The organism is Leucobacter sp. VD1 (genome assembly GCF_037150695.1).
Classification (GTDB): domain Bacteria; phylum Actinomycetota; class Actinomycetes; order Actinomycetales; family Microbacteriaceae; genus Leucobacter.
This window is the reverse complement of record NZ_JBBCPO010000002.1, coordinates 451971-508185: the sequence shown is the minus strand read 5'-3', so window position 1 is coordinate 508185 and position 56215 is coordinate 451971. Positions and strand designations below refer to the sequence as shown.

The 56215-nt window shown below is 65.6% G+C and carries 57 protein-coding genes and 1 tRNA gene (2 of these 58 only partly in view); 28 read left to right on the top strand and 30 right to left on the bottom strand.

Annotated features, from left to right (window positions below):
• The 6 genes in view from WFL22_RS07755 to idi are tightly spaced (each overlapping or abutting the next) and all read right to left on the bottom strand, a layout consistent with a single transcriptional unit that may run on beyond the window.
• Positions 1-1045 carry the 5' portion of a prenyltransferase gene (locus tag WFL22_RS07755; protein ID WP_336992147.1) on the bottom strand. 134 nt of this gene lie to the left of the window's left edge, so only the first 1045 of its 1179 coding nucleotides appear in the window; its start codon is at positions 1043-1045; its stop codon lies off the left edge, out of view.
• Complete coding sequence (locus WFL22_RS07750) at positions 1042-1377, bottom strand: lycopene cyclase domain-containing protein (protein ID WP_442918544.1); 336 nt, start codon at positions 1375-1377, stop codon at positions 1042-1044. The genes WFL22_RS07755 and WFL22_RS07750 overlap by 4 nt, the downstream gene beginning before the upstream one ends.
• Positions 1374-2978 (bottom strand): phytoene desaturase family protein, encoded by a 1605-nt coding sequence (crtI, locus tag WFL22_RS07745; RefSeq protein ID WP_336652473.1) that lies wholly within the window; start codon positions 2976-2978, stop codon positions 1374-1376. Before crtI ends, WFL22_RS07750 begins: the two co-directional genes overlap by 4 nt.
• Positions 2975-3952, bottom strand: coding sequence for a phytoene/squalene synthase family protein (locus tag WFL22_RS07740; protein WP_336652474.1), 978 nt, complete (start codon positions 3950-3952; stop codon positions 2975-2977). Before WFL22_RS07740 ends, crtI begins: the two co-directional genes overlap by 4 nt.
• On the bottom strand, positions 3952-5058 hold the full coding sequence (locus tag WFL22_RS07735) for a polyprenyl synthetase family protein (protein ID WP_336992145.1): 1107 nt from the start codon (positions 5056-5058) through the stop codon (positions 3952-3954). The genes WFL22_RS07740 and WFL22_RS07735 overlap by 1 nt, the downstream gene beginning before the upstream one ends.
• Entirely contained in the window at positions 5051-5602 is a 552-nt protein-coding gene (gene idi / locus WFL22_RS07730; RefSeq protein WP_336992144.1) for an isopentenyl-diphosphate Delta-isomerase, read from the bottom strand. The genes WFL22_RS07735 and idi overlap by 8 nt, the downstream gene beginning before the upstream one ends.
• A 114-nt stretch (positions 5603-5716) precedes the next feature.
• On the opposite strand from idi, the gene WFL22_RS07725 reads away from it, so the two are divergent.
• A complete protein-coding gene (locus WFL22_RS07725; protein ID WP_336992143.1) occupies positions 5717-6370 on the top strand; it encodes a MarR family winged helix-turn-helix transcriptional regulator in 654 nt (217 codons plus the stop codon).
• Between the two features lie 102 nt (positions 6371-6472).
• Here WFL22_RS07725 and WFL22_RS07720 read toward each other — a convergent pair whose 3' ends face one another.
• From WFL22_RS07720 to dnaA, 10 genes are all read right to left on the bottom strand, one after another.
• A complete protein-coding gene (locus tag WFL22_RS07720; protein WP_336992141.1) occupies positions 6473-6928 on the bottom strand; it encodes a DUF4234 domain-containing protein in 456 nt (151 codons plus the stop codon).
• Between the two features lie 424 nt (positions 6929-7352).
• Complete coding sequence (locus tag WFL22_RS07715) at positions 7353-7502, bottom strand: addiction module protein (RefSeq protein ID WP_336992140.1); 150 nt, start codon at positions 7500-7502, stop codon at positions 7353-7355.
• Positions 7503-7829: 327 nt separating this feature from the next.
• Positions 7830-7906, bottom strand: a tRNA-Ile gene (locus WFL22_RS07710).
• A gap of 97 nt (positions 7907-8003) precedes the next feature.
• The gene (locus WFL22_RS07705; protein ID WP_336652479.1) at positions 8004-8411 is read right to left on the bottom strand and encodes a DUF3566 domain-containing protein; all 408 of its coding nucleotides are present in this window, start codon (positions 8409-8411) and stop codon (positions 8004-8006) included.
• Entirely contained in the window at positions 8404-10968 is a 2565-nt protein-coding gene (gyrA, locus tag WFL22_RS07700; protein WP_336992139.1) for a DNA gyrase subunit A, read from the bottom strand. The genes WFL22_RS07705 and gyrA overlap by 8 nt, the downstream gene beginning before the upstream one ends.
• Positions 10958-12955, bottom strand: a complete 1998-nt coding sequence (gene gyrB, locus WFL22_RS07695) for a DNA topoisomerase (ATP-hydrolyzing) subunit B (protein WP_336652481.1) — start codon at positions 12953-12955, stop codon at positions 10958-10960. The genes gyrA and gyrB overlap by 11 nt, the downstream gene beginning before the upstream one ends.
• Before the next feature lie 346 nt (positions 12956-13301).
• A complete protein-coding gene (locus tag WFL22_RS07690; RefSeq protein WP_336992396.1) occupies positions 13302-13631 on the bottom strand; it encodes a DUF721 domain-containing protein in 330 nt (109 codons plus the stop codon).
• 161 nt (positions 13632-13792) lie between these two features.
• Positions 13793-14953 (bottom strand): DNA replication/repair protein RecF, encoded by a 1161-nt coding sequence (gene recF, locus WFL22_RS07685; protein ID WP_336652483.1) that lies wholly within the window; start codon positions 14951-14953, stop codon positions 13793-13795.
• A 12-nt stretch (positions 14954-14965) separates the two neighbouring features.
• The gene (dnaN, locus tag WFL22_RS07680) at positions 14966-16108 is read right to left on the bottom strand and encodes a DNA polymerase III subunit beta (protein WP_336652484.1); all 1143 of its coding nucleotides are present in this window, start codon (positions 16106-16108) and stop codon (positions 14966-14968) included.
• Positions 16109-16526: 418 nt separating this feature from the next.
• Complete coding sequence (dnaA, locus tag WFL22_RS07675; protein WP_442918565.1) at positions 16527-17996, bottom strand: chromosomal replication initiator protein DnaA; 1470 nt, start codon at positions 17994-17996, stop codon at positions 16527-16529.
• A gap of 325 nt (positions 17997-18321) precedes the next feature.
• On the opposite strand from dnaA, the gene rpmH reads away from it, so the two are divergent.
• From rpmH to WFL22_RS07630, 9 genes are all read left to right on the top strand, one after another.
• A complete protein-coding gene (rpmH, locus tag WFL22_RS07670; protein WP_010155609.1) occupies positions 18322-18459 on the top strand; it encodes a 50S ribosomal protein L34 in 138 nt (45 codons plus the stop codon).
• A gap of 24 nt (positions 18460-18483) precedes the next feature.
• Entirely contained in the window at positions 18484-18942 is a 459-nt protein-coding gene (gene rnpA, locus WFL22_RS07665; protein ID WP_336992137.1) for a ribonuclease P protein component, read from the top strand.
• Positions 18939-19247, top strand: a complete 309-nt coding sequence (yidD, locus tag WFL22_RS07660) for a membrane protein insertion efficiency factor YidD (protein ID WP_336652486.1) — start codon at positions 18939-18941, stop codon at positions 19245-19247. Before rnpA ends, yidD begins: the two co-directional genes overlap by 4 nt.
• Before the next feature lie 5 nt (positions 19248-19252).
• Positions 19253-20200, top strand: a complete 948-nt coding sequence (gene yidC, locus WFL22_RS07655) for a membrane protein insertase YidC (RefSeq protein ID WP_336652487.1) — start codon at positions 19253-19255, stop codon at positions 20198-20200.
• Between the two features lie 7 nt (positions 20201-20207).
• Positions 20208-20711: a Jag family protein gene (locus WFL22_RS07650; protein WP_336992136.1), complete on the top strand. Its 504-nt coding sequence runs from the start codon at positions 20208-20210 to the stop codon at positions 20709-20711.
• Between the two features lie 85 nt (positions 20712-20796).
• Positions 20797-21441 (top strand): 16S rRNA (guanine(527)-N(7))-methyltransferase RsmG, encoded by a 645-nt coding sequence (gene rsmG / locus WFL22_RS07645; RefSeq protein ID WP_336992135.1) that lies wholly within the window; start codon positions 20797-20799, stop codon positions 21439-21441.
• On the top strand, positions 21434-22351 hold the full coding sequence (locus WFL22_RS07640) for a ParA family protein (RefSeq protein ID WP_336652490.1): 918 nt from the start codon (positions 21434-21436) through the stop codon (positions 22349-22351). The genes rsmG and WFL22_RS07640 overlap by 8 nt, the downstream gene beginning before the upstream one ends.
• A 2-nt stretch (positions 22352-22353) precedes the next feature.
• Positions 22354-23364 carry a ParB/RepB/Spo0J family partition protein gene (locus WFL22_RS07635; protein WP_336992133.1) on the top strand — a complete coding sequence of 337 codons (1011 nt, stop codon included), beginning with the start codon at positions 22354-22356 and terminating at the stop codon, positions 23362-23364.
• Positions 23365-23430: 66 nt separating this feature from the next.
• Positions 23431-23874 carry an SRPBCC family protein gene (locus WFL22_RS07630; protein WP_336992132.1) on the top strand — a complete coding sequence of 148 codons (444 nt, stop codon included), beginning with the start codon at positions 23431-23433 and terminating at the stop codon, positions 23872-23874.
• A gap of 403 nt (positions 23875-24277) precedes the next feature.
• On the opposite strand, the gene trxA is transcribed toward WFL22_RS07630, so the two are convergent.
• From trxA to WFL22_RS07615, 3 genes are all read right to left on the bottom strand, one after another.
• The gene (gene trxA, locus WFL22_RS07625) at positions 24278-24601 is read right to left on the bottom strand and encodes a thioredoxin (RefSeq protein WP_336652493.1); all 324 of its coding nucleotides are present in this window, start codon (positions 24599-24601) and stop codon (positions 24278-24280) included.
• A gap of 30 nt (positions 24602-24631) precedes the next feature.
• On the bottom strand, positions 24632-25558 hold the full coding sequence (gene trxB, locus WFL22_RS07620; RefSeq protein WP_336652494.1) for a thioredoxin-disulfide reductase: 927 nt from the start codon (positions 25556-25558) through the stop codon (positions 24632-24634).
• Positions 25559-25660: 102 nt separating this feature from the next.
• Positions 25661-28000 carry a DUF6049 family protein gene (locus WFL22_RS07615; protein ID WP_336992130.1) on the bottom strand — a complete coding sequence of 780 codons (2340 nt, stop codon included), beginning with the start codon at positions 27998-28000 and terminating at the stop codon, positions 25661-25663.
• 53 nt (positions 28001-28053) lie between these two features.
• Between WFL22_RS07615 and WFL22_RS07610 the strand changes: the two genes are divergently transcribed.
• The 9 genes from WFL22_RS07610 to WFL22_RS07570 all read left to right on the top strand — a co-directional run bounded on the left by WFL22_RS07610 (position 28054) and on the right by WFL22_RS07570 (position 35321).
• Positions 28054-29478 (top strand): CCA tRNA nucleotidyltransferase, encoded by a 1425-nt coding sequence (locus WFL22_RS07610; protein WP_336992129.1) that lies wholly within the window; start codon positions 28054-28056, stop codon positions 29476-29478.
• An 87-nt stretch (positions 29479-29565) separates the two neighbouring features.
• On the top strand, positions 29566-30324 hold the full coding sequence (locus WFL22_RS07605; RefSeq protein ID WP_336992128.1) for a PIG-L deacetylase family protein: 759 nt from the start codon (positions 29566-29568) through the stop codon (positions 30322-30324).
• 147 nt (positions 30325-30471) lie between these two features.
• The gene (gene rpsF, locus WFL22_RS07600) at positions 30472-30831 is read left to right on the top strand and encodes a 30S ribosomal protein S6 (protein ID WP_336652498.1); all 360 of its coding nucleotides are present in this window, start codon (positions 30472-30474) and stop codon (positions 30829-30831) included.
• Between the two features lie 3 nt (positions 30832-30834).
• Positions 30835-31377, top strand: a complete 543-nt coding sequence (ssb, locus tag WFL22_RS07595) for a single-stranded DNA-binding protein (protein ID WP_336652499.1) — start codon at positions 30835-30837, stop codon at positions 31375-31377.
• Between the two features lie 54 nt (positions 31378-31431).
• Positions 31432-31692, top strand: coding sequence for a 30S ribosomal protein S18 (gene rpsR / locus WFL22_RS07590; RefSeq protein ID WP_017884085.1), 261 nt, complete (start codon positions 31432-31434; stop codon positions 31690-31692).
• A 19-nt stretch (positions 31693-31711) separates the two neighbouring features.
• Positions 31712-32161 carry a 50S ribosomal protein L9 gene (gene rplI, locus WFL22_RS07585; RefSeq protein WP_336992127.1) on the top strand — a complete coding sequence of 150 codons (450 nt, stop codon included), beginning with the start codon at positions 31712-31714 and terminating at the stop codon, positions 32159-32161.
• A gap of 589 nt (positions 32162-32750) precedes the next feature.
• Positions 32751-34127 carry a replicative DNA helicase gene (gene dnaB, locus WFL22_RS07580; RefSeq protein ID WP_336652501.1) on the top strand — a complete coding sequence of 459 codons (1377 nt, stop codon included), beginning with the start codon at positions 32751-32753 and terminating at the stop codon, positions 34125-34127.
• A 295-nt stretch (positions 34128-34422) separates the two neighbouring features.
• On the top strand, positions 34423-35004 hold the full coding sequence (locus WFL22_RS07575) for a hypothetical protein (RefSeq protein ID WP_336992126.1): 582 nt from the start codon (positions 34423-34425) through the stop codon (positions 35002-35004).
• Positions 35005-35033: 29 nt separating this feature from the next.
• Positions 35034-35321, top strand: coding sequence for an ABC transporter ATP-binding protein (locus WFL22_RS07570; RefSeq protein WP_336992125.1), 288 nt, complete (start codon positions 35034-35036; stop codon positions 35319-35321).
• Positions 35322-35387: 66 nt separating this feature from the next.
• Here the strand turns inward: WFL22_RS07570 and WFL22_RS07565 are convergent, their stop codons facing one another.
• The 5 genes from WFL22_RS07565 to WFL22_RS07545 all read right to left on the bottom strand — a co-directional run bounded on the left by WFL22_RS07565 (position 35388) and on the right by WFL22_RS07545 (position 40007).
• Complete coding sequence (locus WFL22_RS07565; RefSeq protein WP_336992123.1) at positions 35388-35882, bottom strand: hypothetical protein; 495 nt, start codon at positions 35880-35882, stop codon at positions 35388-35390.
• Positions 35879-36715 (bottom strand): LssY C-terminal domain-containing protein, encoded by an 837-nt coding sequence (locus WFL22_RS07560; protein ID WP_336992121.1) that lies wholly within the window; start codon positions 36713-36715, stop codon positions 35879-35881. Before WFL22_RS07560 ends, WFL22_RS07565 begins: the two co-directional genes overlap by 4 nt.
• Positions 36716-36972: 257 nt before the next feature.
• A complete protein-coding gene (locus WFL22_RS07555) occupies positions 36973-37827 on the bottom strand; it encodes a siderophore-interacting protein (protein WP_336992120.1) in 855 nt (284 codons plus the stop codon).
• Between the two features lie 232 nt (positions 37828-38059).
• A complete protein-coding gene (purB, locus tag WFL22_RS07550) occupies positions 38060-39445 on the bottom strand; it encodes an adenylosuccinate lyase (protein WP_336992119.1) in 1386 nt (461 codons plus the stop codon).
• A 151-nt stretch (positions 39446-39596) separates the two neighbouring features.
• On the bottom strand, positions 39597-40007 hold the full coding sequence (locus WFL22_RS07545; RefSeq protein ID WP_336652508.1) for a phage holin family protein: 411 nt from the start codon (positions 40005-40007) through the stop codon (positions 39597-39599).
• Between the two features lie 98 nt (positions 40008-40105).
• On the opposite strand from WFL22_RS07545, the gene WFL22_RS07540 reads away from it, so the two are divergent.
• From WFL22_RS07540 to WFL22_RS07520, 5 genes are all read left to right on the top strand, one after another.
• Complete coding sequence (locus WFL22_RS07540) at positions 40106-41209, top strand: histidinol-phosphate transaminase (RefSeq protein ID WP_336992118.1); 1104 nt, start codon at positions 40106-40108, stop codon at positions 41207-41209.
• Positions 41210-41291: 82 nt separating this feature from the next.
• Positions 41292-42479, top strand: coding sequence for a thiamine pyrophosphate-dependent enzyme (locus WFL22_RS07535; protein WP_336992117.1), 1188 nt, complete (start codon positions 41292-41294; stop codon positions 42477-42479).
• Positions 42476-43477, top strand: coding sequence for an alpha-ketoacid dehydrogenase subunit beta (locus WFL22_RS07530; RefSeq protein ID WP_336992116.1), 1002 nt, complete (start codon positions 42476-42478; stop codon positions 43475-43477). Before WFL22_RS07535 ends, WFL22_RS07530 begins: the two co-directional genes overlap by 4 nt.
• Before the next feature lie 28 nt (positions 43478-43505).
• Positions 43506-44843: a dihydrolipoamide acetyltransferase family protein gene (locus WFL22_RS07525; protein WP_336652513.1), complete on the top strand. Its 1338-nt coding sequence runs from the start codon at positions 43506-43508 to the stop codon at positions 44841-44843.
• A gap of 16 nt (positions 44844-44859) precedes the next feature.
• Positions 44860-45483: a GNAT family N-acetyltransferase gene (locus WFL22_RS07520; protein ID WP_336652514.1), complete on the top strand. Its 624-nt coding sequence runs from the start codon at positions 44860-44862 to the stop codon at positions 45481-45483.
• Positions 45484-45616: 133 nt separating this feature from the next.
• On the opposite strand, the gene WFL22_RS07515 is transcribed toward WFL22_RS07520, so the two are convergent.
• The 4 genes from WFL22_RS07515 to WFL22_RS07500 form a co-directional block, all read right to left on the bottom strand.
• Positions 45617-46264, bottom strand: a complete 648-nt coding sequence (locus tag WFL22_RS07515; RefSeq protein WP_336652515.1) for an MIP/aquaporin family protein — start codon at positions 46262-46264, stop codon at positions 45617-45619.
• Between the two features lie 94 nt (positions 46265-46358).
• On the bottom strand, positions 46359-47384 hold the full coding sequence (locus tag WFL22_RS07510) for a cation diffusion facilitator family transporter (RefSeq protein WP_336992115.1): 1026 nt from the start codon (positions 47382-47384) through the stop codon (positions 46359-46361).
• Positions 47385-47417: 33 nt separating this feature from the next.
• The gene (locus WFL22_RS07505) at positions 47418-49664 is read right to left on the bottom strand and encodes a heavy metal translocating P-type ATPase (RefSeq protein ID WP_336652517.1); all 2247 of its coding nucleotides are present in this window, start codon (positions 49662-49664) and stop codon (positions 47418-47420) included.
• A 4-nt stretch (positions 49665-49668) separates the two neighbouring features.
• Positions 49669-49890 carry a heavy-metal-associated domain-containing protein gene (locus WFL22_RS07500; RefSeq protein WP_336652518.1) on the bottom strand — a complete coding sequence of 74 codons (222 nt, stop codon included), beginning with the start codon at positions 49888-49890 and terminating at the stop codon, positions 49669-49671.
• Positions 49891-50013: 123 nt separating this feature from the next.
• Between WFL22_RS07500 and WFL22_RS07495 the strand changes: the two genes are divergently transcribed.
• Positions 50014-51306 carry a glycosyltransferase gene (locus tag WFL22_RS07495; RefSeq protein WP_336992114.1) on the top strand — a complete coding sequence of 431 codons (1293 nt, stop codon included), beginning with the start codon at positions 50014-50016 and terminating at the stop codon, positions 51304-51306.
• Positions 51307-51390: 84 nt separating this feature from the next.
• On the opposite strand, the gene WFL22_RS07490 is transcribed toward WFL22_RS07495, so the two are convergent.
• Complete coding sequence (locus WFL22_RS07490; RefSeq protein WP_336992113.1) at positions 51391-52458, bottom strand: inositol-3-phosphate synthase; 1068 nt, start codon at positions 52456-52458, stop codon at positions 51391-51393.
• Positions 52459-52652: 194 nt separating this feature from the next.
• Here WFL22_RS07490 and WFL22_RS07485 point away from each other — a divergent pair, with 194 nt between their 5' ends.
• Positions 52653-53525 carry an inositol monophosphatase family protein gene (locus WFL22_RS07485; RefSeq protein WP_336992112.1) on the top strand — a complete coding sequence of 291 codons (873 nt, stop codon included), beginning with the start codon at positions 52653-52655 and terminating at the stop codon, positions 53523-53525.
• Between the two features lie 54 nt (positions 53526-53579).
• Here the strand turns inward: WFL22_RS07485 and WFL22_RS07480 are convergent, their stop codons facing one another.
• Positions 53580-54986 (bottom strand): amidase, encoded by a 1407-nt coding sequence (locus WFL22_RS07480; protein ID WP_336992111.1) that lies wholly within the window; start codon positions 54984-54986, stop codon positions 53580-53582.
• Positions 54987-55115: 129 nt separating this feature from the next.
• On the opposite strand from WFL22_RS07480, the gene WFL22_RS07475 reads away from it, so the two are divergent.
• On the top strand, positions 55116-56207 hold the full coding sequence (locus WFL22_RS07475) for a metal ABC transporter substrate-binding protein (protein ID WP_336992110.1): 1092 nt from the start codon (positions 55116-55118) through the stop codon (positions 56205-56207).
• Positions 56207-56215, top strand: partial view of a metal ABC transporter ATP-binding protein gene (locus WFL22_RS07470; protein WP_336652524.1) — the 5' portion only. 789 nt of this gene lie beyond the right edge of the window; 9 of the gene's 798 nt are visible here — the first part of the coding sequence; its start codon is at positions 56207-56209; the stop codon falls past the right edge of the window. The genes WFL22_RS07475 and WFL22_RS07470 overlap by 1 nt, the downstream gene beginning before the upstream one ends.

Below are 56215 nucleotides of genomic sequence, written 5' to 3'. Positions count from 1 at the left end.
CACAATTCAGAAGGTAAAGGAGCGCGATCACCGCGGCCAGAGGGCCGGGCCACGGCACCGCCAGCATGAGCAATCCCGCGACGAGCCACATCACCAGGGCGAGCCTCACCGTGCGCGCCGCACCGAAGGCCGTGGCGATGGAGCCGATACCGGCCTCACGATCCGGCACAATATCCTGCACCGCACCGAAGGCGTGCGCCGCGACCCCCCAAATGAAGAACGCTGCCAGGGTGAGCACCAGGCCGGCATCGACGCGCGCGCCAGCGAGCGCAAGCCCCACCACAGCCGGTGTCACGAAGTGCGCGCTCGAGGTGAGCGAGTCGAGCACCGGGCGCTCCTTGAACCGTAAACGCGGAGCCGAGTAGGCCACCAGCGCGAAGGTGCTCACCGCGATCGCAAGCGCAGAAGCTGGGGTGCCTGCGGCGAGGAGCACGATCAGGAACGGCACATTGCTCGCGAGCGCAAGCCACAGCAGCGGCCTGTGGAACTCTGGCGGTAGCAACGCGCCTTCGATGCCGCCCTTGCGAGGGTTCTGCACGTCTGAGGCGTAGTCGAAGACATCATTGATGCCGTACATCGCCAGGTTGTAGGGCACCAGGTAGTAGAGCGTTCCCACAACAAGCAGCCAGTCGATTTCGCGTGTGGTCAGCAGCATTGCCGCCGCGAACGGAAACGCGGTGTTGACCCAACTGACCGGCCGGGAAGCCACCCACGCGTGCCGCAGCAGAGCGCCGGCCGACACGGCCTGTCGCCGAGTCAGCAACACCCACAGCGCCGGCAGCGCAACCGCCACAGCGAGGGGGTACGCAAAATCCTCCACCGGCGCGAGCCCCACGCGCACCCCAGACACCAGCCCATCCTCGTAGGTGAACAGCCCGGCAGCAATCATCAGCGTGTCGAACACCGCGGTGAGCACCAACAGCGCAACCCCCGCAATCGCCACCGCACCCCACACCGGACGGGCCGGCCCCGCGGCACGCGCAAACAGCACCCCGCCGAGCACCGCCACCGCAAGAAAACCGGCTGAGAGCAGCGCGTACGTCATGACGCCCTCCGCTCAGCTCGATGCGCGATCAGCCGCGCAGCCCCCGTGTACAGCACCATGGTGCAGAGCACTAGGAAGACCAAGAACACGGGCTCCTCAAGCGGCAACTCGGGTGCGAGCACGACACCGGAGGCGATCCCGGATCCGCCCCGCAAGAAAATGCCCGCCGCAATGCCCGCCGCATCCCAGAGCAGCAGAAACGCGGTGCCCGCGAGCGTCACAAGAGTGGCCGCCGCCGCATCACGCCAGAAGAACAGCCGAAAGCGGTAATCGATGAGCAGCATGCACCCAATGCCGGCGAGCAGGCAGGCGAGGTAGACGAACGAGATCATCGCGCGGCCTCAGAGCGCAGCGGCGCAGCCGCCATGCGCGGCACCGTCGGACCCGCCGAGTGATCGCCCCTGATGCGCTTCAGCACCAACTCGGCGCTGATCAGGCACATCGGCACCCCCACCCCAGGAGCCGTTGTGGCGCCGGCGTAGAACAAGCCCTGCACCCGCTTCGACGCATTCTGGGCGCGGAACATCGCACTCTGACGCAGCACATGAGCCGGGCCGAGCATGCCGCCCTGCCAGGAGTGATACTGCTCGGCAAAATCGGCGGGGCCGATCGTGCGCCGCACCACGATCCGCTCCCGCAGATCAGGGATCCCAGCCCACTCCTCGATCTGGCGGATCGCGGCATCCGCAGCACGTTCCACCAGCGGATCGCCTGCGCCGTCTGCTCCCCCAGCACCGATCTGCTCATCGGCGGGCACGGGAATCAGCACGAACAGATTCTCGTACCCCTCCGGCGCTACTTCGCTGTCGGTCGCACTCGGCCGGCACACATAGATCGATGCGGGATCGGGCACACTCGGCTGCTCACCGAAAATAGCCCGGAAATTGGCCTGCCAGTCACGCGTGAAGAACAACGAGTGATGCTCCAGCTGCGGCAGCTCGCCACGCACCCCGAGCAGCACGAGCACAGCGCCCGGCCCGCTCTCCAGACGGTCCCACCACGGCTCCGGGTAGCTGCGCAGCTCGGGCGGCAGCAACGCCGTCTCGGTATGGTGCAGATCCGCACCGGACACCACGAAATTGGCGTGCTCGACATGTTCGACACCGGCAGCATCGACCCAGCGCACCCCGCTCGCCACCGCGCCCTCTCGAGAGCTGCGCGTCAGAATCTCAGTGGCTTGCGCCTCCGTCACGATCTCCACACCCGCGTCGCGCGCCAACTGCTCGATGCACTCGACCAGCCGCCAGAATCCGCCCATCGGATACTGCACACCCTCATCAAGATCGAGTGCGCTCATCAGGTGGTACATCGCGGGAGCGCGGTCAGGATCAGTGCCGAGAAACACCGCCGGATAGCCGAGCACCTGGCGCAGCATGGGGTCGGCGAAACGCTTCCCTGCGAATCGTGCGAGCGAGGTGCCCAGCAGGCTGACCAGCCGCGGTGCAGCTCGCAGCACCTCGGGGGCGAACAGCGAACGCCACCGAGTGAACGGGTTGTACAGAAAATATCGCTCCGCCATCTCCGAGGCGTGAGCTGCGGAGTCGAGGTACCGGCTCAGGCGGCGGCCGCTCCCCGGCTCGCGCTCTTCGAAGACCGCCTCCACGCGATCGCGCCCATACGGTACCGTCATCTCCGGCACCGAACCGTCGACAGCGGGCTCGCCGAACACCCGGTATCCGGGGTCGAGGGTGCGCAGATCAAGCTGCTCCTCCGCGCTCGTTCCGAGCAGTTCGAAGAAGTGCTCGAAGACGCGCGGCATGAGATACCAAGACGGCCCCGTATCGAAACGGAAGCCATCGATCTCCATGCTTCCGGCGCGGCCACCGATGTCTGCCCGCTGCTCCAGCAAGCGCACCCGATGCCCCTCTCGGGCGAGCAGCGCAGCGGTCGCCAAACCGGCGACACCGCCCCCAATAACAATCGTGCGTGTCATGCGAGACCCACCCTCCGTGCCGACACCAACGCCCGCAATGCGAGCCACACCTTCACAGGATTCGACACCCGAGCGCGTCGCTCGCGGAGCCCATCAGCAGGAGTACGCTCCAACTGGTCGGTCAGCTTCGCAAAGAACCGCAGAGCGCACCCTACAGCGCCCCGCGCGTCACCGGGCAACAACGGGAGCACTGCTTCGGCGTCGGTGAGTTGACGGCGGATCGTGAGGATCCACCGCTGCTGCTGTTCGGGAGTCAGCTCAACTTCGGCACCCAAATAGCCTCGCCCCAGGCGCTCGGTGTCGTCGCCCAGATCTCGCAGGAAGTTGACGTTCTGGAACGCAGCACCCAACTGCCGTGCCCCATAATCCAGGCGGCGCAGCTGATCCTCGCTGCGCGCCTCCCCACGCATGAACACCCGCAGGCACATCAGGCCCACCACCTCTGCCGAGCCGTGCACATACACGGCGTGTTCCGCCTGGTCGAAGGCTCGAATACCGGCGGGGCTCGCGGTGGCATGTGCGCCCGCTACGGGCTCGGCCGCGACTTCGGATGCGGGCTCTGAGGCTGGCTCTGATGCACCGTCTGCGGGCAGATCCATCCGCATCGAAGCGAAGAAGGGTCGTGTGAGTTCGGGGCCGATATCGGCCTCGCGGGCCGTGCGAGCAAAGGCGTGCACCACCGGGTTGCTGCTGTAGCCGGAACGCATCGCCGCCTCGGTCTCCTGTTCCAGAGCGTCCAACTGTTGGCGCTGCTCAGCAGCCCCCATGCCCACCTGCGCGGCCACCCCGTCGACGAGTTCATCGGCTACCCGCACCAGGGCGTACAAATTGCGCACGTGACGCCTGTGTCGCGCACCGAGCAGCGCCGTCGCCGTGCCGAACGATGTCGAGTACGCCGAGATGATCCGCCCCGCCGCATCTTCGCAGGCGATGCTGTAGCGCTCAAGCGAGCTGAGTGTGTCCGTGCTGGCCATTACACCCGCCTTCCGTCCAGGGAATCGATGATGCCGATCAGGAAACCGCGCAGTGCCGCGGGCATCGCTGTGGCCTCGCGCGAGGTGATCTCGACTGCGGCGCGAATGCGTTCGTCGACGATCGAACGCACGAATCCTTCCGCCCCGCACTCCACGAGGAGCGTGCGGATGGCCTCGGCGTCTGCCTCGCAGAAGTCTGGTGACCCCAGCAGTGGTTCGATGTTGGGCCACGCCCCTGTCATGCGCGCATAGGCGATGATCGCCGTTTCCTTGCCCTCGCGGAAGTCGGAGAACACGTCTTTGCCGTGCTCTCGGCTGTCTCCGAACGCGCAGAGCAAATCGTCCTGCAGTTGGAACGCCACACCAAGGTGCCGGGCGACCTCCCCCAGCGCATCTTCCAGCCGCGGAGGCGCACCGGCGAGCACGGCTGCGGCGCGCAGCGGGAATTCGAAGGTGTAGGTCGCTGTCTTCAGGCGGCTCATCTCGAGCACCGTGTTGAGATCGGAGGGGATGATGCGATCGCCGAGCCCGATATCAGAGTGCTCTCCGACAACCGACTCGGTCGTCGTGCGCCGCAGCAGATCGAGGAGCCTGCGACGCGTGCTATCTGCGAGGGGTTCCCTCGCGAACACCTGGTGCACCTCGGAGAGCATGAGGTCGCCGAGGAGGATGCCGCTGCTACGCGCCCAGTGGAGGGCGCGCGCGTCTGCAACCTCTTCGCCGCGTGCGAGATCCGCTTCGTGCAGCAGCCGTCCGATGACATTGGGTGCGCCGCGGCGCGTGAGATCTTCGTCGATCACGTCGTCGTGGAGCAGGAAGGCGAAGTGCAGGAGTTCGATGGCGGCGGCGATGCGGAGTGCGGCACGGCGGTCGGCCACGTTGTCGGAGGGCGGATCGGTGATTGCGGCGTAGGCACCCATGAGCAGTCTGGGCCGCAGCATCTTGCCACCGAGCAGGCACTCGGAGCCAAGGTCCCAGAGGTGGCCGAAGTGGGGGCCGAGCGACGCGGTGCTGGCTTTGCCGATGTCGAGCAGTTCTCGGAGTTGCTGTTCGATTTCAGCGGTGACAAGGTCGGCGCTGCGTTGTTCTTGCACGGTGTCAGCCATGGCTCTGCGCTCCGGAGAATTCAGCGACGCTTGCGAGCGCGGGGAGTTGCTCCCTGAGCCAGGGGCTGAAGATGAACGGTGTGCTCTGCAGGGAGCGGATCGCGTCGTCGGGTTCGACCCACGCCCACTCTGCAACCTCATCGGGTTCGGGGAGCACTGGGCCGTGTGCCACAGCCGTGTAGACGGGGCAGATCTCATTTTCGACAATGCCATTGGCGTCTACGGCGCGGTAGCGGAAGTCGGGCAGCTGCAGTTCGACGCGCTCGACCTCAACATTGAGTTCTTGGAAGGCGCGTCGGTGCAGGGCGCTTTCGATATCTTCGCCCGGGCCGGGGTGCCCGCAGAAGCTGTTGGTCCAGACACCGGGCCAGGTGCGCTTGGTGAGTGCCCGTCGTGTGAGGAGCAGGCGGCCGCTGTCGTCGAGGAGATAGCAGGAGAACGCCAGGTGCAGTGGTGTCTCTGCTGTGTGCACCTCGCTCTTGGGTGCGGATCCTGTGGCGGATCCGTCTTCTCCCATCAGCACAACGAGTTCGATCTGACTCATGCGATTCTCCTCTTGAGCGAGTAAAGTATCTCGAAGATCATTATTGCTCGTTAGAGATATTACACACAAGGATACTTTCTCAGAGAGATGGTTAACAAACTCTAGGATTACGGTATGGAACATTCCTCCGACGAGACCGGCGATCGGATCTCGGAGAATCTCTACCGGGTCGGCCTGAAAGCTGGCAGCAGCGACCTCGTAGATGTGTCGAACGTGACCCCTGCGGCAATGGACGAGATCGCAGAGCTGATGAAAGCTCTCGTGCGTTTGCGGGAGGCCGAGACCAAGCTCTCTGAGGCGTCTCGCAAGTACATGAAGCTGAGCGAGCAGGAGATGCGCGCACTCCACTACCTGATCGTCGCGAAGCGTCAGGGCGATATCGTCACGCCTGGGATGCTCGCAGCGCACCTGCGTATCTCCCCCGCATCGACAACGAAGCTTCTGAACCGGCTCGAACGAGACGCGCACATCGTGCGCAGCATGCACCCAAGCGACAGGCGCGCCTTCATGATCGACATCACCCCAGAAACTGAATCATCTGCGAAGCAGACCGTGGGGCGCCAGCAGGCGCGACGCTTCTACGCCGCGGCCCGCCTCAGCAGCGAGGAACGCGCCATCGTCACCCGCTTCCTCAACGACATGGCCGACGAGATCTCACTCACTCGCGCCGACTGGGCCAGCCCCTCCGACACTCCCTGGATCGCTGCCGCAGACACACCTGGTGCCACTCCTCCCGGACCTCCCGCCGGCGGCCCCGCAACGGAGTAGCCCGCATACAACAAAGGGCGGTCGATTTCTCGACCGCCCTTGCGTATGTTGGTGGGATCACCAGGGTGAGCGCCCTGTGCTGTTCAATCCCTTCGCAGCTGATTATCCGCGCTCGTTGAAGTCGCGCGACAGCTGGTTCGCTGCGTTCAACCACTTGTAGGTGAAGATGAACGGCCCGACAATGATCAAGCTGCCGAGGATGTTCCAGAGCCAGAAATCCGAGCCCCCCACGCTTGCGCTCTGACCGCGACGCTGCTGCTCGCGAGCCATGCGGTCGCTGGTCTTGTACCACCACACCAGGGTGACAATGCCCAGCGTAATCGGCCCGAGGAGCAGCGCGACAAGCCAGAAGTTCATCGAGCGGCGACCGTCGTATCGACCGGCGATGGTGTTGAGGTCTTCGCCGGTGCGGGCGGTCAGGTAAACCCCGTAGATCCCGAGGGTGATGATGCTCAACAGAATCATCTTTACGAGCGAACGGTTCGTTGAGAGGTTCGCGTAGGGGCGAGAGGCCTGCGCCTGCTGCGGGGCATCGATCTGGGTATCGACCTGAGTCATGGCATCCTTCAATGTGAGGTGATGAGGCTGAGAAAGGTTCACATTGTCACTGCACTATCTCTGTGAAACAGTTGATTATACTAGGTATTGACTGTGCAAACAGCACAGGCCTCCGCTACGCCGCCATCGCGGAGCGGCCTCGCCGCAGCAGAGTAGCCCGGGTGCGACAAGGGGCGGATGTCGACCGCCCTCGCGCACGTTGGTGGGGCTACCAAGAGTTGAACCTGGGACCTCATCTTCATGAGTGAGGTTTGTCCGACTGTGCACGACTTTGTCTGCATCGATTCTGCGGTGCACAACATGCATCAGTCAGGCGAGGCTCGGACAAAGGTTAGGTGCCTGACGGGGCCTGTTCTCATCTACGCCACTCACGCTAGAAGCGATTGACGCATCTTGTCTTCCGGGTGAATGCGGCTCCTCAGCCTCACGTGCGACGGGCGGCGAGGTCCGCACAAATACTCGCGAAAACATCGTCAGTGTCGAGCAGTTCGATCTTGCCGTTCTCAATGTCGTCGATACGCTGCCGAAGATCGCTGCGCCATGCTGCGTTCCACCTCGGCTTGATCGTTCTCAACCCCGTTTCCATCTTCGAGGCTCTACAGGCCATGTGCGGATGACGGCGGCGCACTCATGGTGGTCGAGCGCGAGCAAAGTCCGTTCAACCTCAAGCACATGCGCGTTCATATAGATCAGTGTTGCCCTGATAGCTCCAAGCACGGTAGCAGCCGCCGCAGTTGTGCCGATGCCCTCTGGCACTTCGGAGCGCCCAAAATACAGCGCATGGCATGACTCCGGGGGATCCCGTCACAAGGAGGACAAGTGCGCCACTTCTGTTTCAAACTTCTGGGCGAGCACCGGAACGACGAAGGGCGGTCGATTTCTCGACCGCCCTTGCATATGTTGGTGGGGCTACCAGGACTTGAACCTGGGACCTCTTCATTATCAGTGAAGCGCTCTAACCACCTGAGCTATAGCCCCTTGACCAAGCAACAACATTATCCGATTCGGGCCGAAATCAAAAATCGAAACCGAACACCGGGCGAGTTGCCGTGGTCGCGCACGCGAAGTGCGCCGCTTAGTTGCTGGTGAAGCCCAGCTGGAAACCACCCAGCACGCGCACCAACAGGTTGTAGATGAGCGAGCCGATGGCACCGAGCGCGGTGCCCACGATGGTGTTCAAGATTCCGACAACCACCGAGAAACCCAGCACCTGCGAGAAGCCGATGAACTTCATCAGGCTGTTGTCCTCACCCACGATGTCCATGAACAAGGCGTCGACCTGCGAGAACACTCCGGTCTGCAGCAGCACCGTGTAGATGAGAATCGCAGAGACCACGCTCACGATGCCCACGCACAGCGACACCAGGAACGAGAATTTCACCGCAGACCAGAAGTCAACGTAGACGAGCTTCAGGCGAACCTGCTTCGCGGGGGCCTTCTTGCGGGTCTTCTTTGCCAGCTTGTCGGCGACAGTGTTACTCATTCACGTCTTCCTTGTTCTCTGCGTTCTCGGTGCCCAGGGACTCGGACTCTTCGTCGTCGAGCCCGCGCTCCGTGTTTCGCGCGATGCCAATGATACGGTCCCGCTCTGGGAATCGCGCAAAGACGACACCCATAGTGTTGCGCCCCTTGGCCGGCACTTCGGCCACCGCAGACCGCACAACCTTGCCGCTTGCGAGCACCGCAAGCACCTCATCAGTCTCGTCAACGATGAGCGCCCCGACCAGATCGCCGCGGTTCTCATCGAGCTTCGCGACCTTGATGCCATATCCGCCGCGGTTCTGCACACGGTACTCATCGACGGCGGTGCGCTTCGCGTAACCGCCCTCGGTGACCACGAACACGTAGCCCTCAAGGCCATCGATCCGCGAGGCCGACAGCAGCGAGTCTCCGTCACGGAAGTTCATGCCGCGCACACCGCTCGTCGAGCGACCCATCGGTCGAAGCGCCTGATCAGACGCTGTAAATCGCACTGACATGCCGTGCTTCGACACGAGCAGCACATCGTCGCTCGACTCCGCGATCAGCGCAGACACCAGTTCGTCGCCCTCACGCAGCTTGATGGCGATGATGCCACCGGTGCGATTGGTGTCGTACTCGGTGAGCGCCGTCTTCTTCACCAGGCCGTCTCGGGTGGCGAGCACCAGGAACCAGCCGTCGGTGAAATCGCGCACATCGAGGATCTGCGTCACGGTCTCGTCGGGTGCGAGCGCCAGCAGATTCGCCAGGTGCTGGCCCTTGGAATCCCGCCCACCCTCGGGCACCTCGTAGGTCTTCGTGCGGTAGACGCGGCCCGTGTTCGTGAAGAACAACAGCCAGTGGTGCGTGGTGGTGACGAAGAAGTGCTCGACGATATCGTCGGCGCGCAGCTGCGCCCCCTTCACTCCCTTGCCGCCACGGTGCTGCGAGCGGTAGTTGTCGATGCGCGTGCGCTTGACGTAGCCACCGCGTGTGACGGTCACCACCATCTCCTCTTCGGGGATGAGGTCTTCCATCGACATATCGCCGTCGAAGCCGTGCAGAATCGTGGTGCGGCGCTCATCGCCGTACTTGTGAACGAGTTCGCTGAGCTCCTCGATCACGATCGCACGCTGCTCGGTGGGCGAGGCCAGAACGCCCTCGTACTCCTTGATCTGCGCTTCGAGCTTCGCGGCGAGATCGAGAATCTTCTGTCGCTCCATCGCGGCGAGGCGACGCAGCTGCAGGCCGAGGATCGCATCTGCCTGGATCTGATCCACATCGAGCAGGCTCATCAGACCTTCGCGGGCCTCCTCCACAGTGGGAGAGCGGCGGATCAGCGCGATAACTTCGTCGAGAGCGTCGAGCGCCTTCAGGTAGCCGCGCTGGATGTGCGCCTCTGCCTCTGCCTTCCGCAACCGGTACTCGGTGCGGCGCACAATGACCTCGATCTGGTGCTTCGCCCAGGCCGTAATGAAGCCGTCGAGCGCGAGTGTGCGGGGCACACCATCGACGATGGCGAGCATATTCGCGCCGAAGTTCTCCTGCAGCTGCGTGTGCTTGTACAGGTTGTTCAGCACGACCTTCGCAATGGCGTCGCGCTTCAGCACGACGACGAGGCGCTGGCCGGTGCGGCCGCTGGTCTCGTCGCGGATATCCGCAATGCCCTGAACCTTGTTGTCTTTCACAAGATCGGCGATCTTGACCGCAAGGTTGTCGGGGTTCACCTGGTACGGCAGCTCGGTGACGACAAGGCAGGTACGACCCTGGATCTCCTCGATGTTCACCACGGCGCGCATGGTGATCGAACCGCGCCCGGTGCGGTAAGCCTCGCGGATCCCCTTGGTGCCGAGAATCTGCGCGCCCGTTGGGAAGTCGGGGCCCTTGACCCGCTCCATGAGTGCTTCGAGCAGCTCTTCGCGGCTTGCGTCGGGGTGTTCGAGGTGCCAGATTGCGGCTTCCGAAACCTCGCGCAGGTTGTGCGGTGGGATGTTCGTTGCCATACCGACAGCGATACCCACGGAGCCGTTGACGAGCAGGTTCGGGAAGCGCGCAGTGAGCACTGTGGGCTCCTGCGTACGGCCGTCGTAGTTGTCCTGGAAGTCGACGGTCTCTTCGTCGATGTCGCGCACCATCTCCATGGCGAGCTGCGACATCTTCGTCTCGGTGTAACGGTGCGCGGCCGCGCCATCGTTGCCGGGAGAGCCGAAGTTGCCCTGTCCGAGCGCGAGGGGGTAGCGCATAGCCCACGGCTGCACGAGTCGCACCAGCGAGTCGTAAACCGCGCTGTCGCCGTGCGGATGGAACTGTCCCATCACGTCACCGATGACACGGGTGCACTTCGAGAATGCCTTATCGGGGCGGTATCCGCCGTCGTACATCGTGTAGATCACACGACGGTGCACGGGCTTCAAGCCGTCGCGCACATCGGGAAGGGCGCGCCCCACGATCACGCTCATGGCGTAGTCGAGGTAGGACCGCTGCATCTCGAGCTGTAGATCGACCTGGTCGATCCGACCGTGGTTCGCCTCTTCGGCGGTCTCCTGCTCGAGGTTGTCGGGGGTGGTGTTCTCAGATGTCAAGGAAACGCACGTCCTTCGCGTTCTGCTGAATGAAGCCACGGCGTGCCTCGACATCTTCACCCATCAGAGTGGCGAAGATCTCGTCGGCGGCTACCGCGTCGTCCATGGTGATCTGCCGCAGCGTTCGAGTCTCGGGGCTCATCGTGGTCTCCCACAGCTCCTCGTAGTTCATCTCGCCAAGACCCTTGTAGCGCTGCACGCCGCTCTCCTTCTGCAGGCGCTTGCCGTTTTCGGCGCCGAGGGCAAGCAGGGCGTCGCGCTCCGAGTCGCTGTAGGCGTACTCGTGTTCGGCGTTGACCCACTTGATGCGGTAGAGCGGCGGCTGCGCAAGGTAGACGTAGCCGAGATCGATGAGCGGGCGCATGTAGCGGAAGAGCAGCGTCAGCAGCAGCGTGGTGATGTGCTGGCCGTCGACGTCAGCATCGGCCATGAGCACGATCTTGTGGTAGCGGGCTTTCTCGGGATCGAACTCTTCGCCAATGCCGGCACCGAAGGCTGTGATCATCGCCTGCACCTCGGCATTGCCGAGGGCACGGTCGAGCCGGGCCTTTTCCACGTTCAGGATCTTGCCGCGCAGCGGCAAGATGGCCTGCGTTGCGGGGTTGCGACCCTGCACAGCAGAGCCGCCTGCGGAGTCGCCCTCCACGATGAAGATCTCGGAGATCGACGGATCCTTCGAGGAGCAGTCCTTGAGCTTGCCGGGCATACCACCTGACTCGAGGAGGCCCTTGCGGCGGGCGGTCTCGCGGGCCTTTCGCGCGGCAAGTCGCGCGGTGGCTGCCTGGATCGCCTTGCGGATGATGTCTTTCGCCGCACCGGGATTGCGCTCGAACCAATCGCCCAGCTGATCGCCCACGACCTTCTGCACGAAGGCCTTGGCCTCGGTGTTGCCGAGCTTTGTTTTGGTCTGGCCCTCGAACTGCGGCTCGCCGAGCTTGACCGAGATCACGGCAGTCAGACCCTCGCGCACGTCGTCGCCGGAAAGATTGTCATCCTTGTCGCGCAGGATGTTCTTCTCGCGGGCGTATTTGTTGACGAGCGTAGTGAGCGCTGCTCGGAAACCCTCCTCGTGCGTGCCGCCCTCGTGTGTGTTGATGGTGTTCGCGTAGGTGTGCACACTCTCGGTGTAGGCCGTCGTCCACTGCATCGCGATCTCTGCCGAGATCTTGCGCTCGGTGTCTTCAAGCTCAAACGAGATGATGTCGTCGTGCACGAGCTCGGCGCGCTTGGCCGAATTGAGGTAGTGCACGTAGTCTTCGATGCCTTTTTCGTACAAGAATTCGTCGCGCGGAGCCGGCGGCGCAACAAGCTCGCCCTCCTCGTTCTCGACGAGCTCTTGCGGGCGAAGATCGGTGACAATGATCTTGAGGCCCTTGTTCAAGAAGGCCATCTGCTGGAAACGTGTGCGCAGCGTCTGATAATCGAACTCAATGGTCTCGAAGATTTCAGCGCTCGGCCAGAAGGTGATGGTGGTGCCGGTCTCCTCACTCGGTTCTCCTTGCGCGAGGGGCGCATCGGGAACGCTGCCGGTGAACGACATGTTCCACGTGAAACCTTGGCGCTTCACCTCCACTTCGAAACGGCTCGACAGCGCATTCACCACGGAGGAACCGACGCCGTGCAGACCACCGGAAACCGCGTAGCCGCCTCCGCCGAACTTGCCTCCGGCGTGGAGCACCGTGAGCACAACCTCGACCGACGACTTCGAGGGGTCGGACGAGTGGGGATCGACTGGAATACCACGGCCATTGTCGATGACACGCACTCCCCCGTCTTCGAGGATGGTGACATCGATGGTGTCGCAGTGACCGGCCAGTGCTTCATCGACAGAGTTGTCGACGATCTCATAAACGAGGTGGTGCAAGCCACGGGGGCCCGTGGAACCGATGTACATGCCAGGACGCTTGCGCACTGCCTCAAGGCCCTCAAGCACCTGGATCGCTCCGGCGCCGTAGTCTTCCGCAGATGCGGCCTGTTCTGAACTCATGCCTTCAATGATCCTTTTCCGGCCCTCTCAGCGTGCTTTTACGCTCAGGACACTTCCGCACACCAGTCTATCAAGGACAGGCCGAGAAAAGCCCTGCGGCGGGCCGCTGGAGGCCACATTCAAAGGCGGATCGACCCCTATTCGCACCGCAAAGCTCGCGATGCACCGCGTCTCGCGCACGACGCGGCCCATGGATCGAACGCTTCTCGCTCCGAGTTGCGGGGTGTGGTGCCACTGATATAGCAGAATGTTTGCGCGCGCAGTGGTGTTCGGAAGATGCTTTGGTGCCTGAACGCCGACATCAGCCCATCGCGCACTGGCATCACCCTGGCGACACGATATCTCGTTACCCGTAGGTATCGCGCGGGCCGCGGCCCTTGACCGTACGTGGGCCGTGGCGCCAAGTGGGGGCACCTGGAGCAAGAAATCGCAGATCACGCACCTCTGCGTCGGGATAGTCGCGTAGGAGTCGCGTCAGCATCTCGGCTCGGAGGCGACGCAGCTCAGTCGCCCAGGTCGTTGAGTCGCACTGAATTTGCAGCACACCGTTGCTAATCCCGATCACCTTGGTATGTTCCGCGGTCGCCTCTCCGGCGAACTCAGGCCATTCCGCCAACAGGCGCGCCTGTTCGAGCTCGGCACTCCACCCCATGTCACTCGCCATGACCGTGAGCACTTCTCCGAGAGCGCGCGGATCACGTCCACCGCCGAACGGCCGCCCCCCGGGCAATTCATCATCAGTGCGGCGGCGATTTTTGCGCCGCAACGGAGCCCCGCGCCAGATTGATTTGGCACGCAGATATGCCTCGGTGGTGAATCCGTTCCCCGCTGAAGACGTCACGCACCCTCCTCGACGATTCTGCCCGCCTCGATTCGAACTCGATGCCAGGCTACGCCGTCAGGCACATCATCTTCCACGGCAGCGGTCACAATCACCTGCTCGAAGCCACTCACCGCCGACATCAATCGCTCCCGTCTCCGCGAATCAAGTTCCGCAAAAACGTCGTCGAGAATAATCACCGGATCCCCCGCAGGAGATTCGGCCCGCAGCACCTCTGCCAGCGCCATCTTCAACGAAAGCGCGAACGACCACGACTCACCATGGCTGGCGTAGCCCTTGACTGGCAGTTCGTTCAAACTCAGGAGGAGATCGTCACGGTGCGGGCCCACCAGCGTCACTCCCCGCTCGATCTCGCGCCCCCGCACCGCACGCAATGCAGCGCGAAACTCTTCTGCGAGTGTTTCACGTGAAACGTCAGCGAGTTCCTCCGTGCTGCGCGTTTCACGTGAAACATCGGAGGTCGCACCACTCACAGACTCATTCAGCGCCAATGTTGGTGCGTGATCCTCGTCGACCAGTGCTCGATAGCCGGCTCGGAGGGGGGCACCCAGATCGCGCACGAGTTCTCGACGCGCCAGCATGATCTGCACCCCATACTCGATGAGCTGCTCATCCCAAATACTTAGCGTGGATTCGAGTGCGTCCGCGCCCCGGCGCGCCGATTTTAACAACGAAGTGCGCTGTCGAACGGCACGTTCGTAGTCGCTGAGAGCCCCTGCAGCCACCGGATGCCGCGAAACCAGCGCATCATCGAGAAAGCGCCGCCGTCCTGAGGGCTCTCCACGAACGATTCCGAGATCTTCTGGCATAAATGAGACCGCAGAAAACCATCTCGTCACCTCTCGGGGACGCACCACATTGCGATTCACCTGCGCACGATTCGCGCGATCACGGTTCAGTTGGAGTTCGAGCAGCACGTCTCGCTGTGCCGCCTCAACCCTCATGCGTGCAATCGCGGACTCGGCGCCCGCTCGGATCATCGGTACGTCACCGCTCGCGCGGTGCGAACGAAGGATCGCGAAATACGCGATGGCTTCGACGAGATTCGTTTTGCCCTGACCGTTACGGCCCACCAGAAGGTTCGGGCCGGCCTGCAGTTCGAGCTCGGCGGTGGCGTAGTTGCGGAAGTCTCCGAGCGAGAGGTGCGCGACCCGCATCGCTCCCCTCCCCTATCGCAGCAGCAGGTTAGGCTGCAGCAGGTAGCGGAAGCTCTCTTCGTCAGCGTCGTCTTTGCTGCGCTGGCTCGTGATCAGCACTGGGCCGGGCTTACCGGGGTTGTCGGTGCGCGTAAACGCGATACGAGCGAACTCGGAGTGCGTTGAACGCAGGCCGTCAAGCAGGAACTGAGGCTTCAGTGAAACCACCATATCGTCGCCGACGAGGTGCGCGTCGACGGTTTCAACCGCTTGCGCCGACTCGGTACCAGCAGCCTCAAGAGTCACGGTGCCCTCGGCGAAGGAGAAACGAAGCGCGGCTTCGCGCTCAAGCACGAGCCCGACACGACCAACCGACTCGACAAGCTCAGCCGTGTTCACCACTGAGTAGTTGTCGACGGTGGTGGGGAACAGCCTGCCCACCGGGGGGTAGTTGCCCTTGATCAGCAACGAAGTCACCGTCTTCGATCCGCCCGTGAAGGCGATGAGTTCACGCTCATCATCCTTGATGATCGAAACCTGCACCTGGCCGTCGCCGGAGAAGGTCTTACCCACTTCAGTGACGATCTTCGACGGCACGAGTGCGCTGAGATCGTTCTGGCCGCTCTGATTCTCCCAGTCGATGCTCCGGGTTGCCACGCGGTAGCGGTCAGTAGCGGTGAGGGTGAGCGAGTTTTCAGTGACCTCGAACTGCACGCCGGTAATCACCGGGGTGACATCGTCCTTCGATGCAGCCAGTGAGACCTGCGCAATCGCATCAGCGAACAGATCAGCGGGAACCGAGCCGGAAATGGAGTCGATCTGAGGAAGCTGCGGGTACTCTTCGACAGGCATTGCGGGCAGACGGAATGACGCCGATCCGCACCGCACCTCAACACGGTTCTCAACGAGCGACAATTCCACATCGGCGTGCGGAAGGCGCTGGGCGATCTCGCTGAGGAGGCGACCTGAGACGAGTGCTCGACCTGCCTCAGAAACATCTGCGGTGACGCTCGTGCGTGCAGAGACTTCGTAGTCGAACGAAGATACTGTGAGTTTGTCGCCCTCAGCCTCGATGAGAGCACCACTGAGCAGGGGCTGGGTGGGGCGCTGCGGAAGCAGCTTCACTGCGAACGACACAGCGTCGCTGAACACGTCACGGTTGACGGTGAATCGCATTTGGCTTCCCTCCCATGCGCAAGCGCGCATGAATCTCATCGGTTCACAATCTTTGCATACTCGGAGGCGAGGGGCATCCGTCACCTTCTTGTGAGGCGGATCTCGGGGCTCGGTCCCCAGCCGGTCTGCGTGATGGAGTGCCCGTTAACAAGAATTGAGATGTTAACAGTGTTAACAGCTGTGGATACTGTGGATAACTCGCGACATCCCAGTGTTCCGTAGAGAACTACAACTCTGTGAGATGTTGGCGAATGGTGGATGAGTGGGGATCGGCGGAATGACGCGGAAATCTTGTCATTCATGAGTTTCCACAGGCCGCCGGTTTCCCTCCACAGATTTGTGTGACTTGTCCCCATTTATTCACAGGGCGGTGGATAACTGTGGATAATTTCGCCCGCCGCAAGCGGCGGGCGGCCCCTCAGCGAGAACCCTGCTTGATGCGCGTCGTGAGCTCGGTGACCTGGTTGTAGATCGAGCGACGTTCGGCGATGAGCTGCGAAATCTTCTTGTGGGCGTACATCACCGTCGTGTGGTCGCGCCCACCGAAAAGCTGACCGATCTTCGGCAGTGACAGCGGAGTCAACTCCCTGCAGAGGTACATCGCGATCTGTCGTGCAGTGGCGATCTGCTGCGCACGCGTGGGGCCGTACAGATCGTCAACTGAAAGATCGAAGTATTCGGCCGTCCGGCTGATGATGTCGGAGGGCTGCACCTCATTGTCGGCGTCGAGCGTAATGAGATCTTTCAACACGGTGTGCACGAGCGGCATATCGATCCGCTGCTGATTCAGACTCGCGTAAGCGGTGACGCGAATCAGCGTGCCTTCGAGCTCTCGAATGTTCGAGGAGAACTTGCTGGCGATGAACTCGAGGATGTTGTGATCGATCTCGAGATTCTCTCGCTGCGCCTTCTTGCGAAGGATTGCAATACGCGTTTCGAGGTCTGGCGCCTGGATATCTGTCAACAGACCCCACTCGAAGCGCGACAGCATGCGTTCCTCGAAGCCCCGCAGCTGTTTCGGCTGCACATCGCTCGTGATCACCACCTGCTTGTTGTGATCGTGCAGCGTATTGAACGTGTGGAAGAACGCTTCCTGCGTTTCGACCTTGTCTTCGAGGAACTGGATGTCGTCAACAAGCAGGATGTCCACGCTGCGGTAGCGGGCGTGGAAGGCTGCTCCCTGATTGTTCGCGATGGAGTTGATGAAGTCGTTCGTGAAATCTTCCGAACTGACGTAGCGCACGCGCACGCTGGGAAAGAGCTCTCTTGCGTAGTGCCCAATAGCGTGCAGCAGGTGAGTTTTGCCCAGGCCGGAGTCGCCGTAAATGAAGAGCGGGTTGTAGGCGCGGGCGGGCGCCTCAGCCACAGCCACGGCTGCGGCGTGCGCGAAGCGGTTGGACTGGCCGATCACGAAGCTGTCAAATCGGTATTTCTCATTGAGCCGGCTGTCGAGTTGCTCATCTACCCCATGGCGGCTGCGCGGCTCTGAAACGGGGCGGTGGGTGTCGTGCCGCGGTTGGGATGCGGCGTGCAGCCCCGGATCTGTGTCGACGGCGTGCAGCGGCACTGACACAGGCGGGGGCACGGGCTCCGGCTCGGGATCAAGCGCGGGGTGGGCGTCTTCGTCGACGATCACCACGAAGCTCTCGATCTCCTGCGCGTCGGCGATTCCGGAGATGGCGTTCATGATGGCGGGGCGCAGCCGGTTCTCAAGCAGCTTGAGGGTGAACTCGAGCTGCACGGCGAGGTAGAGCGTTCCGGCGGCGATGCCGCGGGGCACTGCGAGGGCCAACTGTGCGCCAACAGCCGGGCCGACTGCGGGATCGGCCATTACGGCCTGGGTGACTCTGCCCCAGACTTCTTGCAGTTCGTCGTCTGTCACGCGGATACTCGGTTCGGTTTCGTAGCTGGAAAGAGATATGTTATGCCCAGCTTTATCCACAACTTGAAGAGCGTGAACCCCCGGGATTACTGGGGAGTTCGGGCCGGACGAACACCTGCGCCCACGTTAGTCACAGATTTGTCCACAGGCAAGTCTGGAATTGGACGGGCGGTGCGCGGGCGGGAATGACAGGAATCCGCTTTGACTGTGGCCCGATTTGGGCGTAAAGTAATGACCTTGTATGGGCGGTAGCCACTGCTGCCCTGCCCAATTCCGACTTCCTCGACGCTCCGAGCTGCGGGGATCTGTTCCATAAGTCACGGAGTCTTTCATGAGCAAGCGTACGTTCCAGCCCAACAACCGTCGTCGCGCCAAGGTGCACGGCTTCCGCGCCCGCATGCGCACCCGTGCCGGTCGCGCCATCGTCGCGGCTCGTCGCGGCAAGGGCCGCTCGAAGCTCACCGCGTAGTCGCTTCTTCTTCCCTGGATCATCGTGCCTGCCAAGCGGCATCGCGTTACCCGGGGTGAGGATTACCGGTTCGTCGTGCGAACCGGCCGCCGCGTGGGTGGTGCGTTCTGCATCACCCACGCGGTTTTGCGTTCTCAGGAGGGCGCCGGCGGTGTCGGCTCAGCCCAGACCATCACCGAGAGCACGTCTGAAACTGCCGGTGCGATCCGCGAAAGCGACCCGGCCCTTGCCGCAATGCAGGCCCCGGCCCGGTTCGGGTTCATCATTTCCAAGGCTGTGGGCAATGCGGTCACCCGCAATCTGGTGCGTCGCCGCATGAAGTCGGTGGTTGAGCGCCGCATTGCCAGTGGCATGCAGGGTGTGGATGTGGTCTTTCGCGCGTTGCCCGCTGCGGCGGATGCATCGTTCGAGGCGTTGGAGCGTGAGATGAACCGCGCGCTTGACAGGGTCGAGCGTGAGGTGCACGGAGGAGAGCGGAAATGAGGCGTCTGGCGTATGACCTCTGGTTCCTCCCCCGGAATCTGATGATCGGTGTCATGCACCTCTATCGCCGCTTCATCTCACCGCTCTACGGCCAGGTGTGCAGGTACTACCCATCCTGTTCCCGATACGCTGTGGAGGCGTATCAACTGCGCGGATTCATCGTCGGATCGCTTGTGACGATCTGGCGTTTGCTGCGCTGCAACCCGTTCAGCCCCGGCGGCATCGATGATGTCACGCCCGGGCGGCGCCAGAACTTTGTGATTAATCAGCGCGGCTTCGTCCGCCCCATCGAGCGAAAGGCCTGATCCCGGTGGACTTCTTCGAAACGATACTTTGGCCGTTGCGCTGGCTCGTTGAGCTGGTGCTGTGGGCTTGGCACTGGCTGTTCACCGCGCTCGGCCTGGATCCGGCATCGGGTGTGACCTGGGTGCTGTCGATTATCGGCCTGGTGGTCGTGGTGCGTTCGGCCCTGATTCCGGTGATGGTGCGCCAGATCAAGTCGCAGCGCCGCATGATGGAGATCGCTCCTGAGCTGAAGAAGGTTCAGGACAAGTACAAGGGCAAGAAGGATCAGTTCTCGCGTGAGGCCATGAGCCGCGAGACGATGGCGCTGTACAAGAAGCACGGCACCAACCCCTTCGCGTCGTGCCTGCCGATCCTGATTCAGATGCCGATCTTCTTCTCGCTGTTCTACGTGCTGCGGCACGCGGCTGAGAACAAGACCGGTATCGGCTTCATGACACAGGATCTCACCGAGAGCTTCAATGCGGCGTCGATTTTCGGTGCCCCGCTGAAGATGACGTTCACCCAGGGCTGGGAGAGCGGCAACTGGATGGTCGTCGCGCTGCTCGGCACCATCATGGTGCTGATGATCGCGTCGCAGTTCTTCACGCAGCTGCAGATCATGTCGAAGAACGTCTCTGACGAGACGAAGAACTCGCCGATGTACCGTCAGCAGCGCGTGCTGCTGTACATCATTCCGTTCGCCTTCCTGTTTTCGGGTGTTGCGTTCCCACTCGCGCTCAACATCTACTGGTTCTCCTCGAACCTGTGGACCATGGGGCAGCAGTTCATCGTGATCCGCAACATGCCCACCCCGGGCAGCGATGCGTGGCGTGCACGTCAGGCCCGTCTCAAGGCGAAGGGTAAGCTGACCGACGAAGAGGCGAAGGCTCTTGAGGTTGCCGAGCAGCCGAAGCAACTGGGCCAGCGCCAGCAGCCTGTCAGCGCGAAGCGCGCCAAGAAGAAGAAAAAGTGAGGTCACTGTGAGCATTGACGAGGCAATCGCCGACCGCACGCACGTGGAGCCGGCTGTCGAAGAACTCGAATCCGACGGCGATCTCGCTGCCGATTACATTGAGGGTCTGCTCGACATCGCTGATCTCGGTGGCGACATCGACATCGATGTTGCGAACGGGCGTGCCTATGTTGCCGTTAACGGTGGCGGCTCCGATCTTGATCGGCTTGCCACGCCTGACGTGGTGCAGGCCCTGCAGGATCTGACGCGCCTTGCGGTGCAGGCGAAGACGGGGCGCTTCTCGCGGCTCATCATCGATGTGGGTGGGTCGCGCAATGCGCGCGCGGCTGAGCTCAAGGGCATGGTTGACGCCGCGATCGCTCAGATCGCTGCCGGCCTGGACCGGGTCGAGCTGGAGCCGATGTCGTCGTACGAGCGCAAGCTGGTGCACGATGATGTGGCTGAACGCGGCTACTTCTCGGAGTCGCGCGGCGAGGGCAAGGATCGCCGGCTCGTCATCAGCCGCGGTTGAGGGGCCGCACGCGCGTTTCACGTGAAACGCCGCTGCAGGCCTGCTGCCTGAGCATGACCGGACACACGAACGCGAAGGGGGCGCAGTGAGCGAGAGCGAGCTTGAGGTCGAACCGTCGGCCGCGGCGGAGATTGCGGGCGACCGCATCGAGGTGCTGCGTGAGTTCGCGCGGGATCTCGGCGAACGCGGTGAAGAGCTCGGTCTGATCGGGCCGCTCGAACCGCCGCGTCTTTGGACGCGTCACCTGCTGAACAGCGCGATTCTCGCGCCGCTCATCACTGCGGGTGCCAAGGTCGCCGATATCGGCACGGGTGGCGGAATGCCGGGCTTGGTGCTGGCGATTGTGCGCCCCGACGCGGAGTTTCGGCTCATCGAGCCAATGGAGCGCCGTTGCAACTGGCTGAACGAGCAGATCGAGCGCTTGCAGCTCGACAATGTCGAGGTGCTGCGGGGGCGTGCCGAGGAGTATCACGGCGCCTTTGAGGTGGATCAGGTTACTGCGCGCGCGGTGACTGCGCTGCGCAAGTTGGTGCCGCTGACCGCTCCCCTGCTGCGCGACGGCGGTGAGATGCTGTTCCTCAAGGGCGCTTCGGTGCAGGGCGAGATCGATGCTGCCGAGAAGGTGCTACGCAAGCACCGGGTGCGGGAGATCTCGGTGGAGGAGCTCGGCGCGGGGCAGCTGGCCGAGACGACGCGCGTGTTTCGGGCTAAAATCGGTTCTCATGGCTGAGGCGGAGAAGACGCTCGTCGGCGATCACCTCGTCGACAAAATTAGGCGACGCCGCAAACTCGCTGAGACGGTGTCCCCGCTTCCTTCGGCACCGCGCATCATCACGGTTTCAAACCAGAAGGGCGGCGTCGGCAAGACCACCACCACGGTGAACTTGGCTTCGGCGCTGGCTCGCCGGGGCGCGCGGGTGCTGGTGATCGATCTTGATCCGCAGGGTAATGCGTCGACGGCGCTCGGTGTGCCGCATCGCCCTGAGGTGACGAGTGTGTACGACGTGTTGTTGGGTGACAGCAGCCTCGAAGATGCGCTGCAGCCGACCACCGATCACGAGAATCTGTTCTGTGTGCCGTCGACGATCAACCTCGCGGGTGCTGAGATCGAGCTGGTGTCGTTGGTGGCCCGTGAGCAGCGTCTGCGCACGGCGCTGCAGAGTTTCCTCGCGCAGGCAGAGCACGCCTACCACTACGTGTTTATCGACTGCCCGCCGTCGCTGGGACTGCTCACGGTCAACGCTTTCGTCGCCGCTGACGAGGTGCTGATCCCGATTCAGTGCGAGTATTACGCGCTGGAGGGCCTGAGCCAGCTACTGGGCAACATCCAACTGATCCAGAAGCATCTCAATCCGGGGCTCGCGATCTCCACGATTTTGCTCACCATGTACGACGCGCGCACGAATCTTGCGCAGGAGGTTGCCGGTGAGGTGCGGTCGCATTTCCCTGAGCAGGTGCTTGCTGCGGTGATTCCACGGTCGGTGCGCATTTCTGAGGCACCGAGCTACGGGCAGACGGTGCACGCGTATGACGGCGGTTCGATCGGTGCGCTTGCGTATCTTGAGGCGGCTGCTGAGATGGCGGATCGCGGCGCTGGCGCACCGCAGGGGGCAGACTCACACGAAGACGGAGAGGCGTAGGCATGGCGACCAAGAAGCGAGGCGGGCTCGGCCGCGGGATTGGCGCGCTCATTCCGCAGGCGCCATCGACCGGGGAGCGCCCGGTCGATGTGTTCTTCCCCGCGAACAATGGAGCGGCAGCTGTTGCCGCCGCCGAGAGTGAAGAGGCGACGGGCGCGGCGTCGGAGACTGCCGATGCCCCGCGTTTGCAGGAGGTGCCCGGCGCGCAGTTGACGCGTTTGGCGGTTGCTGAGATCGTACCGAACCGTTCGCAGCCTCGCACCGAGTTCGATGAGGAAGCGCTTGATGAACTGACGCACAGTGTGCGTGAGTTCGGCGTTTTCCAGCCGATCGTGGTGCGTGCCATCGAGCCGGCGCCCGCGGAGGGCGAGCCCCGGTACGAGCTGATCATGGGTGAGCGTCGTCTGCGTGCTTCGAAGCGTGCGGGCTTGGAGACGATCCCCGCGATCGTTCGCAGCACCGCCGATGAGCACATGCTGCGCGACGCGCTGCTTGAGAATCTGCACCGTGCGCAGCTGAATCCTCTGGAGGAGGCGTCGGCGTATCAGCAGCTGCTCGCCGATTTCGGCATCACGCAGGAGCAGCTGGCTGAGCGGATCGGGCGTTCGCGCCCGCAGATTTCGAACACGATCCGTTTGTTGCGCCTGCCTGAGCAGGTACAGGCGCGGGTGGCTGCGGGTGTGTTGTCGGCGGGTCACGCGCGGGCGATTTTGTCGCTTGATGGTGACGGCGAGTCGATGCAGCGTCTGGCCGACAAGATTGTGAATGAGGGTCTGTCGGTGCGTGCGGCTGAGGCTGCGGCATCTGAGGAGCCGAAGCGTCGGGTGCCGAAGCCGCGGGCGGGCGGCGTGCAGGCGCAGCTCGGTGAGATCGCGGATCGTCTGGGCGACCGTTTCGATACGCGGGTGGCGGTGAAGCTGGGCGCGAAGAAGGGGCAGATCATCATCGACTTCGCGACGATCGCCGACCTGAAGCGCATTCTGTCGGAGCTCGGAGACCCCGGCTTCAGCTGAGCCTCTCTTGATACTGCCGAAGGCAGGTGAATGGTGGCGGCTCCCCCGCTGTGGTTGACTGGCGGCATGACTGAGCAAAGCCGCATTGTGACCGCTGAACGGGTGATCGCCGCTGATGCGGCCGCCATATTCGAGCTGATCGCCGATCCGGCGCAGCAGCCTCGCTGGGATGGCAACGACAATCTGGTGGAGGCTCCCAGAGGGCAGCGTGTGCACGGCGTGGGCGAAGTGTTCGTGATGCGCATTCACAACGGCGAGGGCCGCGAGAATCACGTCATCGAGTTCGCGGAGGGGCGGCGGATCGCGTGGAAGCCGGCTCCGGTGGGCGAAGAACCGCGGGGGCACGTGTGGCGCTGGGAGCTGGAGCCGACAGATGGCGGCACCTTGGTGCGCCATGTGTACGACTGGTCGCAGCTCACCGATGAGTCGCGGTTTGCGCGGGCTCGGGCGACGACGGCTGAGTCGTTGCGGGGGTCGATCGATCGTTTGGCGGCGCTCATCGAGGGGTAATCGCGGGGCGTTGTGCTGTGGGAAGTTCCAGGGGGATCCCGGGTGGTGACCGAGGAAAAGCGGAAGCTCCGGCGAAGATAGCAGCACTGGCGATGGTAAGTGTGGCCCCGGCGGTCACAGTGCCGACGGCACCTGGAAGCTGCAGACCGGTCTTGCGAAGACCGGCCTCGGTGAGGCGCCCGTGAGCTGGGGCGTCGTTGCCGGTGCGGCAGCGGTGCTCGGCGCGGCTCTGCTCGCCGCGCAGGCCCTGGTGCGCCGCCGCCTCAGGTAGCGCCTTCGCGGCCCCCGCACACAACGAATCCCGCCCCGGGCCAGAGCCCGAGGCGGGATTCGTTGTTCATTCCCTTCGCAACCGACCGCGATCAGTGCAAACGTAAGCCGCACCGCCGCGAGGAGAAAGGGCTTAGATGATCCCGTTCAGGTGCTCCTCGATCATCGGCTTCGGCATGGCGCCGATGATCTCGCGCACCTCCTCGCCGTTCTTGAACACCTTCATCGCGGGGATGGAGGTGATGCGGTACTGCGCCGCGAGGTTGGGGTTCTCGTCGACGTTCAGCTTGACGATGCGCAGCTTGCCATCCTGTTCGGCCGCGATCTTGTCGAGCACGGGAGCGACAGCACGGCAGGGGCCGCACCACGCAGCCCAGAAATCGACAAGCACGGGGATGTCGCTCTGCAGCACAACCTTTTCGAAGGTCTGCTCGTCAACGTTGATGGGTTCTGACATTGTTCTTCTCCTTGTGTGAGCGGGTGGGGCTCAGCCGTCGAGGGCGGCCAGGTAGTGCTCGGCGTCGAGCGCTGCGACCGTGCCCGAACCTGCGGCCGTGATGGCCTGCCGGTAGGTAGGGTCGACAACGTCGCCTGCTGCGAAGACACCGGCGACGGAGGTGCGCGAGCTGCGGCCTTCGACGGCGATGGTGCCCTCTTCGGTGAGATCCAGCTTGCCGTGCACCAGGTGGGTGCGCGGATCGTTGCCGATCGCAATGAAGAGGCCCTGCAGCGCAAGCTCGCGCTCGGTGCCGTCGACGGTGCTGCGCAGCGTGAGGCCGGTGACCTCGTCTGCGCCGTGGATCGCGGCGACCTCGGAGTTCCAGATGAACTCGATCTTCTCGTTGTCGAAGGCACGCTGCTGCATGATCTTCGACGCCTTCAGCTCCTCTCGCCGGTGGATCACGTAGACCTTGTCGGCGAAGCGGGTGAGGAAGGTGGCCTCCTCCATGGCAGAGTCGCCGCCGCCGACCACCGCGATCGTCTTCTCGCGGAAGAAGAAGCCGTCGCAGGTGGCGCACCAGGAGACCCCGTGACCGGAGAGGCGATCCTCGTCAGGCAGCCCCAGCTTGCGGTAGGCCGAGCCCGTCGCGTAGATCACGGTGCGGGCCTCGTGCACGCTGCCATCGCCGGCGGTGACGCGCTTGACGTCACCCGAGAAATCGACGTCGACGATGTCGTCGTAGACGATTTCGGTGCCGAAGCGCTCGGCCTGCTCCTGCATGCGCTGCATGAGGTCGGGGCCCTGGATACCCTCGGGGAAGCCGGGGAAGTTTTCCACATCGGTGGTGTTCATCAGCTCGCCGCCGATGCCGATCGAGCTCGCGAAGAGCACCGGCTTCAGGCCTGCGCGTGCGGCGTAGATGGCCGAGGTGAAACCGGCCGGGCCGGAACCGATGATGATGATCTGGTGCATGGAGCTCCTCGCGCACGATGCTGGTGGGAGGCGGGCCGTCGGCCGCCGCGGGTAGTACAACCAATCCTAGGCGTGGGCTATTCCGCGGGTGCCGGGGCGCGCTCAGGCAGGGTCAGTGTCGTTGCCGAGCCGAGTGTTGTTGCCACTATCAACGCCGCTATCGCTGACACCGGCAGTGCCACTGTCAGCGTGGGTTGCGACAGCAGCATCGTCGGCGTCGGCACTGGCACCAGCGTCGGCACTGGCACCAGCGTCGGCACCTGCACCGGCAGTGCGGCGGCGACGCAGGCGACGCACACTGCGCCAAATGCCGAAGCCGAGCAGCAGCGATGCCAGCGCACCCAACACGCTGAGCGCTACGGTTTCCACCCCGCTGCGAATCGAGATGGGCAGCGTGCCCGTAAACACCGTGAGATCGCCTGAGGTTGCCGCAATCGTCACCACTAGGCCCGACTCCCCCGAAGAAACACGGCTGTTCACCGGCACCAGCACGCGCTCATTGCCCTCCGGCGGCACCACCACATCTGCGAAGCGGGGCTCTTCGACGGTGAGCCCAGCAGAGGCCGGAACAGCCTGCACATCGACGATCGCCTCAAACGGAAGAGAGTTGTGCAACTGCACTGGAACCCGAGTGGAAGCCCCCACCAGTTGCATGCGTTCAGTGGTGATCGCGTGCACGCCCTGCAGCAGTTCTGCATCGCGCTCGCGATACTGCCCCGCGACCTTCGTGAAGTCGGTGCCTGGCTGTGCATAGCGCGTGGCGAACAGGTCGAGCAGGCGGGTGCGCTGGTAGCCGCTCAGATACTCGGGATTCACGAGCACCGCCCCGAGCTCGTTGACCGTCGACTCGCGCCCCACAGCCGCCCGCAGCAGCTCGCGCCGCTCTTCCAGCGTGTCGGCCCCCCGCAACAGCGCCGTGCCTTCGTCGAGCCCCGAGATCGGAGTCGACGCCACCCAATCGAGCGCCCGCAACTGCTCGATGAGCGCTGCAGGATCTTCGGTGTCTGCGACCGCGCCCCTGTCGAGGCCGAGCACGAGATCACCGGATCCGCTCTGAGCGGCCAGCAGCAGCTGCGCCGCCAAGCGGGAGACACCCGCGGCGCGCTCTACCTCGCTCGAAGCCCCGAGTGCCGTGCGCGCAGAGGCCGCAAGCATCGTGTCGGTGATCACCGCGGTGCCCTGCTCGAGGGCGACGCGGGGACCGCCGCTCGAACGGTCGACGTTCTCAGAGTCGAGCACGACAGTGTTGATATTCGACGCACGCAGCAGATCGAGCGTGGCCTGATCTACCGACCCCTCAGCGGGCCAGGCAGTGGGCTGCACGGTATCCCACTCCAGCAACTGCGCGAGTGAGGGCGTCAGTGCGGTGTCGCCCTCAGGGTTCGAGGGATCTGCGCTGCCGCCATCGCCGGAACCCCCCGCAGTGCCAGAACTATCAGCAGCAGCGCTATCCGAGGCGCCACCAGCGCCTGACTCGCCCTTCGCGGCATCTCCCGCCGTGCCATCTCCGCCGACCGCTGCTCCCGGCTCAGCGCCGCCCGGAAGCTGCCCGCCAGCGCCCTGCTTCGTATCAGCCGAGAAACTGCCGAATCGTGTCACAAAATCGAGATTGCTCGGCTGCATCAGTGCGGAGAACCCGAGGTCGGCCTGGGCTGAGGGATCCGCATCGGCGAACTGCAGCAGAAAATTCGGCAGCGTGCTCGCCTCAAGCCGAGCCAAGAACTGCCTGGCCGACTCAGGCGCCTCATCACCGTACGCACGAATGCCAGCAACCACCCGCGGATCGATCGCGAGCGTCGCCTGAGCGGTGCGCGCCTCATCGAGCAACCGCGACCAACCCGACTCCAGCTCTTCGAGCTGCGAACGCGTGGGCAGCGTATGAATATCGCTCGGCAGCACGATCGGCACGATCATGCCAAGACGCACCGCGCTCCCCGCGCCGCCCTTCCCCGGCCAGCTCGCACCCTGCCACACCAGCGGCACCGTCACGCTGAGGTCTGGAGCAGCTGACACCCGCAGCAGATACACCCCCGAAGGAGTATCCGAAGTGAAGGGCAACTTGTTGCGCGGCACCGTCAGCGTGGTGGTCTGCTCGGCATCGGGCGCAACCGCGCTGAGCTGCCCCTCGGCGAGATCGAGCGGATGCTGCGGGAACACCCCATCGAGATCGTCAGTCGACGCAATCGGACGCGGATCGAGCGCGAGCTCAACCGTGGTCTCGGCCAGCGGCTGCGCACCACGATTGCCCACAAGCACATCGATTTGCAGCTCGCTCGCATCGTTGCGGAGCACCGGATCACGCGGTGACGCCACGATCGTCGCATCGACAGCGTCAGCAGCAGGAAGCTCGGCGGCTGAAGCCGCCGCCGGGCCACCCAACAGGGCCAACGCGAGCGCCGCCACGATGAGCGTGCGCTTGCGAGACCCGGCAGAAAACGACATGGCAACCAGTCTAGGGAGCACCCCCGATACGCACGCCCAGGTACCCTTATTGGATGCCCTCTCTCGCCGAATCCATGCTGGCGCTGCGCTCCATCGCAGCCTCCGCTCCGGTCGCAAGCCTCGCAGAGGCCTTCGCTGACCGCGGCCACGAGTTCGCCCTCGTCGGCGGCCCCGTGCGCGACGCGCTGTTGGGCAGAGCGGTCACCGACCTCGACTTCACCACCTCGGCCCGCCCCGACGAGACCCGCGCGATTCTCGACTCGCTCACCAAGAACGTGTGGGATGTCGGCCGCGACTTCGGCACCATCGCGGCCCGTCTGCACGGCGAAACCGTAGAAATCACCACCTATCGCGCCGAAACCTACCGCGACGACTCCCGCAAACCCGACGTCAGCTTCGGCGACACCATCGAAGGCGACCTCGTACGCCGCGACTTCACCATCAACGCGCTCGCGCTCATGCTGCCCGAGATGCGACTCGTCGACGTGTCGGACGGCATCGAGGATCTGCTCGCCGGGCGGATCCGCACCCCGGGCTCTCCCGAAGCATCGTTCACCGATGATCCGCTGCGAATGTTGCGCGCCGCACGCTTCGCATCGCAGCTCGGCTTCGAAGTGGTGCCAGAGACCCAGGCGTCGATGTGGGAACTCGCCGAACGCCTCGACATCATCTCCGCCGAGCGGGTGCGCGACGAATTGGTGAAACTGCTGTCGACCGCCGACCCGGTGCCCGGCATCCGGCTGCTCGTCGAAACCGGCCTCGCCGACCGCTTCCTGCCGGAACTCACCGCTCTCACCTCCACCCAAGACGACCACGGCCGCCACAAAGACGTCTACGAGCACAGCCTCACCGTGCTGCGGCAGGCGATCGAGCTCGAGGCTGAACGCGGGCACGACCCCTCCCCCGATGTGGTGCTCAGGATCGCGGCGCTGCTGCACGACATCGGCAAGCCCGCCACCCGACGCTTCGAACACGGCGGCGTCACCTTCCACCACCACGACGTGGTGGGCGCGAAGCTCGCCAAGAAACGCCTGCGCGAGCTGCGCTTCGACAACGACACCATCAAGCGCGCCGCGCGCCTCATCGAGCTGCACCTGCGGTTCTTCGGTTACAGCGACCAGCAGTGGACCGACTCCGCAGTGCGCCGCTACGTGCGCGACGCCGGCGACGAACTCGACCGCCTGCACATCCTCACCCGCGCCGACGTCACCACCCGCAACCGGCGCAAGGCCGAACGCCTCGCCCACGCCTACGACGACATCGAGCGCCGGATCGGCGAACTCGCTGAAGCCGAAGAGCTCGCCGCCGTGCGCCCCGAACTCGACGGCGAACAGATCATGGCGCTGCTCGATATTCCGCCGGGGCCGTTCGTGGGTCGCGCCTACAAATACCTGCTCGAAGTGCGCCTCGACGAGGGGCCCATCGGCGAGGCCGCAGCCGAGGAGCGACTGCGCACCTGGTACGCGCAGCAAGCCTGAACCGGCACTGATCGCTCGGAATCTCTCGAGCGACGTGAAGCGCAAGACCTGCGAGACCCGAAGAATACAACGAAGATGGAGAACGCGATGAGTGAGCAAGCAGCGGATCCGAACACTTGGTTCGATGGCCGCTCGCGCGCAATGTTCGTGCACGCGCACCCCGACGACGAAACCATCTGCACCGGCGGCACCCTCGCGGCGCTCGCCGAGGCCGGGCTCGAACCGCTGCTCGTCACCCTGACCCGGGGTGAGCAGGGCGAAGTGACGCCCGGGCCGCTGCAGGCGCTCGCAGGCACGCACGGCCTCGCTGTCGTGCGGCAGAACGAACTGAAGACAGCGCTCGGCATGCTCGGAGTGGAGCGCCACACCTTCCTCGGCGTCGAACCCGCGCGCGCCGAAGGGCTGCCCCCCACCATTTACGAGGATTCGGGCATGGCCTGGGGATCCGACGGTCGCGCAACGGCCGCACCCGAGGCGAGCCGCGACGCCCTCACCAGCGCTCCGGCCGTCGAGGCCTTGAACGATCTGCTCGCCGCCGCCTACCTGGCGGGAGCGCAGGCGATCGTGAGCTATGACGACGGGGGCGGCTACGGCCACCCAGACCACCGCTTCGCACACCGGCTGTCGCGGGCCGTCGCGCAGGCGCTTGAACTGCCCTTCTGGGAGATCGTGCCCGATGCCGACGAAACCGGCGAAAGCTACGACGTCTCCCCCTGGTTCGAGCGCAAGGTCGCCGCGCTGCGGGCGCACGGCACGCAGCTGACCGTCGACGGCGAAGAGATCGTGCACGTCGGCGGGCAGCGTGAGCCGATCCGCCGTGTGGAGCGGTTCCGTCGCCTCTCATAACTGGCCGGGCGGCCGCAGCACGAAGGTGCTAAGCTGTTCGAGTTGTCTGCGTGCAGAGCGATCCGCTCAGTGCACGGGCACATCGCATAAACACCCTCCTGCCACAGAAATCCTGTGGCCGTGAAGTCCGAAGGAGGTGGGTCAGTAATGCATCCGTACGAACTCATGGTGATCCTCGATCCGGGTATCGACGAGCGCACCGTGGCCCCCAGCATGGACAAGTTCCTCGGCGTCATCCGCAATGCGGGCGGCGAAATCGAGAACGTCGACATCTGGGGCAAGCGCCGTCTCGCATACGAGATCAAGAAGCAGGCCGAAGGCATCTACGTAGTGGTGAATTTCTCCGCGACCCCCGAAGCCACTGCCGAGCTCGACCGTCAGCTGGGTCTCTCCGAGGCCGTGCTGCGCACCAAGGTGCTCCGCGCAGACGAGCTCATCGCTCAGCGTGCCGCCCAGGCCAAGCGCGATCAGGCCAAGGCCGCTCGTGCCGCGAAGGTGGGCGCGTAGCTCATGGCCGGCGAGCCGCTGATCACTGTTGTCGGTAACCTCGTTGCCGACCCCGAGCCTCGCGTGAGCCAGGCCGGCAAGTCGTGGGTGACCTTCCGGATCGCCTCGACGCCGCGCGTGCGTGACCGTCAGTCGGGCGATTGGTCTGACGGCGAACCGCTGTGGCTCGGATGTCGCGCGTACGGCGAATACGCCGATAACATCGCGGCATCGCTCACGAAGGGCATGCGCGTCATCGTGCAGGGTCGCCTCACGCAGCGCAGCTACACCGACAACCAGGGGCAGCAGCGCACCTCGCTCGACCTTGAGGTCGAAGAGGTCGGCCCGTCGCTGCGTTTCGCCACCGCTCAGGTCAGCCGCGGTCAGTCGCGCGGCCAGGTCGGCGGCTTTGGCGGCGGCAGCCAGCAGCCCCAGGGTCAGAGCAGCTGGGGTCGCCCCGCTGCGCAGCAGCAGGAAGGCAACCCCTGGACCAACTCCGGTCAGGGCGGCGCTCCCAGCGGCGGCAACGACTTCGGTGGCGGCTTCGACGACGAGCAGCCCTTCTAGGCAGATAACTTCTTGATCCGGCCAGCCGGATCGCATCACGAAAAGAGACCAAATATGGCAGGCAAGTCCAGCGGCGCAGGCCGCAAGCCGGGTCGGGGTAAGAACGCCAAGACCCTCGCACCCGCGAAGAAGCAGACCGTCGGCGTCATCGACTACAAGGATGTCGCGACGCTGCGCAAGTTCATCTCTGAGCGCGGCAAGATCCGCGCCCGCCGCATCACCGGCGTGTCCGTTCAGGAGCAGCGACTGATCGCGAAGGCCGTGAAGAACGCCCGCGAGATGGCGCTCCTCCCCTACGCCGGCTCCGGCCGCTGAGCCGCGAAGGAAGCACATCATGGCGAAGGTAATTCTCACGAACGAGGTCCAGGGCCTCGGTTCCGCCGGTGACGTCGTCGACGTCAAGAACGGCTACGCACGCAACTACCTCGTGCCGCAGGGCTACGCGGTGCACTGGACTCGCGGTGGCGAGGCCCAGGTTGCACAGCTCCGCGCTGCGCGCGACGCTCGTGCGCTCGCTTCAGTCGAGGACGCTCAGGCGCTCAAGGCCAAGCTGCAGGAGGGCAAGATCCGCCTGTTCGCAAAGACCGGTGCTGAGGGCCGTCTGTTCGGCTCGGTGAAGCCCGCGGCCGTGGCCGCTGCGGTTTCGGAGGCTGGTCTGGGCGAGATCGACAAGCGCAAGATCACCGTTCCGACCATCAAGACGACCGGCGAGTACGCCGCCATCGTGCACCTGCACGAGGGCGTCGATGCCAAGGTGACCCTCCAGGTCATCGCGCAGCGCTAATCTCTGCGTTTCGAGCGGGGCGGGCATCCTTCGGGATCCCGCCCCGCTTTCGTGCGTGCGGGGTGATCGGGCGCTAGCTGCGAGAGTGTCTCCGGTTGCTGCGGGCTCGTGTGGGCCCGCAACATCCGTCCGCGTGCCTCTGGGGCCAGACGGTCGCCTATCGGCACCTGGCGGGGCTCAGGTCGGCTCTGAGCGCGGATTTCCGCGGGATGGCCGCTGGGTGAACGGCGCAGCGCGCGCGGGCTGCGGAAAACCTTTGACAGCGGCGGGTTTTCCCGCTAGTTGTCCACATGTGGGTGCGCCGCAGAAGCCTCAAGTTCTACCTGAAACTTGAATAACTTTTCCCCTGTGGAAAGTTTAAATACCTGATCAAGCGGTAGTATTTCACCCCATCCCAAATCTTCTCCACAAGTTGTCCCCAGCGGTGTGGAAAACATGTGGCTTAAATCGGCAAGTTATTCACCTAGTTATCCACAGGCAGGATTTGCGGTCACTTGAGTCGCCCATGCGGCGCTCGTACCGTGAATGTCGGGGGTCTGGTGTCTCATCAGTTGGTAACAGACCCGCACAACACAAAAGGAGTCGTCGAGTGTCGATCGCACACCTGGGCATCTCAGATCCATTCGAGGCTGACGAGCCGCGCGGCCACGAGCGCACCCCGCCCTACGACCTGCTCGCAGAGCAGAGCGCCCTCGGCGGCATGCTGCTCTCCAAAGACGCCGTCGCCGACGTCACCGGCATGCTCAAAGGCAGCGACCTCTACGTGCCCAAGCACGAGGTCATCTACGAGGCCGTGCTCTCGCTGTACTCACGCGGCGAGCCCACCGACGTCATCACCGTTACTGACGAACTCACCAAGGCGGGCGAGCTGCAGCGCGCCGGCGGTGCCGAATATCTGCACACGCTCACCAGCATCGTCCCCACCGCAGCGAACGCCGGCTTCTACGCCGAGATCGTCGCCGAAAAGGCGCTGCTGCGCCGCCTAGTCGAAGCCGGCACCCGGATCGTGCAAATGGGATACGCCGGCGAGGGCGAAGCGATCGACCTCGTCAATGTCGCCCAGTCTGAGATCTACGGTGTCACCGGTGAGGCGCAGGGCGAAGACTACGTGCCGCTGCACCTCGCCGTCGACGCCGCCCTCGAAGAGATCAACAAAGCGAACAGTGCCACCGGCGGCATGCTGGGCGTGCCCACCGGCTTCAGCGAACTCGACGCGATGACCAATGGCTTTGCCGGCGGGCAGATGATCATCATCGCGGCACGACCCGCCATGGGTAAATCGACGCTCGCGATGGACGTGGCACGCAACGCCTCAGTGCACGCGGGCGCCCCCACCGTCTTCTTCTCGCTCGAAATGGGGCGCGCCGAGATCGCCATGCGACTGCTCGCCGCCGAAGCCTCGATCCCGATGCAGACCCTCCGCAAGGGTGCGCTCGACAACCGAGACTTCCAAAAGCTCGCGGCAACGCAAGCCAGGGTTGCCGAAGCGCCCCTCTTCATCGACGACAGCCCCAACCTCACCCTCGTCGAGATTCGTGCGAAATGCCGCCGCCTCAAACAGCAGCACGGTCTGCGCATGGTGGTCATCGACTACCTGCAGCTGCTGTCGAGCGGCAAGAAGTCGGAGAGCCGCCAGCAAGAGGTCAGCGAGTTCTCGCGAGCGCTCAAGCTACTCTCCAAAGAGCTCGACGTGCCCGTGATCGCGCTGTCGCAGCTCAACCGTGCCTCCGAGCAGCGCGCCGACAAAATGCCTGCCATCAGCGACCTGCGAGAATCGGGTTCGCTCGAGCAAGACGCCGACATGGTCATCCTGCTGCACCGTGAAGCCGTGGGCGACCGCGACAGCCCGCGCGCCGGCGAGGCCGACTTCATCCTCGCCAAGCAGCGCAACGGGCCCACGGGCACCGTCACTGTTGCCTTCCAAGGCCACTACTCGCGCTTCCAAGACATGCCGCAGGGCGTCTGAATTGATGGCGCATCCCGCAAGCGTAGATACGCTGCGGTAGGGCCGATCACTTCGTGTCGAGGGGCGGGTTCCGTTCACCGGGGGCGCATCCCGCGAGCGGTGGAGCGCTGCGGTAGGGCCGAACACCTCGCGTCGGGGGGGCGGGTTCTGTTCACCGTGAGGCATCCCGCAAGCGGTGAAGCGCGGCCGTAGGCGCGTCTGGTCTGCGGAGCTGGCACTTGTCGCGGTGGCGGGGCGGCTCCTCAGCGAGCTCGCGGCAGGACGCGATAGACTGCCAGACGAAGAAAGGGGTGTCATGTCCGCTGCTGTTCCGAGCGCTGCGGAGCCGACGACCCCGCACGTCGCGGTCTCCCGCTCCGTGCGACTGGTGCGTGTGGCTGTGCTGATCATTGCCGGCCTCGCGATCGCGTTCAGCGCGACCATGCACGAGCGTCTGGGCTTCGACCTGGGCCTCACCGCGGCGAGCCTCGGGGGCATCGGCATCGCGCACCTCATCGAATGGTTCGCCCGTCGTGCGACGAGCCCCAGCTCGCTGCCCCTCATGCTCGGCCTCACCGCCGTTGCCGCCGCGATCGCGGTGCCGTTCATAGCCTCCGCTGTCGGCTTCGCGGTGCTGATCGCCGCCTGGTCGCTCATCAGCGCTCTGCTCGAGTTCATCGGCGGAGTAGTGCAGCCCGGCAGCCGGCAAGATGCCACCCTGCTCGGTGCCACCGGTGTGCTGCTCGCCCTGCTGACACTGCTCGTGCGCGAAGACCCCGTGGCCGTGCTCGGCTTCTTCGGCGCCTACGCCGTGCTCAACGGCGTCTTCCTCGGCATCTCAGCCTTCGATACCCGCCGCGCGAACACCGCCACGCAGACCGCCGTCAACGCGGGCTGACCCACACGCTCCCTACCTGAAAGCAGACGATGACTCAGCCCAACGAGCCCGCACCGCAGGATCCCGTGACCCCGTCGCGCCGTGACCGCCTTCGGCCGCTCGAGCTCGTCGGCTTCTCTGCAGTGCTCGGCATCTTCGCCGGCGCTGTGGTCTTCTTGACCACCCGTGACTGGGTGCTCGCGCTTATCTTCCTGGGCGTGGGATTCATCGTCTCCGTGATGATGGTGGCGCTCGTCGGCCTCGGTGGCAAGCCGAGCCGGGAAGATCTCGAAGCTCGAAAAGATCTGCAACGCCCCCAGGGCGACGACTGGCACTGACCGGGCATCTGCCCCGATCCGCACCGGCCTCATTGCGGCCCCGAAGCCGTAAAGCTGACTCCCGAGTCAGTCGCGCCGTCTGCGCGTCCAGGCGCGCGCATCTCTGCTTGAAAGTGCCAGCAGAATCAGAATGTCGAGTGCGAGCGTGAGTAGCGTGGTGCGCACTGTGATCTCCTCGCCCGTCGCGAAATAGGCCACCGCTGACGCCGTAATACTCGCGGTCGCCCCAAACATCACGAGCAGCCGCGCCCGGTTGCCACCCCGCCATACCATCCAGGCGAGCATGAGCAGCAGCAGCATCCACAGCCCTTGCACGCCCAGCAGCACGCCCAGCACCACTCCTGACTCGCCAGGCTCAAGGTCGAGATCGCCCTGCAGCGATCCCCACTCACGCAGCAGAGACACGCTCCACAGCGCAGTGCCGGCTGCGCGCGCCACAACCAAGGCGGTGCCACCCGAAACCGAGAACGGCCGGCGACTCGGCGGTGCCAGCTCCGCCTCGCGTTCAAAGAGGCTCACCGCGGGTTCGAGCGCCGCGCGCTTCCGGTGTCGATCGGTCACGAGGCCGCTCCAATCTCGGTCGTGTCGATATCGCTCAGATCGATTACGGGCAAGTCACCATCGGTGCGAATCGTGTCGCCCCCGCCATTGCGGGAGTGATAGCCGGTCGAAAAGTCGGCGAGGATCTCGACGCGCGCCGCCGCATTCGCGGCCAGCACCGTCGAAACGACATGGTCCCGTTCCACATCGATATCGGCGTCGATCTTGTGGGTGATCTGCAGTGTGAACAGCGAAAACCCCACAGCCCGATCGAAAGTGCCGGCACCCAGCCAGTCCACCCTGGCCCCGCCTGGCAGCAGCCACCCATCCGGGGTGCGCCAAAAACGCACGTGGTGGCGCTTCGCGGGATTGCCCGCCACCTCCTGCTGATAGGCGACATCCTGCATGCGCCCGAACAAAAACAGCGGGCTCACCGGTGCACGATCGTAGCTGCGGCGTGTGACCGTCGACACCACGATGTTCCACGAGGAGCGCAGCGTCACAGGATCGGCGCGAGTCCAACCCGCACGCTCCATCGCCTCGTGCAACTGCTGTTCGCTGCCGCGCAGCGACAGATTGATGGGGTCGCCCAGCAGGCCATCGCTGGTGCGGGTGCGAGCAATGAAGTAATTGGGCACGTAGATCGTGGTGAGAATGCGGTGCACGCGGGGGAGCGCCAGATAGGCGAGCAGCACCCAGAAAGCGATCACCGACAGCACACCGAACCAGCCGAAGCTGAAGCTCTCGGTGAGAGTCAACCACGCCAACCAGACGGCCGCGATCCCGGCGTACACGAAGAAGAACTCATCGAGCACGGCCGTGAGTGAGATGCGCGAGCGCTGCACGGAGCCCATGGCACCATGCTAGGGCGTGTCTCGCGGATCCTCGCCTACTGCGCGCGCCTGTTCTGGGCGTCTCGCTGCGTTGTCGTCGTCAGATTTACAACCAGCAAACCGTCCTCCTCCGCCTTGCGAGGCACCCCGCCCAGGCGCTGCTCGCAACGGCAACGACCCACGAGACACGCCCTAGTCACGCGGGGCGGATCCGCGCCGTCGAACGGCCCCGCCGATCCGCACCGCAGACCACCGGCACCGCCTACCAGCGCCGCCGCTCAGTCTTCGGGATCGTCAGGGTCGATGGGGGCGTGGTGATCGAAGTTAACCATGCCGCGCTTCCAGTAGCCGCTGAGGGCGAACTGCTCGCGGGGGAGACCGTACTCGTACTTTACGAGGCGGCGCAGCGGGATGAGTCTGGTGGCCTCGCCAGCTGCGAAGAGGAAGGTGCCGTCATCGATGCCGGCGTCCGTCGCCGCGTCGGCGAGGGAGCCGAAAGCCTCGGTGACGGTCACGGCGCGACCGCCGTGCTCGTGCAGGTAGGGCTCGATCCAATCCAGATCGGCGGGGGAGGCGTCGACGACAACCTCGACCTCGGTGCGCGCGGGCACCGAGGCGATCCAGCGGGTAGCTGCGGGCAGTGCGGAGGGGTCGACGATGAGCAGCAGACTGTCGGCACCCTGCGGCGCCGTCGCCGACCCGCGGGGCCCCACCACGACGAGCTTGTCGCCCGCCTCGGCGGCTGCCGCCCACGCTGATGCGGGGCCGGGCTCGGGGTGTTGCAGGAAGTCGACGTCGAAGGCGCGCAGGCCGGTATCGGGGTCGGTGCGCATGTTCAGGGGCGTGAAATCGCGGGGGAACATCGGTGCTTCGGGCCGCACGATGCCGTCGGCGTCTGGCCCGACCGGGGCCGGGGCGACCAGTTCGCCGGTCAGAGGATGCGGGAAGAACAGCCGCGCGTGATCCGCGGGGCCATCTGAAACGAAGTCGTGCAGCTCGGGGCCTGAAAGGGTGACGCGGATGAACGGCCCGCCCGGCGAGGTCACCGCCGTCACGACGGCCTCGCGTGCGGTGAAGCGGTGACGCACCCGCTGGCGGGCGAAGCGAGTGGCGGCCGGCAGATTCTCTGTCACAGCGGTCCTTTCATCGGATGTTTCCACTCTGGCATAGTTCGGCGCGAAGCGGCAAGAGAACGCAGGCCATCCCGATGAGCCCCAAAGTTGCTATCGCGTCTGCTGCGTTCAGAATGGATAGCTCACCGCACACGAGGGCGAAACGACGAGTGCCCCCGCCACAAGACGGAGGCACTCACGCGCGCGGCGCGCGGATCAGTCGGAGCCGGAGGATCGCACGGATCCGCCCCGACTACCGCTGCAGGTAATCGAGCAGTCGCGCCGCATCACCCACATAGGTGGCGGGGGTCAACGCAAGCAGGCGCTGCTTGGCTGCCTCGCCGATCTCCAGACCCTGCACGAACTCGACAAGCTCAGCCTGGCCGATCCGGCGGCCGCGGGTGAGCTCCTTGAGTGCCGCGTACGGATCCTTGATCGTCGACCGACCCGCCGTCACCTCAGCGCGAATCACGGTCTGGATCGCCTCACCCAGCACCTCCCAGTTCGCGTCGAGATCCGCCGCGAGCACCTCGGGGGCGGCATCGATCTGGCCGAGCCCCTTGAGGATGTTGTCGAGCGCCAACACCGAATGGCCGAGACCGACACCAATATTGCGCTGCGCCGACGAATCGGTGAGGTCGCGCTGCCAGCGGCTGGTCACCAGCGTCGCAGCCAGCGAATCGAGAATCGCGTTCGACAGTTCGAGATTCGCCTCAGCATTCTCGAAGCGGATCGGATTGACCTTGTGCGGCATCGTCGACGAGCCCGTCGCGCCGGCCACCGGGATCTGACGGAAGTAGCCGATGGAGATGTAGCTCCAAATATCGGTGGCGAGATTGTGCAGAATACGGTTGGCGTGCGCGATGCGCGTGTACAGCTCGGCCTGCCAATCGTGCGACTCGATCTGGGTGGTGAGCGGGTTCCAATCGAGCCCCAGACCCTCCACGAACTCCTGCGACACCTGCGCCCAATCAGTGTCGGGATCCGCCGCGAGATGCGCCGCGAACGTGCCAGTAGCACCCGAGAACTTGCCGAGATACTCGACATCGTCGATCTGATTGAGCTGCCGCTCCAGACGGTGCACAAACACCGCAAGCTCCTTGCCGAGCGTCGTGGGCGTTGCCGGCTGACCGTGAGTGCGACTCATCATGGGCAGCTCGCGGTACTGCTCGGCCTGGCGCGCGATCTCAACGATGACCGACTCGAACTTCGGGCGCCACACATCGGCGATCGCCTGCTTCACGGTGAGGGCGTACGAAAGATTGTTGATGTCTTCGCTCGTGCAGCACACATGGGTGAGCTCGGCGAGACGACCCAGATCGAGCTCGTCAAGCTTGCCGCGCACGAGATACTCGACAGCCTTCACATCATGCTGAGTGGTGCGCTCAGTCTCGGCGAGCATGTCGATCTCGGCCTGACCGAAATTTGCAGCCCAATCGCGCAACGCCTGCAGATCGGCAGCGGGCAGCGGTGTCGCACCCAGCAGTGAATGCTCAGTGAGATAGGCCAGCCACTCAACCTCCACATGCACCCGGGCCTTGTTGAGCCCCGCTTCGGAAAGAGTGTCGCCGAGACCTGCGACCGCGGCGCGGTAACGGCCGTCGAGGGGGCTGATGGGCTGCGGGGGAAGCGGAGTCATGGGTGCCTCTCGGTGGTTCGGGATCGCGGGCCAAAATCCATTCTCCCACGCGGGTGGGGTGGCGGATCCGCCATCGCTTGCACGCTCCACCTTTGCCGCCTGAGAGCCTCGGTGTTCCTCTGCGCGCGAAAGAACATTCTGGCCAGGGGGTCTAGCCCCGGCCGCGCTTCCGATTGGTGCCGAGCAGGGCATTCATGATCCCCGACAGAACCGACATCACGAGCGCGGCGAGCACACCCCACCAGAATGACTCGATCCGCAACCCGAAGCCGGCGAGATCAGAAAGCCACGCGACCACCGCGAACAAGATGCCGTTCACGATGAGGCCGAACAGGCCGAGCGTCAGAATGTACAGCGGAATCGAGACGAAGCGCACCACCTTGCCGAGCGTGCCGTTCACGAGCCCGAACACGAGCGCGACCAGCAGCAGCGTGACGATCGGGGCATAGTCATCATCGCTGATCGCCTCGATCCACACCCCGTGAGGGCCGTCGCCGCCCACAATGAGCGTGGTGAGCCACAGTGCGAAAGCGCTGACGAGCACGCGGATGACGGTACGCATGCACCCAGTCTGACAGCATGCGCAGCTCCATGCCACGGCACCGTAGATCCGGCGTCGCCGACGGGCCGCCCCGCGCTCGCTCACTAGAATGGCGATCCATGAGCGAAACCGCCGAGCCTCCCGTTCGCATCCGCACCGACGTGCTCGCCACCCCCGCCTACCGGCAGGGCGCGGCGCCCACGAAGCCGGGCTTCAAACTGTCGAGCAACGAGAACCCCTTCGCACCCCTGCCGGGAGTGCTCGAAGCGGTGGCGCAGCGCGCGGGCGAGATCAACCGTTACGCGGCGGCGGCCATGCCCGAGCTGCGCGCCGCCCTCGCCGGCGAGTTCGGGGTCAGCCTCGACCACGTGCACCTCGCCGCCGGATCGGTCGCAATTCTCTACCAGCTCGTGCAGGCGGCCGCCGGCCCCGGCGACGAGTACCTCTACGCCTGGCCCAGTTTCGAGGCCTACCCCTCGCTCGGCCTCGCCTCAGGCGCCACGGGCGTAGGAGTGCCGCTGACCGCCAGCGCCGAACACGACCTCGACGCATTCGCCGATGCGATCACCGACCGCACCCGCGTGATTCTGCTCTGCACCCCCAACAACCCCACCGGCCCCGCGATCCGCCGCGCAGACTTCGACACCTTCATGACGCGGGTGCCCGCCGACACCCTCGTGGTGCTCGACGAGGCCTACCGGGAGTTCGTCGACGCCCCCGACGCCGTGCGCGGTGAGGACGTACTGCGCGCCCACCCCAACCTCGTCGTGCTGCGCACCTTCTCGAAGGCATACGGGCTCGCCGCGCTGCGCATCGGCTACGGCGTCGGGCACCCGGCGATCCTGTCGGCCGCCGCAAGCGTGGGGATCCCCCTCTCAGTCACCGGCGTCGCCGAGAGCGCGGCGCTGGCCTCGCTCACCCCCGCAGCCCGCGAGGCGCACGCCGAACGGGTCGCAGAAATTTCGCGACGACGCGACGCGCTCGCCGCCGGACTGCGCGAGCTCGGGATCGCCGTGCCCGAAGCGCAGGGCAACTTCGTGTGGCTGCCCGAGGGGCGAGACCGCGGCGGTGTCGCGAACGCCCAGGCGCTCGCCGATGCCTTCGCCGATGCCGGCACCCTCGTGCGCCCGGTCGCAGGCCACGGCCTGCGCATCTCGGTGGGCGAAGCCGAGAGCATCCCTGAGGTGCTGCGCGTGGTGAGCGCGTTCCTCGCCGCCGACTGACCCTTCTGACTCGCACCCCCCGATCCGCCCACCCCGCGATATATCCGCGCGGTGACGGGGGTGCTCATTACACTGGGTCAGGATGAGCGAACAGACGACTTACGGCCCGCTGCACGGTGGGGCGGATCCCGAGCCGATCCGCTTCCTCGACGAGGCGGGCGCCTACGCGCCCTCGGCCACCGCAGCCGAGTTCGCCGACGAGCTCGCAGCCGTCGGGATCGACGAATTCAAGCAGTGGTACCGCGACATGGTTTCCACCCGCGCCTACGACACCGAGTGCACCCACCTGCAACGGCAGGGTCAGCTCGCGCTCTGGGTGCCAAGCGTCGGACAGGAAGGCTGCCAGGTGGGCCTCGCCCGTGCCGCCGAGCCGCAAGACCACATCTTCCCCGCCTACCGGGAGCACGCCGTCGCGCTGATCCGCGGTGTCAGCTTCCTGCAGATCGCCGCACAGTTTCGCGGTCTCACCCACGGCGGCTGGGACGTCACCGACCCCGCCCACGGCAACTTCCACCTCTACACGCTCGTGCTCGGCGCGCAGACCCAGCACGCCACCGGCAACGCCCTCGCACAGCTGCTCGACGCCAAACGCAGGGCCGGCGACACGAGCATGGACGCCGGTGAGCCGGGCACCGCAACCGGCGAAGCCACCATGGTCTTCTACGGCGACGGCACCTCGAGCCAGGGCGACCCCAACGAAGCGATGATCTTCGCCGCCAGCTACCAGACTCCTGAGGTCTTCGTGGTGCAGAACAACGGCTGGGCAATCTCGGTGCCCGTCACCCGTCAATCGCGCACCCCACTTTACCGCCGCGCACTGGGTTTCGGGCTGCGCGCCGTGCAGATCGACGGCAACGACCCGCTCGCTGCCTACGCGGTCGGTCGACGCTTCCTGCGCCTCGCCCGCGAAGGCCAGGGCCCCGGCTACATCGAAGCGCTCACTTACCGCATCGGCGCCCACACCACCGCCGACGACCCCACCCGCTACCGGCCAGACGGCGAGCTTGAAGAGTGGCAGCAGCGCGACCCGATCGTGCGCCTCGAGCAGCATCTGCGCTCCCTCGGCGTCGACGACGCCTTCTTCGCAGAGGTGCGCGAGACCGCAGATCGCGAAGCCAAGCGTGTGCGTGACGGGATCCTCAGCCTCCCCGCGCCCGAAGCCGACTCGATGTTCGCCCACGTCTACGCCGAGCCCCACCCCCGCATCGAAGAGCAGCGGGCCTGGCTCGCACGCTACGAAGCGTCGTTCGCGGAAGGAGCGGAGCAGTGAGCCCCGTCACCACACTCACCGAGCGCACCACCCTGCCGCTCGCCCGCGCCATCAACGAGGGGCTGCGCACGGCTATGGTCGCCGACGAGCGCGTGCTGCTCATGGGCGAGGACATCGGCCCGCTGGGCGGCGTGTTCCGAGTCACCGACAAACTGCAGGCAGACTTCGGTTCGGCCCGCGTGCTCGACACTCCGCTCGCCGAAGCCGGCATCGTCGGCAGCGCGATCGGTCTCGCGATGCGCGGCTACCGCCCCGTCATTGAGATCCAGTTCGACGGCTTCATCTTCCCCGCCTTTAACCAGATTGTCACCCAGCTCGCGAAGATCCGTGCTCGCCACGACGGCAAGGTCGACATGCCCGTGGTGATCCGCGTGCCCTACGGCGGACACATCAACTCCATCGAGCACCACGAAGAGAGCCCCGAGGCATACTTCGCGCACACCCCGGGCCTGCGCGTTGTCGCACCGTCGACTCCCAACGACGCCTACTGGATGATTCAGCAGGCGATCGCCTCGAATGATCCAGTGCTGTTCTTCGAACCCAAGGCGAAATACTGGCAGAAGGGCGAGGTGGATCCTGCCGAACCGACTGCGGGGCTCCACCAGACCCGCATCGCACGCAGCGGCACCGACTGCACCGTCGTCGGCTACGGCGCCATGGTGACGACACTGCTGCAGGCCGCCGAGGTTGCGCAGTCCGAGGGCACCAGCCTCGAAGTGGTCGACCTCCGCAGCGTTTCCCCGATCGACTACGAGCCGCTGCTCGCCTCCGTGCGCAAGACCGGGCGTCTGATCGTCGCGCAGGAAGCCGTGGGCAACGCCAGCGTCGGCAGTGAGATCGCCGCAACGGTCGCCGAGCGCGCGTTCTACTCCCTGCAGGCCCCCGTGTTGCGCGTCTCCGGCTACGACGTGCCCTTCCCCGCAGCGGCCATCGAATCGCTCTATCTGCCCGACGCCGACCGGGTGCTCGAAGCCGTCGACCGCACCATGCACTACTAGAACTTCCGATCCAATCCCAGGAGCAACCATGAGCGAGATGACGTTCCCCCTTCCCGACGTGGGAGAAGGCCTGACCGAGGCGGAGATTGTCACCTGGCACGTCGCACCCGGCGACACTGTCGAACTCAACCAGGTCATCTGTGAGATCGAGACCGCGAAGTCGCTCGTCGAACTTCCCTCGCCGTTCACAGGCACGGTCACCGAACTGCTCGCCGAGGTTGGGCAGACGGTTCCTGTGGGAGAGCCGATCCTGCGAGTCACCACCGCGGCCACCGACGGGGCCGAAACCGCTCCGGCACCCGGTGCTGAGACGGCGCTCGCCGACGAAGAAACCCGCACAGCAGTCGCAGATACCGCCGCCAGCGTCGAGCACGAAGAGGGCGGCGGAGCCGTGCTCGTCGGCTACGGCACCGGCGGCACCGTGAAGTCGCGCCGTCGTCGCGGCGGCGAGCCGCTGTTGCACGGATCGCCCCGAGCGCAGGCGCCGATCCCCGTCGCCGAGGCCAGCCCGATCATCGCGAAGCCTCCCATCAGAAAGCTCGCCAAAGACCTCGGCGTCGATCTCGCACAGGTCGCCGGCACCGGGATCGCCGGAGAGATCCTGCGTGACGACGTCGTACGGCACGCCACCCAGGCCAGCCTCTTCCGCAACATCTCCACCCCCGAGGTGTCCGAAGCGCGTGAAGAGCGCATCCCCCTGAAGGGCATGCGCAAGCAGATCGCGAAGGCGATGGTGACCAGCTCGACGGAGGCCCCCCACGTGGGCGTCTTCACCGACGTCGACGCCACCCGCACCATGGAGTTCGTGAAGCGACTCAAGAACTCCACCGACTTCGCCGGGGTCAAAGTGTCACCGCTGCTCATCTTCGCGAAGGCGATGCTCTGGGCGATCCGCCGCAATCCCGAGATCAACTCGACCTTCACCGACACCGAGATCATCCGTCACAACTTCGTGAACCTCGGTATCGCCGCGGCCACACCGCGCGGTCTTGTGGTGCCCAACATCAAGGACGCGCAAGAACTCAGCCTGCTCGACCTCGCGAAAGCCATCGAGCAGCTCACCCTCACCGCGCGTGAGGGCCGCACGCAGCCGGCCGAAATGCAGAACGGCACCATCACTATCACCAACATCGGTGTTTTCGGCATGGATTTCGGCACCCCCATCCTCAACCCCGGCGAGTGCGCCATCATGGCGATGGGCACCATCAAGCAGAAGCCGTGGGTGGTCGACGGTGAGGTGCGGCCCCGCATGGTCACCACCGTGGGCGGTTCCTTCGACCACCGCATTGTCGACGGTGACGTGATCTCGCGCTTCGTCGCCGATGTGGCCTCCGTGCTCGAGGAGCCCGCGCTGCTGCTCGACTGACCGACGGGAGACCCCGATGACCCTCGACCACCCCGGCACTCTGCTGGGCAAGCTCGTCACGCTCGAACCGCTCGCCGCCGAGCACCACGACGAGCTTGTCGAGGCGGTGCGCGACGGCGAGATGTGGCGGCGCTGGTACGCGCGCGTGCCTTCCCCGGACGGCATGGCCGCCGAGATTCAGCGTCGGCTGGAGCTGCAGCGGCAGGGCTCCATGCTGCCCTTCACCGCGCGCCGCACCGACACCGGCCGTGTCATCGGCATGACCACCTTCATGCACATCGACGCCACCACACCGCGCGTCGAGATCGGGTCGACGTGGAACGCCGAGAGCGCTCACGGCACCGGAACGAACCCGGAGTCGAAGCTGCTGCTGCTCGCGCACGCCTTCGAAGTGTGGGGGTGCCCTGCCGTCGAGTTCCGCACCGGCTTCCACAACCAGCAGTCGCGCGACGCGATCGCCCGGCTCGGGGCGCGGCAGGACGGGATTCTGCGCGCGCACCTGCGGGAACCGGCCGGCTACCTGCGCGACACGGTCGTGTTCTCGATCACGCAACCCGAGTGGCCGGGCGTGCGCCTCGGGCTCGAGCATCGCGTGGCGCGGCATCTGGGGGAGGCACCGGGCGGCTTTCGCCTCGGCTGAGCCCGCTGCGACCGGGTGCAGGCATCGCCGCTGAGCCCGGGGCCGCTGAACTCGCTGAGACTGCCAGGCCTCGAGAACGCCGAAGGGCGCCCCGGCCGGTGAGCCGGGGCGCCCTTCGTGCGTGTGCAGCGGATCAGGCCGCGCTGGCCTGCAGCTTGTCGTGCGTGTTGAGCGCGCGGAACGCGAGCGCTGCGAGCGCTGCGCCGACGAGCGGGGCCACGATGTAGAGCCACAGGTTGCCCCATGCGAAGTCGCCGTGCACGGCGAGGCCGAGGGCCACAGCCGGGTTGAAGCCGCCGCCGGAGATCGGGCCGACGATCGAGGCGCCCACGAACACGGTGGTGCCGATGGCGAGGCCGTAGAAGGAGTTGCCTGCGTGATCCTTCGAGGTGGCGACGTTCAGCACCACGTAGACGAGCACGAAGGTGAGCACGGCCTCAGCGAGGAATGCCGGGCCGGTTTCGATCTCGACGGGCGCTGCAGCACGGGGCCACAGGGCGGTCGCGAGCAGGGCGCCGAGCGCGCCGCCGATGAACTGGGCGACGATGTAGGCGATGAAGTCGCCGAGGGTCATGGCACCGCGCAGCAGGGCACCGAGCGACACGGCCGGGTTGAGGTGGGCACCCGAGAGGTGACCCGTCGCGTAGACCAGCACCATCAGCGTGAAGCCGATCACGAGGGGCGTGAAATCGCCCGCGTTGTTGATCGCGCCAACGATCGAGAAGACGAACAGGAGGGTCGCGAGGGCTTCAGCAACCGCGTTACGCACGGTACCGGTCATTTCGACTCACTTTCTTAGAGCTGTTGGAAGACATGCTTGCCCTTGATTATCTCAAAGCTGTGGCCGCGCTCGGGCACTGTCGACAGGCCCCGCACTAGGCATGCAGCTGCCGCGGCTCGCCGGGGCTGTGGCTTGCGGGTTCGAGTTGCAGGGTGACGTGCGAGGTGTCGAAGTGCTCGTGCAGGCACGCCCGCAGCTCGTCGAGAATTGCGTGGTAGTCGCGCTCGCTCCATGCCGCATCAGAGACGGTGACGTGCGCTGAGAACGCCGGCACCCCCGAGGTGATCGTCCACGCGTGCACATCGTGCACCTCGGTGACGCCGGGCACGGCGAGCATGTGGTCGCGGGCGGCGTCGACATCAATGTTCTTGGGGGACGCCTCGAGCAGCACATCGACCACATCGCGTAGCAGACTGATCGCGCGCGGGAAGATGAGTAGTGCGATGAGGATCGACGCGATCTGGTCGACGGTGTTCCAGCCGGTGAGCATGATGATCACACCGGCAATGATCACCGCAACAGAACCGAGCAGATCGCCCAGCACTTCGAGGTAGGCGCCCCGCACGTTGAGGCTCTCCTTCTGCCCGGCCTGCAGAATCAGCAGCGACACCAGGTTTGCGAGGGCACCGATCACCGCCGCCACGAGCATGGGCCCTGAGTGCACCTCGACCTCCGCGCCGAAGCGCGAAATCGCCTGCACCAGGATGACCACCGCGATCACCCCCAGCACGATGCCGTTGGCGAGCGCGGCGAGCACCTCGACGCGCAGATAGCCGAAGGTGCGCTTCGAGGTCGCGGGCAGCCCGGCGATGAGGCTCGCGATGAGCGCAATCGCGACGCCGGTCGCGTCGGTGAGCATGTGCCCCGCGTCGGCCAGCAGCGACAGCGAGTTCGAGATGAACGCGCCCACCACCTGCACGACGAACACGCCGAGGGTGATCGAGAGCACGAGGATCAGCCGCTTGCGATGCTTCGCAGCTGCGGTGCCCGGAGAGGCGGATCCGCTGCCGATTCCGTGGTCATGGGAGTGGCCGTGGCCGCCCCCATCGGCGGCATCGGGCCGCTCAGGGTGCCCGGCGCTGAACTCGGGCTCGCACTCGTCCTGCATCGCTTCTCCCATACCTGTCACTCCTGAACGTTACCCGCCGCCGCCCTACCCGGCGAGGCTCCTGAAGCGGCGCAGGCGCAAACTGTTGCCTACCACGAACACGCTCGAGAACGCCATCGCCGCCCCCGCCAACATGGGGTTGAGCAGCCCCAGCGCGGCGAGCGGAATCGCGGCGACGTTGTAGGCGAAGGCCCAGAACAGATTGCCCTTGATCGTGGCGAGGGTGCGGCGCGACAGCCTGATGGCGTCGGCCGCGCTGCGCAGATCGCCGCGCACCAGCGTGATGTCGGCGGCCTCGATCGCAGCGTCCGTGCCGGTGCCCATCGCAAGGCCCAGGTCGGCGCGAGCGAGCGCGGGAGCGTCGTTGACGCCGTCACCGACCATCGCAACGACGCGGCCCTCGGCCTGCAACGCCGCGATGACATCGACCTTGTCGCCTGGGAGCACCTCGGCGTGCACGCGCGCGATACCTAGCTCGGCGGCAACCCGTTCGGCGACGGCCCGGTTATCACCGGTCAGCAGCACCGTTTCCAGGCCGAGGCGCTCAAGCGCGCGGATCGCCTCGGCGCTGGTGGGCTTCACCGAGTCGGCGACCGCGAAAAGACCGCGCGCCTCCCCATCCCAGGCGGCCACCACAACGGTGCGACCGGCATGCTCAAGCCGCTGCTTCTCGGCGAGCAGCGCGGCATCGACGGTCACCGCCCAATCCTCAAGCAGCGAGGTGCGGCCCACGATCACCGCGGTTCCCGCCACAATCGCGGTCACACCACGCCCGGCAACGTTCTGGAACGACTCCGCCACAGGCAGATCCGCCACCGCAATGCCCAGCTCCGCGGCGGCGCCGCGCCCGATTGCCTGCGCAATGGGATGCTCCGACGCGATCTCCACGGCACCGGCCAGGCGCAATAGCTCGGCCCGGTCCTGACCCGGCGCGGGCACCACCTCAGCCAACTCCATACGCCCGCTCGTCACCGTGCCCGTCTTATCGAGCACAATGGTGTCGACGCGGCGCGTGGACTCCAACACCTCGGGCCCCTTGATGAGAATCCCCATCTGGGCACCGCGACCCGTGCCCACCAGCAGCGCCGTCGGCGTAGCCAGGCCTAGCGCGCACGGGCACGCGATGATGAGCACGGCCACCGCAGCGGTGAACGCGCTCGCCGCCGAGAACCCCAGCGCAAACCAGGTGATGAGCGTCGCGAGTGCGATCACCAGCACGATGGGCACGAACACGCCGGAGATGCGATCCGCGAGCCGCTGCACCTCGGCCTTGCCCGACTGCGCCTCCTCGACCATGCGAGCCATCTGCGCGAGCTGCGTGTCGGCACCGACTCGGGTGGCGCGCACCACGATGCGCCCGCTCGTAGACACCGTGCCGCCCGTGACGGCATCGCCGACTGAGGCCTCCACGGGCACGGACTCGCCCGTCAACAGGGAGGCGTCAACAGCGGTGGCGCCCTCGACGATCACACCATCGACGGCGATCTTCTCGCCGGGCCGCACCACGAACTCGTCGCCGACACGCAACTGCTCGACGGGCACGCGCACCTCAGCACCATCGCGTCGCACCGCGACGTCCTTCGCGCCGAGTTCGAGCAGCGCGCGCAGCGCCGATCCTGCCTGCCGCTTCGAACGCTTCTCGAAGTAGCGCCCGGCCAACAAGAACATGGTGACGCCCGCGGCCACCTCGAAGTAGATGTTGCCGGCCCCGTCATGCGGATGCACGGTCAATTCGAAGGCATGGGTCATGCCCTTCTCGCCCGCGGTGCCGAAGAACAGCGCATACAGCGACCACAGGAACGCCGCCGAGGTGCCCACCGACACCAGCGTGTCCATCGTGGCGGCACCGTGCTTCAGGTTGACCCAGGCCGCCCGGTGGAACGGCCACGCCGCCCACACGATAACCGGGGCCGTCAGGGTGAGCGCCGCCCACTGCCAGTAGTCGAACTGCAGGGCCGGAATCATCGAGAGGAGGATCACGGGCACCGAGAGCCAGACCGAGCCGATGAGGCGCTGGCGCAGGGAGGCGAGTTCGGGATCTGGGGTGTCTGTGCGTTCTGCGTCTTCTGAGGTGGGTGCGGGCGCGGGGAGCGCCGCGGTGTAGCCGGTCTTCTCGACCTCGGCGATGAGCTGTTGCGGATCGAGGTCATCAGGGGCGGCGACGTGCGCCTTCTCAGTGGCGTAGTTGACGCTGGCCTCGACGCCGTCGAGCCTGTTCAGCTTCTTTTCGATGCGGGCTGCGCAGGATGCGCAGGTCATACCGCCGATTTCAAGTTCGTAGGTGGTGCTCACGGTGTCACGCCCTCGTCGCGGTGTAGCCGGCTTCGTCGACGGCGGTGCGGATCGCGGTGTCGTCGATCGGCTCGGCGTGCTCGACGCGCAGCAGGCCGGTGGCGGCGCTGACCTCGACCGAGGTGACGCCCGGCACTGCGGTGACCTCCTGGCGGATGGCCTGCTCGCAGTGGCCGCAGCTCATGCCGGTGACAAGGTACTCGGTGGTGCGGGGTGCGGCGGTCATGGCGGATCCTCTCGTTGCGGCTTCTCTCAGCATACCCCCATGGGGTATCAATTGCATCAACTCGGGCGCGCTTCGGGCTATTCCCGCCAACTCGGTGGTGGCGGTGGGCGATACTCTCGATCCATGTCTGCCCTGCGTATCGGCTTCGTGATGCTGCACACCTCGCCCCTTGACGTGCCCGGCACCAAAGACGCCGGAGGCATGAACGTGGTGGTGCGGGCGCAGGCCGACGCGCTTGCGAGCTCGGGCCACGAGGTCACCATCTTCACGCGCCGCAGCGACCCTGCTACACCGCCCAGCACCGTGCTCGAATCGGGGCTCGTAGTGGCGCAGATCGACGCCGGCCCCGCGCGGCTGCTCGCAAAGGGTGAACACGAAGCCGTGATGGCGCAGTTCGGTGAAGGCCTGCACGCCGCGTTGCAGCACACCCCTGTCGATCTGCTGCATGCCGAGCACTGGTTCTCGGGTATTGCGGCGCTGCCGGTGGCGCGCCGCGAGGGAATCCCGCTCGTGCAGAGCTATCACTCGATTGCGGCGCCCCCCGAGTCGCCGCTCACCGATGGCGAGCGGCCGGAATCGCCGGGGCGTTTGGCGGGTGAGCGGCGGCTGGCCCACGAGGCCGACCTGGTTATTGCGGTGAGTGAGGCTGAGCGGCGTACGGTGCTCGACAGGCTCGCAGGAGACCCGGCGCGTGTGCTTGTGGTGCCTCTCGGCGTCGATACCGAGCTGTTCCATCCGTGCACCGATCCGCACGGTGTTCAGAATCTCGGTGCCGCGGATCGCGGTGACACGGAGCACAGCGACATGGAGCGCGGCGCCTCGGCTCACGGCTCGGGTGACCGCGCAGAGGTGATCCTCGTGGGCCGGCTGCACCCGCTGAAGGGTTTCGATCTCGCCATCGATGCCGTCGCCGCGCTGCCGCCCGAGCTGCGCCCCACCTTGCGCATTGTCGGTGCGGCCCCGCCCGACGGCGACGACTACGTGCGCGCCCTGCATGAGGCTGTGGCGAAGCACGGCATGTCCGACACCACAGTGTTCGAGGGTGCTCTGCCGCGCGAGGAGCTCGCCAAGCGCGTGCGCTGCGCGACAGTGATGCTCGTGCCCTCGCACTCCGAGACCTTCGGGCTGGTCGCTCTCGAGGCTTCCGCGTCGGGTGTGCCGGTGATTGCGCGCGACACCGGCGGGCTGCGCGAGGCCGTCGTCGACGGCGAGACGGGGCTGCTGGTGCGGGGCGACGATCCGCGGGTGTGGGCTGCGGCGCTGTCTTCGCTTCTGGAAGATCCGCAGCGGATCGCGCCCCTCGCTCGCCGAGCACGCCCGCACGCCCTCGCTCACAACTGGGCGGCCTCGGCTGAGCGGCTGCTCGACGTCTATCGCGGGCTGCTGACGGCCGAGACGCCTGCGCCCCTCGGCTGATCGCCACCCAAGAAGCACGGCCACAAAGGGACCGCCCCGGCCGCAGAGTGCGGCCGGGGCGGTCTCAGGCGCTCCGCGCGTCGCCTACTTCTCGGCGAGGAAGGCTTCGAGCTCTTCGCGCGCCACGTGATCCGCCTTCTGCACCGGCGGCGACTTCATGAAGTACGCCGAAGCCGCCTCAACAGGGCCGGCCTGCCCGAGATCGAGGGCAACCTTCGCGCTGCGGATCGCATCGATCATGGTGCCCGCCGAGTTGGGCGAATCCCACACCTCGAGCTTGTACTCCAGGCTCATCGGAACGTCGCCGAAGCCGCGGCCTTCGAGGCGCACGAAGGCGAACTTGCGATCCTCCAACCACGGCACATGGTCGCTGGGGCCGATGTGCACGTCGTCTGCGTCGAGGTTTGCCGAGATGTTCGAGGTCACGGCCTGCGTCTTCGAGATCTTCTTCGACTTCAGGCGGCTACGCTCAAGCATGTTCTTGAAGTCCATGTTGCCGCCGACGTTGAGCTGGTAGGTGTGGTCGAGGGCGATGCCGCGGCTCTCCATAAGGTGCGCGAGCACGCGGTGCGTGATCGTGGCACCGACCTGGCTCTTGATGTCGTCGCCCACAATGGGAAGGCCGGCCTCGACGAACTTCGCCGCCCACTCGGGGTCGCTCGCCACGAACACGGGCACCGCGTTCACGAAGGCGACGCCTGCGTCGAGCGCGGCCTGGGCGTAGAACTTCACGGCCTCTTCGCTGCCGACGGGCAGATAGCAGGCGAGCACCTCGGCGCCCGAGTCGCGCAGTGCCTGCGCCACATCCACAGGCTCAGCGGGCGACTCCACGACCTCGTCGCGGTAGTACTCGCCGAGGCCGTCGAGGGTGGGGCCGCGCTGCACGGTCACGCCGATCCGCGGCACCTCGGAGAACTTGATGGTGTTGTTGCGGCCGGCCCAGATGGCCTCGCTGAGGTCGGCTCCGACCTTTTCGGCGTCGACCTCGAAGGCGGCGACGAACTCCAGATCCGAGACGTGGTAGCCGCCGAGCCGAACGTGCATCAGCCCCGGCACCTCGGCGCTGTCATCCGCGTCGCGGTAGTACTCGACTCCCTGGACGAGTGAGCTTACGCAATTCCCGACGCCCGCGAGGGCAACCTTCACAGTCATAGCACCAATTGCTTTCTTTGCTGTTCTTCCCCGTGTCATCGGGGCGCACCAAGTTTCGATTTTACTCCTGTTGCTGAACGGGCCGAAATGGCTCGAAACGATCCGCCCGCGAGGAGCGGCGCGAAGCCGTGCGAGCGTAGGCTTGGCTCGTGGAGCGCTCGCCCACGGGCGCCGAACGAGGAGTGAGCTGCCGAATGAGCGAAACAGGCCTGCATCAGGGGCGGATGGTCGTTGCAACTGCGATCCGCGCCGCTCATGAGGCCGGTGCGATTGCCCGTGAGGGCTTTCGCGGCGGTGACCTCGGCGTCGCCATCAAAACCGATATGCACGACGTCGTCACCCGTTTCGACCGCGCCGCAGAAGCCCACATCCGCGGGGTGATTCTGGAGTGCTTTCCCGACTCGGCGATCGTGGGCGAAGAAGCGGGCGAAACCGCGGGGGCGGGGCCACTCACCTGGTACATCGACCCGATCGACGGCACCTCGAATTTTGCGCGGGGCATCGCGATGTGGGCGGTGAGCATCGGGGTTGCTGTGGCCGGGGAAATGGTTGCCGGGGTGATCTACGACCCTGTTGCGGGGCAGCTGTTCTGGGCCGACGAGCGGGGTGCCTTTCTCGCCGAGCAGCCGGTGGACGCCACCGACGCGCTGGCGCGTAGCCGGCCGCTGCAGAGCGTGGGGGCGACCGTGCCCGCGCAGGCCACCGTCGCGTTGAACTTTCCGCTCGCCCGCGATCTGGTGCACTTCCCCGAGCTGGCGCTTGAGCAGTTCGCCGAGGTGACGCGCACCTTCGCCCAGGTGCGGGGCCTGGGAAGCACCTGCATCGCGCTCGCGTGGATCGCGGCGGGGTGGCTCGACGCGACGGTCTCGTTCGAGACGAACCCGTGGGATGTTGCGGCGGGGGGGTTCATCATCCGCCGCGCCGGCGGGGTCTACCGCTCCTACGCGCACGGCGAGGCGTTGCCCGAGCACGGCGATCACCTCGGCCCGCACTACTACGCCGCGGTGGCGGGGGGCGACTTCGAGCTGCTGCACGAGATCATGCGCACACAGAGCCGTCGGCCCTGAGGGCCGCTGCTTCTGGTGTGGGGTGCGGATCCGAATGCTCCGCCCCCGTCCGTTTCAGCCGCTGGTGAGCTGTGCCGCGAGCTGCAGCAGCAGTGGCTCCGAGCCGGGGTGCCCGATGAGCTGCGCCCCCATGGAGAGTTGCCCTGCCCCGTGCGGGTTGGGAACGGTGAGCGTCGGTACCGCGATGGCCGGCAAACCGGAGACGTTGACCATCGAGGTGAACGGGGTCCACTCGCACTGGGCGCGGTAGTCGGCGTCGGGGTGCAGGTTCATGAACGCACCGATGCGGGGCGGGGGCGTGGCGAGGCCCGGGGTGAGCACCACGTCGTAGCGCGCCCACTCCGCGCGCAGCCCCGCCGCAATGCCGCGCAGCGCTTCCGCCGCGGCGAGGTGGGTCTCGCGCGGTGTGGCGAGGGCGCGTTCCCGGTACAGGCGGGTGAAGGGGGTGAGGCGCGCCTCGGCCTCCGGTGACAGTGCGAGGAGCGAGAGCCCCGCCATCCAGCAGCTGGTGAAGACCTCGGTGTAGCGCGGATCATATGCGAGGTGGGCCTCCTCGACGTGGTGGCCGCGCGCGATGAGGCCGGCGGCTGCGGCCTCATAGGCGGCGTGCGCCTCAGCGGAGATCGGGGTCGGATGCGCCGATTCGAACGGCGACGCCGTGCTCATGCCGATGCGCAGCCCGGTGAGTTCGTCGGCTCGGCGCACCGCTGGGAGGCTCGGCGCGGGGGAGCCCGTCATCGCGTCGTACAGCATGGCGGCGTCTGCGACCGTGCGCGCGAGGGGGCCGCTCACAACGAGCTTCGGTGCACCGAAGTCGTCGAACGGTCCGCCGATGACGTCGCTGGGCACTGAGCCGAGCCCGGGCTTCAATCCGATGAGCCCGCAGGCGAGGGCGGGAATCCTGATCGATCCGCCTCCGTCGCTGCCGGGTGCGACAGGCAGCAGGCCGGCGGCGACGGCGGCTGCGCTGCCGCCCGATGAGCCGCCGGGGGTGCGTTCGGGGTCGAGGGGGTTGCGTGCCGGGGCGGCCACGAGGTTTTCCGAGTAGGCGTTGAGGCCGAGTTCGGGCACCTGTGTCTTGCCGAGCGAGACGGTGCCGGCCGCGCGCAGCACCGCGACGCTGAGGTGGTCGTGCTCGGCGACGGCGGTGGGCAGTGCTGCCGTGCCGCGGCTTGTGGGCGCACCGGCCACTTCGACGAGGTCTTTGTATGCAATGGGCAGGCCGTGCAAGGCAGGCAGGGCGCCGGGAATCGCGCGCTCCTCGGCGGAGAGCGCGGCGAAGCGGGCGTCGGCGGCCTCGGCCTCGGCGAGGGCCTGCTCTGCGGTGACGGTGACGAATGCGCCGAGTTCGGGTTGCTCGGCGATGCGGTCAATGTAGTGCTCGGTGGCCGCGCGAGACGACAATTCGCCCGAGCGCAGGGCCGCTTGGAGTTCGAGGGCGGTGCCGGGGAAATCGCTCATGCCGCCACTCTAAGCGCTGGCCCTCGGCGGCGCACGGGCGGTCCAGACGTTGCCCACCTCAGCGCTCTTGTTGCGAACGGTTATCAAGAACTGTTAGAGTGAGACTCGTTCTCATCTAGAAAGTCACTCATGCCTCACGCATCACGCACCCACCGCCGCCTCAAGATCGCTTCGCTCGGAGCCGCGGCTCTCGCCACAGCTCTGCTGCTCACCTCCTGCAGCGGATCCGCTCAGAGCGCCGACGCATCCGATGGTCTCAAGGTCGTTGCCACAACTACCCAGCTCACCGACTTCGCCAGCCAGGTCGGTGGCGCAGACATCGCACTCACCGGGCTACTGGCACCCGGCGGCTCCGCGCACCACTTCGACCCCACACCCGCCGAACTGCTCGCCCTGAGCGAGGCCGACGTGCTCATCGTCAACGGCGCCGGCCTCGAAACCTTCATCGACGGGGCGATCGAGGCCTCAGGCTTCGACGGGCGCATCATCACCGCGGTCGACGGCCTCGACCCCGAGCTGCTGCGCGAGATCACCGCCGAGGGGGGCGAAGCCCACGAGCACGAAGCCGGCCACGACCACGCCGCAGACACCCCCGCCTCTGAGAACGGCCACACCGAAGAGCACGCCGATCACGACCACGGCGACGTGAACCCGCACATCTGGACCAGCCCTCGCAACGCCGCCGGCATGGTGCAGGAGATTGCCACCGGCCTGAGCGAAGCCGACCCTGCCCACGCCGCCGACTACGCCGCCCGCGCCCAGGGGTACCTCGACCAGCTCGACCAGCTTGACACCTGGATCGCCGCGCAGTTCGAGCGCGTGCCAGCTGCAGACAGGGTGCTCGTCAGCGGCCACGACTCGCTGCGCTACTACCTGCACGACTACGGCATCACCTTCGCCGGGTCGATCCTGCCGAGCTTCGAAGACAACGCCGAGCCGAGCGCCGCCGACATCGATGCCCTGGTGGCCTCCATCACAGAGCGCGGCGTCAAGGCCGTCTTCGTCGAATCGTCGATGAGCCCCAAACTGGCGCGCACCATCGCCGCCGAGGCCGGCGTCGAGGTGATCGATGCCGAATCCCTCTACGCCGACTCGCTCGGTGCCCCCGGCGCTCAGAGCGGTGGAGCCGACACCTACATCGGTGCCACCGTGCACAACACGCGCGTCATTCTTGAGGCGTGGGGCGTCACGCCCGATCCGCTGCCCGCTAGTCTGCAATGATGACCGAC

Excerpts from the sequence above, each read along its gene's own strand:
- WFL22_RS07750 (WP_442918544.1), bottom strand. The coding sequence starts at position 1,377 with ATGATCTCGTTCGTCTACCTCGCCTGCCTGCTCGCCGGCATTGGGTGC.
- crtI (WP_336652473.1), bottom strand. The coding sequence starts at position 2,978 with ATGACACGCACGATTGTTATTGGGGGCGGTGTCGCCGGTTTGGCGACC.
- WFL22_RS07740 (WP_336652474.1), bottom strand. The coding sequence starts at position 3,952 with ATGGCCAGCACGGACACACTCAGCTCGCTTGAGCGCTACAGCATCGCC.
- WFL22_RS07735 (WP_336992145.1), bottom strand. The coding sequence starts at position 5,058 with ATGGCTGACACCGTGCAAGAACAACGCAGCGCCGACCTTGTCACCGCT.
- idi (WP_336992144.1), bottom strand. The coding sequence starts at position 5,602 with ATGAGTCAGATCGAACTCGTTGTGCTGATGGGAGAAGACGGATCCGCC.
- WFL22_RS07725 (WP_336992143.1), top strand. The coding sequence starts at position 5,717 with ATGGAACATTCCTCCGACGAGACCGGCGATCGGATCTCGGAGAATCTC.
- WFL22_RS07720 (WP_336992141.1), bottom strand. The coding sequence starts at position 6,928 with ATGACTCAGGTCGATACCCAGATCGATGCCCCGCAGCAGGCGCAGGCC.
- WFL22_RS07705 (WP_336652479.1), bottom strand. The coding sequence starts at position 8,411 with ATGAGTAACACTGTCGCCGACAAGCTGGCAAAGAAGACCCGCAAGAAG.
- gyrB (WP_336652481.1), bottom strand. The coding sequence starts at position 12,955 with ATGAGTTCAGAACAGGCCGCATCTGCGGAAGACTACGGCGCCGGAGCG.
- recF (WP_336652483.1), bottom strand. The coding sequence starts at position 14,953 with ATGCGGGTCGCGCACCTCTCGCTCGGAGACTTCCGCAACTACGCCACC.
- dnaN (WP_336652484.1), bottom strand. The coding sequence starts at position 16,108 with ATGCGATTCACCGTCAACCGTGACGTGTTCAGCGACGCTGTGTCGTTC.
- rpmH (WP_010155609.1), top strand. The coding sequence starts at position 18,322 with ATGAGCAAGCGTACGTTCCAGCCCAACAACCGTCGTCGCGCCAAGGTG.
- yidD (WP_336652486.1), top strand. The coding sequence starts at position 18,939 with ATGAGGCGTCTGGCGTATGACCTCTGGTTCCTCCCCCGGAATCTGATG.
- WFL22_RS07640 (WP_336652490.1), top strand. The coding sequence starts at position 21,434 with ATGGCTGAGGCGGAGAAGACGCTCGTCGGCGATCACCTCGTCGACAAA.
- WFL22_RS07635 (WP_336992133.1), top strand. The coding sequence starts at position 22,354 with ATGGCGACCAAGAAGCGAGGCGGGCTCGGCCGCGGGATTGGCGCGCTC.
- WFL22_RS07630 (WP_336992132.1), top strand. The coding sequence starts at position 23,431 with ATGACTGAGCAAAGCCGCATTGTGACCGCTGAACGGGTGATCGCCGCT.
- trxA (WP_336652493.1), bottom strand. The coding sequence starts at position 24,601 with ATGTCAGAACCCATCAACGTTGACGAGCAGACCTTCGAAAAGGTTGTG.
- trxB (WP_336652494.1), bottom strand. The coding sequence starts at position 25,558 with ATGCACCAGATCATCATCATCGGTTCCGGCCCGGCCGGTTTCACCTCG.
- WFL22_RS07615 (WP_336992130.1), bottom strand. The coding sequence starts at position 28,000 with ATGTCGTTTTCTGCCGGGTCTCGCAAGCGCACGCTCATCGTGGCGGCG.
- WFL22_RS07610 (WP_336992129.1), top strand. The coding sequence starts at position 28,054 with ATGCCCTCTCTCGCCGAATCCATGCTGGCGCTGCGCTCCATCGCAGCC.
- WFL22_RS07605 (WP_336992128.1), top strand. The coding sequence starts at position 29,566 with ATGAGTGAGCAAGCAGCGGATCCGAACACTTGGTTCGATGGCCGCTCG.
- rpsF (WP_336652498.1), top strand. The coding sequence starts at position 30,472 with ATGCATCCGTACGAACTCATGGTGATCCTCGATCCGGGTATCGACGAG.
- ssb (WP_336652499.1), top strand. The coding sequence starts at position 30,835 with ATGGCCGGCGAGCCGCTGATCACTGTTGTCGGTAACCTCGTTGCCGAC.
- rpsR (WP_017884085.1), top strand. The coding sequence starts at position 31,432 with ATGGCAGGCAAGTCCAGCGGCGCAGGCCGCAAGCCGGGTCGGGGTAAG.
- rplI (WP_336992127.1), top strand. The coding sequence starts at position 31,712 with ATGGCGAAGGTAATTCTCACGAACGAGGTCCAGGGCCTCGGTTCCGCC.
- WFL22_RS07575 (WP_336992126.1), top strand. The coding sequence starts at position 34,423 with ATGTCCGCTGCTGTTCCGAGCGCTGCGGAGCCGACGACCCCGCACGTC.
- WFL22_RS07570 (WP_336992125.1), top strand. The coding sequence starts at position 35,034 with ATGACTCAGCCCAACGAGCCCGCACCGCAGGATCCCGTGACCCCGTCG.
- WFL22_RS07560 (WP_336992121.1), bottom strand. The coding sequence starts at position 36,715 with ATGGGCTCCGTGCAGCGCTCGCGCATCTCACTCACGGCCGTGCTCGAT.
- purB (WP_336992119.1), bottom strand. The coding sequence starts at position 39,445 with ATGACTCCGCTTCCCCCGCAGCCCATCAGCCCCCTCGACGGCCGTTAC.
- WFL22_RS07545 (WP_336652508.1), bottom strand. The coding sequence starts at position 40,007 with ATGCGTACCGTCATCCGCGTGCTCGTCAGCGCTTTCGCACTGTGGCTC.
- WFL22_RS07540 (WP_336992118.1), top strand. The coding sequence starts at position 40,106 with ATGAGCGAAACCGCCGAGCCTCCCGTTCGCATCCGCACCGACGTGCTC.
- WFL22_RS07535 (WP_336992117.1), top strand. The coding sequence starts at position 41,292 with ATGAGCGAACAGACGACTTACGGCCCGCTGCACGGTGGGGCGGATCCC.
- WFL22_RS07525 (WP_336652513.1), top strand. The coding sequence starts at position 43,506 with ATGAGCGAGATGACGTTCCCCCTTCCCGACGTGGGAGAAGGCCTGACC.
- WFL22_RS07520 (WP_336652514.1), top strand. The coding sequence starts at position 44,860 with ATGACCCTCGACCACCCCGGCACTCTGCTGGGCAAGCTCGTCACGCTC.
- WFL22_RS07515 (WP_336652515.1), bottom strand. The coding sequence starts at position 46,264 with ATGACCGGTACCGTGCGTAACGCGGTTGCTGAAGCCCTCGCGACCCTC.
- WFL22_RS07510 (WP_336992115.1), bottom strand. The coding sequence starts at position 47,384 with ATGGGAGAAGCGATGCAGGACGAGTGCGAGCCCGAGTTCAGCGCCGGG.
- WFL22_RS07500 (WP_336652518.1), bottom strand. The coding sequence starts at position 49,890 with ATGACCGCCGCACCCCGCACCACCGAGTACCTTGTCACCGGCATGAGC.
- WFL22_RS07495 (WP_336992114.1), top strand. The coding sequence starts at position 50,014 with ATGTCTGCCCTGCGTATCGGCTTCGTGATGCTGCACACCTCGCCCCTT.
- WFL22_RS07490 (WP_336992113.1), bottom strand. The coding sequence starts at position 52,458 with ATGACTGTGAAGGTTGCCCTCGCGGGCGTCGGGAATTGCGTAAGCTCA.
- WFL22_RS07485 (WP_336992112.1), top strand. The coding sequence starts at position 52,653 with ATGAGCGAAACAGGCCTGCATCAGGGGCGGATGGTCGTTGCAACTGCG.
- WFL22_RS07480 (WP_336992111.1), bottom strand. The coding sequence starts at position 54,986 with ATGAGCGATTTCCCCGGCACCGCCCTCGAACTCCAAGCGGCCCTGCGC.
- WFL22_RS07475 (WP_336992110.1), top strand. The coding sequence starts at position 55,116 with ATGCCTCACGCATCACGCACCCACCGCCGCCTCAAGATCGCTTCGCTC.